This is a genomic window from Kitasatospora sp. NPDC059146, from assembly GCF_042786665.1.
GTDB lineage: Bacteria > Actinomycetota > Actinomycetes > Streptomycetales > Streptomycetaceae > Kitasatospora.
The window spans coordinates 1-57,671 of record NZ_JBHZCY010000042.1; the positions used below are offsets into that span (position 1 = coordinate 1).

18 protein-coding genes and 3 pseudogenes (1 of these 21 running past the window's edge) are annotated in these 57,671 nt (G+C 74.7%); 2 read left to right on the plus strand and 19 right to left on the minus strand.

Annotation, left to right across the window (positions count from 1 at the left end; translation table 11 throughout):
• Both ACFXPX_RS19620 and ACFXPX_RS19625 read right to left on the minus strand, forming a co-directional pair.
• Window positions 1-860 (minus strand): annotated as a pseudogene (locus ACFXPX_RS19620) (hypothetical protein); the annotation flags it as partial.
• An 11-nt stretch (window positions 861-871) separates the two neighbouring features.
• Window positions 872-2,350, minus strand: coding sequence for a peptidoglycan DD-metalloendopeptidase family protein (locus ACFXPX_RS19625; RefSeq protein ID WP_380642482.1), 1,479 nt, complete (start codon window positions 2,348-2,350; stop codon window positions 872-874).
• A gap of 468 nt (window positions 2,351-2,818) precedes the next feature.
• Between ACFXPX_RS19625 and ACFXPX_RS19630 the strand changes: the two genes are divergently transcribed.
• Window positions 2,819-3,175, plus strand: a complete 357-nt coding sequence (locus ACFXPX_RS19630; protein WP_375894624.1) for a beta/gamma crystallin domain-containing protein — start codon at window positions 2,819-2,821, stop codon at window positions 3,173-3,175.
• A 200-nt stretch (window positions 3,176-3,375) separates the two neighbouring features.
• Here ACFXPX_RS19630 and ACFXPX_RS19635 read toward each other — a convergent pair whose 3' ends face one another.
• Genes ACFXPX_RS19635 through ACFXPX_RS19665 form a run of 7 tightly spaced genes read right to left on the minus strand, consistent with a single transcriptional unit; the run spans window position 3,376 to window position 19,499 of the window.
• Complete coding sequence (locus ACFXPX_RS19635) at window positions 3,376-5,004, minus strand: hypothetical protein (RefSeq protein WP_380642464.1); 1,629 nt, start codon at window positions 5,002-5,004, stop codon at window positions 3,376-3,378.
• A 22-nt stretch (window positions 5,005-5,026) separates the two neighbouring features.
• Window positions 5,027-5,965 (minus strand): hypothetical protein, encoded by a 939-nt coding sequence (locus ACFXPX_RS19640; protein WP_380525753.1) that lies wholly within the window; start codon window positions 5,963-5,965, stop codon window positions 5,027-5,029.
• A complete protein-coding gene (locus tag ACFXPX_RS19645; protein ID WP_380642466.1) occupies window positions 5,962-6,453 on the minus strand; it encodes a hypothetical protein in 492 nt (163 codons plus the stop codon). The genes ACFXPX_RS19640 and ACFXPX_RS19645 overlap by 4 nt, the downstream gene beginning before the upstream one ends.
• Window positions 6,454-6,511: 58 nt before the next feature.
• Window positions 6,512-10,942, minus strand: a complete 4,431-nt coding sequence (locus ACFXPX_RS19650; RefSeq protein ID WP_380642468.1) for a discoidin domain-containing protein — start codon at window positions 10,940-10,942, stop codon at window positions 6,512-6,514.
• Window positions 10,939-13,644, minus strand: coding sequence for a DNRLRE domain-containing protein (locus tag ACFXPX_RS19655; RefSeq protein ID WP_380642470.1), 2,706 nt, complete (start codon window positions 13,642-13,644; stop codon window positions 10,939-10,941). Before ACFXPX_RS19655 ends, ACFXPX_RS19650 begins: the two co-directional genes overlap by 4 nt.
• A 5-nt stretch (window positions 13,645-13,649) precedes the next feature.
• The gene (locus ACFXPX_RS19660; RefSeq protein ID WP_380642472.1) at window positions 13,650-18,179 is read right to left on the minus strand and encodes a DUF6603 domain-containing protein; all 4,530 of its coding nucleotides are present in this window, start codon (window positions 18,177-18,179) and stop codon (window positions 13,650-13,652) included.
• A gap of 12 nt (window positions 18,180-18,191) precedes the next feature.
• Window positions 18,192-19,499, minus strand: coding sequence for a ComEC/Rec2 family competence protein (locus ACFXPX_RS19665; protein ID WP_380525763.1), 1,308 nt, complete (start codon window positions 19,497-19,499; stop codon window positions 18,192-18,194).
• A gap of 230 nt (window positions 19,500-19,729) precedes the next feature.
• Between ACFXPX_RS19665 and ACFXPX_RS19670 the strand changes: the two genes are divergently transcribed.
• Window positions 19,730-21,433: a hypothetical protein gene (locus ACFXPX_RS19670; protein ID WP_380642474.1), complete on the plus strand. Its 1,704-nt coding sequence runs from the start codon at window positions 19,730-19,732 to the stop codon at window positions 21,431-21,433.
• A 94-nt stretch (window positions 21,434-21,527) separates the two neighbouring features.
• On the opposite strand, the gene ACFXPX_RS19675 is transcribed toward ACFXPX_RS19670, so the two are convergent.
• The 10 genes and pseudogenes from ACFXPX_RS19675 to ACFXPX_RS19720 form a co-directional block, all read right to left on the minus strand.
• Window positions 21,528-23,297 (minus strand): FAD-dependent monooxygenase, encoded by a 1,770-nt coding sequence (locus ACFXPX_RS19675; RefSeq protein ID WP_380591863.1) that lies wholly within the window; start codon window positions 23,295-23,297, stop codon window positions 21,528-21,530.
• Complete coding sequence (ubiG, locus tag ACFXPX_RS19680) at window positions 23,294-24,067, minus strand: bifunctional 2-polyprenyl-6-hydroxyphenol methylase/3-demethylubiquinol 3-O-methyltransferase UbiG (RefSeq protein ID WP_375894649.1); 774 nt, start codon at window positions 24,065-24,067, stop codon at window positions 23,294-23,296. The genes ACFXPX_RS19675 and ubiG overlap by 4 nt, the downstream gene beginning before the upstream one ends.
• Window positions 24,068-24,078: 11 nt before the next feature.
• Window positions 24,079-25,920 carry an asparagine synthase (glutamine-hydrolyzing) gene (asnB, locus tag ACFXPX_RS19685; RefSeq protein ID WP_380525769.1) on the minus strand — a complete coding sequence of 614 codons (1,842 nt, stop codon included), beginning with the start codon at window positions 25,918-25,920 and terminating at the stop codon, window positions 24,079-24,081.
• A gap of 43 nt (window positions 25,921-25,963) precedes the next feature.
• Window positions 25,964-26,476 carry an SRPBCC family protein gene (locus ACFXPX_RS19690; protein WP_375894654.1) on the minus strand — a complete coding sequence of 171 codons (513 nt, stop codon included), beginning with the start codon at window positions 26,474-26,476 and terminating at the stop codon, window positions 25,964-25,966.
• A gap of 82 nt (window positions 26,477-26,558) precedes the next feature.
• The gene (locus tag ACFXPX_RS19695) at window positions 26,559-27,245 is read right to left on the minus strand and encodes a class I SAM-dependent methyltransferase (protein ID WP_375894657.1); all 687 of its coding nucleotides are present in this window, start codon (window positions 27,243-27,245) and stop codon (window positions 26,559-26,561) included.
• Window positions 27,246-27,353: 108 nt separating this feature from the next.
• Window positions 27,354-34,394 (minus strand): annotated as a pseudogene (locus ACFXPX_RS19700) (type I polyketide synthase); the annotation flags it as partial.
• 104 nt (window positions 34,395-34,498) lie between these two features.
• Window positions 34,499-40,165 carry a type I polyketide synthase gene (locus ACFXPX_RS19705; protein WP_380642484.1) on the minus strand — a complete coding sequence of 1,889 codons (5,667 nt, stop codon included), beginning with the start codon at window positions 40,163-40,165 and terminating at the stop codon, window positions 34,499-34,501.
• A gap of 63 nt (window positions 40,166-40,228) precedes the next feature.
• Window positions 40,229-46,690 (minus strand): annotated as a pseudogene (locus ACFXPX_RS19710) (type I polyketide synthase); the annotation flags it as partial.
• A gap of 95 nt (window positions 46,691-46,785) precedes the next feature.
• On the minus strand, window positions 46,786-52,032 hold the full coding sequence (locus ACFXPX_RS19715) for a type I polyketide synthase (RefSeq protein ID WP_380642476.1): 5,247 nt from the start codon (window positions 52,030-52,032) through the stop codon (window positions 46,786-46,788).
• Between the two features lie 77 nt (window positions 52,033-52,109).
• Window positions 52,110-57,671: the 3' portion of a type I polyketide synthase gene (locus ACFXPX_RS19720; RefSeq protein WP_380642478.1), read on the minus strand. The gene runs 4,647 nt beyond the window's last position; only the last 5,562 of its 10,209 coding nucleotides appear in the window; the start codon falls outside the window, past its right edge; it ends in the stop codon at window positions 52,110-52,112.

A 57,671-nucleotide genomic window follows, 5' to 3' on the forward strand; every position in this document is an offset into this window, starting at 1 on the left:
GTCTGGTACTTGTGGAACAGGCCCGCGGGGCCGGAGGCGAAGACCTCCAGGCGTCCGTCCTGGTTGGCGCCCACGGCGAGGTCGTGGCCGCCGCCGCCGAAGGTCTCCCAGTTCGACCAGGTGCCGGAGGGTGCGAGCTGGTAGCGGTGTTGGAGGGTGCTGCCGTTGAGGGCGAACATCTCCAGGCGTCCGTCCGCGTTCGGGCCGATGGCCAACTCGGCGCCGCCCGGGCCGCCGAGGGACTCCCAGTCCGACCAGGCGCCGTTCACCGCCGTCTGCCAGGCGTGCGAGACACCGTTGGCCCCGGCCGCGAAGACCTCCAGGCGGCCGTCCGCGCCGCGTGCCGACACCACCTTCCCGGACTTCGCCGGGTAGACCAACGGCGCCGGGCCCGGGTCGTGGTGGCCGAGCCGGTCCACCGCGGCCTGCGCCGCACCGAGGTAGCGCTCGTGCGCGCGCTGGTTGTAGGTCGACCAGGGCTGCCAGTTGGTGCCGCCGTTGGAGATCCGGTACGCCGCGTTGGCGTTGCACTGGGCGTCGAAGGCGCAGGCGTCGCTGACCTCGGGGTGCCAGTAGTCGTTGATCTCCCACAGGCCGCGGTCGCGGGACGGCGGGGTGTTGTTCTGGACGTTGGACGCCGAGGGGTTGCAGCTGGACTCGGCCATGCCGACGGCGATCGCGGTGACCAGGGCGTCGCCCCGGAAGCCCGCGTTGTAGCCGACCTCGGCGCACAGGTCGATGCCGGTGGCGGCCGGCGCGGGCGTGGCGCCCGCCGTCAGGCCCGCCGCCACGCCCAGCGCGGTCAGCGCGGACAGCAGGACGCGGCGGGGCGCCCGACGGGCGCGTGGTGTGCTGGTCACGTGAGCTCTCCTCAGTTGACGGCGGGGCCGGCGGTGGTGTTGAGCCAGGCCCAGTCGGACCAGGTGGAGAAGCCGGTCTGCCACTTGTGGTAGACGCCGGCGCTGCTGGTCCCGAAGACCTCGATCCGGCCGTCGGCGTTGGTCGCGGCGGTGATCCCGGTGCCGCCGCCGCCGAAGGTGTCCCACTGGCCGTACGGGGCGTTGAGTCCGGTCTGCCAGATGTGCTGCGCTGCGCTGCCGTTGATGCCGAAGACCTCGACGCGGCCGTCCGCCGTCGGCTGGCTGGTCAGCCGGGAGTCGGCCGGTCCGCCCGTGGGCTCCCAGTCGGACCAGGTGGTGGGGTTGGTCTGGTACTTGTGGAAGACGCCGGTGGGGCCGGAGGCGAGGACTTCGAGGCGGCCGTCCTCGTTGTGGTCGACGGTGAGGGCGCGTCCGCCGCCGCCGAAGGTCTCCCAGGGGGACCAGCCGCCGCTGGGGGCGGTCTGCCACTGGTGTTGGAAGGTGGTGTTGTTGAGCGCGAAGACTTCGAGGCGGCCGTCGGGGGCCTTGCCGAGGCGGACTTCGCTGTCGGCGGGGCCGCCGCCGGCCGATTCCCAGTCGGACCAGCCGCTGTTGGGCGCGGTCTGGTACTTGTGGAAGAGGCCTGCCGGGCCGGAGGCGAAGACCTCCAGGCGTCCGTCCTGGTTGGCGCCCACGGCGAGGTCGTGGCCGCCGCCGCCGAAGGGCTCCCAGTTCGACCAGGCGCCGGAGGGTGCGAGCTGGTAACGGTGTTGGAGGGTGCTGCCGTTGAGGGCGAACATCTCCAGGCGTCCGTCCGCGTTCGGGCCGATGGCCAACTCGGCGCCGCCCGGGCCGCCCAGGGATTCCCAGTCCGACCAGGCGCCGTTCACCGCTGTCTGCCAGGCGTGCGAGACGCCGTTCGCGCCGGCCGCGAACACCTCCAGGCGGCCGTCGGCGCCGCGGGCCGACACCACCTTCCCGGACTGCGCCGGATACACCAGCGGTGCCGGACGCGGACCGGTCCCCGGTCGGCAGGGCATGGTGATGCCGCGGTCCGCGAGGTAGGGGACGGGGTCGGTGCGCACGGTCGCGTTGGCGTCGGCCCAGACCCGCAGGTGCAGGTGCGGTCCGCTGGCCTGGCCCTCACTGCCCATCAGCGCGATCTGCTGACCGGCCGTCACGTGCTCGCCGACGGCCACGTCCCGCTCGCGCATGTGCCCGTACTCGGTGATGGTCCCGTCCGGGTGCAGGATGCGGATCCACTGGCCGTAGCCCTGTGCCGGCCCGGAGGCCGTCACCTCGCCGTCGCCCACCGCGTAGATCGGGGTGCCGTAGTCGTTGGCGATGTCGATGCCGTTGTGCTCCTGGCTGTAGCCCTGGGAGATCTGGCCGCGGGCCGGGCAGGACGCCGCGAACCCGGCCACCGCCGTCGGCGCGGCCCCGGCGGGCGCGGCCGGTACGGCCACCGGCAGCAGCAGCGCGGCCGCCATCAGCGCCAGCCGGGGAAGGGAGCCCGGCACCGCTCGGCCCCTCACGCCGTACACCGGCGGCGAGCCCTACGACCGGAGTGGTGCGCGGTCATCCTGACCTCCTGAAGACGCGTGGCAGCGGCCCCTCCGGACCGCCCGGGGCACGCTAACCACCCGCCACCCACCCCGGAACCCGGAACCATCCGGACTGACACCACCGCCCCGCCCCACCGACACTGCCCCCCGGGCGCGAGGACGCCGCCCCGTCTCCTCCCGGCAGGCCGCGACACGTCATCGGGTGAACCCACCGGAACGACACGCCCCACGCCTTGCCGAAATTCCGGAGGGAAATGACCGAGAACGCCGTGCGCCAAGGTCTGTTCGATTGACCCTCATAAAGGCGTTCCGGATACTGATCGAGCACGACGCAACGGAAACTCGTTGTGGAGCGGACTCCGATTATTCATGTGATCCGACTGGGGAGAATCCATGTTCTCGAATGTCAAGAAGGTCGTGGGCTCGATGGCCATGGCCTTCGCCGCGGCGGCCACTCTCACCGTGGCGGTGCCGTCCGGCAGCGCCTTCGCCATCGACCACATCCCGTGCGACGGGAGCCGTAATGACTTCCTGAAGATCTGGTCGCACCTGGACGGTCGCGACAGCGTGGACTGCTATGCGAACGGTGGGGAGATCGGCTTCGGCGGGTGGTGGGTCGACCGGATCTCCACCGGGAACAACGACCTGGTCTACTCCGACGCCAACGGCGACTCGGTGCGGGTCAACCGTTGGACGGACATCTCGTACCCGAACCACCCGCCGAAGGTGAACTCCATCAAGATCCTCTGAAGAACCGGCGGAGCGGGCCCCCGAACGGCAATTCTCCGACCGTAGTACCGCCACTCCCGGAAGAACCCGGGACTTGGGTCGCCGTCGAACTCTCCGTAACGTGAATTCGCTCCCCCCGGCTCACCGGTGCCGGCCACGCCCTCCGGGCGCGGCCGGCACCGGCCTGTGCTGCCGTGCTCTTCCGGGGCCGGTGGCTGCTCCTACGTCAGCGCGTCGCTGCCGCCGAGCGGGGTCCAGGTGAGCGCCAACCACGCGCCCGTGCTCCCCTTCTGCGCGGTGACCCGGATCGTCTGCCCCTTCTTGACGGGGACGACCACGCTGTCGCCCGGGAACGTGCCGTTGTCCTTCCACCCCGACTGGGCGGTCGAGGACTGGTAGTCCACGCCGCCGACGTTGACGGTGATGCGGTGGTGGGCGTGCAACTGCCAGGCGCTGGACGACGTGTCCGCCCGCAGGCTCTGGAGCCGGACGTGGACGAATCCGTCGCCGCCCGCGGCCGTGTAGGTGCGGTCGGCGAAGCCCGACAGGTAGTCCGAGAACAGTGTCTGGGCGGCGCCGATGGCGGTCACGGCCTGTTCCACGGCCAGCTTGCTCTTGACGGTGACGGTGCCGGTCGTGGTCCCGTCGGTGGCGTAGATCTTCGCCGCCTTGAGGGAGTAGCCGGAGTCGATGGTGACGTCCCGGTTCGCGGTGACCGTGTTGTTGGCGGTGACCGGCTGCTTGAAGTCGACCTTGCTCTGGAGGTTGACGGTGCCGGTCGTGCTCCTGCCGGAGGACCAGATGTGATCGGTCCGCAGGACGTACGCGGACTCGACGATCACGTCGGCTTTCGCGGTGACGGTGCCGTTGGCGTTGAGGGCGCCGCTGGTCGTGAGGGTGGTGGCGTTGACGCCGCCGTTGGCGTTGATCTGCCCGGCGACGGTCAGGGTGTTGCCGGTGGTGACGGTGACGTTGCCGTCGAAGGTGGTGGCGCCGATCGTGGTCTTCTTCCCGGCTTTGTTGTCGGCGGTGAAGGTCTCCGTCACCGTCACCTTGTCGCTCGCCGTCACCGTCCTGGCGACGATGTCCGGGTCCTTCACCGTGACCGTCGTGGACAGGTAGTGGTGGACGTCCTGGCCGTCGGCGCCCTTGGTGCGGGCGTCCAGGACGAACGTGGTGGTGTCGGTGAGTTCGTGGGTCTGGTGGCTGAGGCCGGTGACCTTCACCGGTGCGCCCTCGTCCCAGGACAGCCAGTACTCGGTGCCCGCCTCGCTGCCCTCCCACCGCAGGGTCGCCCTGCCCTTGTTCGCCACCCGCGGCTGCACGCTGGAGAACGCGCGGAAGAAGAACGCGGAGGCGTCCTCACGGTGTTTCCCGACCTCGGGCGTGTCCACGGGGCGGTCCTCCCAGTCGTTGTCGGTGGCGGTGTGGGCGGTGACGGTGAGCCGGACGTCGCCGGGGGTGCGGGCGACGGGGATGGCGGAGATCTTGAGCGTGAAGCGGCGGCCCGCGTCGAAGGTGACCTGGTTGCCGGGGGCCTCGGGGGTGCAGACGAAGGTGAGGGAGTTCTCCTTCGAGGGGCGCTGGACGATCAGCCAGGTGCCCTGCCCGCCGTCCTGGTTGCCGTCGATCGGCACGGGGTTGTCCGTGAGGTCGGTCGGCGCCGTCCCGATGGGCAGGGACACGGTGATGGAGCGGCACTCGACGTCGGGGCTGCCGTCGGGCTTGGAGAAGGTCAGGCGCAGGACGCCGTTCTTGGTCTTGCTCGGCGTGGAGACCGGAAGGGGGTTCGGGCTGGGCACGCACTCGGCCTGGAGGCGGCCGTCGGGCGCGAGCGGACTGGTTGCCATGGGATGGGGGCGCCTCGGGTCGTCAGCTGATGGTCACGTCGCCGGTGAAGTCCGTCGTGCGGGCCCACGTCCTGCGCGCGTCGGTCCGGTCGGCGGTGAAGGTGTCGTGGACGGCGAGCCTGTCGGCGGCGGTGAGGGTCCTGGCCAGGACGTCCGGGTCCTTCACGGTGACGGTGGTCGAACGGTAGTGGTGCACCGTCTGGTTGGCGGCGTTCCGCGTCTGCGCGTCGAGCACGAAGGTCGTCGTCCGGGTGAGCGCGTGGGTGGTGTAGGTGAGCGGGACGGTGGAGGGGAGCCGCTTCGCGGGCTCGTCGTCCCAGTAGAGGTAGTACTCGCTGTTCTGCGGGGTGCCCTCCCACTCCAGGACGGCGCTCTGCCCGTGGGCGACCCGGCCGACCCGGCTGGAGAAGTTCCGCACGTAGAACTCGTTCGCGAGCTTCTCGACCACCGGCACCCCGGTCGGCCGGTCCGCCCAGTCGGTGCTCCCCGAGCCGGGCCGCGTCGTCTCCGTCACGGTCAGCCGGGCGGCCCCGACCGTGCGGTTGACCGGGATGTTCGACAGCAGCAGCGTGAACTCCCGCCCGGCGCCGAAGGTGGTCTCGCCGGACGGCGGGGTGCAGGTGAAGGTGATCGAGGTGACCTGCCCCGGTGCCGTCGGCTCGGGCGGCACGGTGGTGCGCTCGATGTCCCACTCCGGCCCGCCGTTGTCGCGCGGGTAGTCGTCGATGTCGTCGGCGTGGGCCGCGTCGGTGTTGAGGGACAGGTCGCCGGCCGCGGTGCCCACCGGAACGGTGACCCTGAGCGCGCGGCACTTGACGTCCGCGCTCCCGGCCGGCCTGCGGAAGGTCAGGAAGACCGTCGCCCGCTTGGTCTCGGTGGCGGTGGAGACGGTGACCGGGTCGGGGTTGGTGTCGCAGACCAGGTCGAGCAGGGCCCCCGCGGCGGCCATGACCTCGATCACTCGCCCACCACCGCCACCGGCAGCACGGTGCTGCGCCGCGCGTAGGCGCCGGAGCCGGTCGCCGTCTCGTCGCTGATGCGCAGCTGGACGGTGCCGGGCGGGCCGGTGAGCGGGATGCGTTCCAGGACGAGGGTGAAGTCCTCCCGGTCGTCGAACCCGGCCTTGCCGCGCGGGCCTTCGGGGGTGCAGGTGAACACCGTGCGGCCGGGCTCCGGGGTGGTCGCGCGGATGTGCCAGCCGCGGCCGTGCGGGGCCCGGTAGGCGGTGTCGATGCGCTCGGCACGGGCGGTGAGGGCGTCGGCCCCGTCCCCGGTCGGCACCTCGACGGTGATGCTGCGGCAGTCGGGGACGCCGTCCGCGGCCGGGTTGCGGGTGACGGCGATCTCCAGCCGGGCCTGCCGGGGGTGGCCCGCGGTGGCCCGGACGAGGTCGGGCGGGGAGGTGGTGAGGGTGTAGCGGAGCAGGTCGGTCGTGGCGGTCACGGCCATGCGGCGCGGTCCTTCCGGTGGTGGGTGGCGGGCGGGGTCGGGGGCGGGGGTCGGCGGGTCAGCGGGCCGGGGGGTTCGGCGCGGCCGGGTGGAGCTGGAGGTAGCCGGCCCGGGCGGTGGGCGCCGGGTCGTCCGGGTGGCTGAGGTGGTCGGCGGGGAACAGCGGCCGCTCGTCCCAGTCCAGGTCGTCCGTGGCGGTCGCCTGCGGCTGGGCCCAGCTCCAGGTGCCGTAGCGGGCGGACAGCGGCGGCAGGAGGAGAGCGGCGTCGTCCGGGTCGCAGGTGACGGCGAAGCGCCGCATGCCGAAGACGCCGTCGGCGCCGGTGGTGAGGCGCAGGCGGACGTACCGCGCGGGGACGGCCTCGTCGAGGGTGTGCTCGTTCACCGCCTGCTCGGCGTCGTAGGGCAGGTGCCGCCAGCCGTTCGGCTCGCCGCGCTCCGAGTACTCCAGCACCGGGTTCCCCGGCCGGTGGGAGCCGTCGGCCGTGCCGGTGAGCAGGGAGTACCCGGCGAGCCGCTGGACCGACCCGAGGTCGAGCACGACGGTGCTCCCGGCGGCCGGTGCGCCGAGGCTGCGGAACTCGGCCGCCGCCGGGGCGCGTCCGGCGATGTTGCCGAGCGGGTGCGCCGGGTCGACGGCCATGGTGGTGTCGAGGCGGCGCAGGTCGCGCGTGGTGGCGAGCAGCGGGTTGAGCCGGAACGAGGCCCGGATGGCGCCGAGCGCGCGGTGCACCTGCTCGGCGTCCAGCCGCAGGGCGTGCACGGGCAGGATGTCCGTGGTGGCGTGCACCGGCAGGTGCGGGTGGGCGATCATGGTGACGCGCCGGAAGCGGCGCCGGACGGGCGGGCGCGCGGGCAGCGCGAGGTCGCCGCCGTCGGTGACCGGGTCCAGGTAGTCGCTGTCGGCGGCCGGGTCGAGCGCGCGCAGCAGGCCGTAGTCCACCCGCTCGCCGGGCGCGCCGGCGAAGTAGCCGATCAGGCCGTCGTCGAGGCGCTCCGGGTCGCCGAGCCGGATGTTCCAGTCCTCGTCCTCGTGGGCGCCGGTGACCGGTTCGAGGACGGTGTCCCAGGACGGGTCGGTCGGCAACTGGTGGTGGAGTTCGAGGTCGAGGGTGGCGTGGACCAGGGCGACCGGCCGCCCGATCAGCCGGGCGGGCAGCGGCCCGGACTCGGGCGCGGTGTCGACGATGCCCGCGACGCTGCGGTCGACGGTGGCGACGAGCGCGCGGAACGCCCCGGCCGAGTCCGGCCGGTCGATCAACCCGGCCAGGAAACCGGCGAGTTCGGGATGGTCGGCGAGGAGCCGGGGGTCGGTGTGCCCGGTGTACGGGGAGTGCGGCAGCGGGACGCACCTGGCGGCCTCGCCGGAGTCCGGGGTGAGCACGATCCGTACGTCCCCCACGGCGGCGCCGTCCGGTGCGTACACGCCGAGGGCCTGGTCGAGGTGGTTGACCAGCAGCCAGCCGGCCAGGCCGTCGCTGCGCCCGGACGGCTCCTGGGTGAAGGCCAGCCGGGTGTCCTGGAGCAGCCGGGGCGGCAGCTGGACGAAGCGCTCGGGGTTGACCGGCGCGGGGTCGGTGTACAGCGCTCGGCTCGGGGTGACCGAGGCGGTGAGCACCGGGTACTGGTCGTACCAGTTGCCCTCGTCGCCCGAGGTGACCAGGTCGACGCAGCGGCCGAAGCGGTCGAGCAGGCGCAGGTCGGTGAGGAACAACTGCCCTGCGCGGATGGGCTGGTGGCGGTCGGTGAACGCGCCGGTCGCCGGGTCGGGCACGTGGTTCTGCGGCCCGGCGAGCCCGGCGACCGCGCCCTCGACGGGCACCTGCGCGCCGCCGTCGAGCTGCAGCAGCCAGTCGTTGAACCCGTCGAGCGTCTGCGACAGCACGTCCAGCGGCTCCAGCTCCCGGCGCAGTCCGGCCAGCGCGGCGCGGTCGGCGCCCGGGTGGCTGGCCCGGTAGCGGGCGAGCTGTTCGCGCAGCACGTACACCGTGGTGGGCGCGAGGTAGGCGCGGGAGCGGAAGAGGCGGTTGAGGACGTCGCCCTCGCTCTCGAAGTCCGCCGCCAGGGTGCCGGTGCCGTCCCAGGTGTAGTGGTGGGCGTCGATGCCGTCATCGGGCGGGCTGAACGTCCAGTGCGTGGTGCCGTCGCTGCGGTAGGGGGTGGGGAACCAGCTGAGCTTCCACATCAGCGTCATCGGCAGCCAGGGCTGCCGCCAGGGCGCGGTGTACTCGGCGAGCGGACCGCGCGCGCGGGTGGCCGGGCTCTCCACGACGGCGTGCAGCGCGGTGCGGGCGCCGTCGGCGGTGCGGGCGGCGCGCTCCAGGAGGGCGAACTCCTTGAGCAGTGCCGCGCAGGCGGCGGGCAGGCCGGTGAGGCCGGGGTCGGGTGGACTCGCCTCGACCGGGCTCCAGGAGGAGCCGATCATCACCTCGCGCAGCAGGTCGGTGCCGAGTCGGCAGGGCAGCGGGTTGTCGCGGTCGCGGGTGAGCGGGACGGTGCCGCCGCCGCTGCCGTTGATCAGCAGGACCGGGTCGGCGGGCTTGTAGAAGGCGTCACCGGGCTGCCGCCGGAGCTGCAGGCCCGGGTCGAGGCCCCGCTCGGCGGCCCAGGTGTCGGCGACGTCCTGAAGGTCCTGGCCGGGCTCGGGCCACGGGATCAGGCCGCGGAGTTCCTCGATGCGTCGCAGGGCGTCGTCGGCGTCCTTGGCCGGGCCGTCGTTGGCGGGCTCCAGCAGCCGGTCGCACTCGTCGTCGAACCCCTCGGGCAGCTGCGGGGGCCGCTCGCCCTCCGGCAGGTGGCGCAGCCAGTGCAGGGCCCACACCCGCCACTGGTGCTCGGTCAGTTCACGCAGCCGGGAGTCGTGTTCGGCCTGGTCCGCGTTGAGCCGGGCCAGCCACTCCGGCGCGACGGCCGGCGCCCGGCGACTCCCGGCCCCGGGGTCCTGATCGGGACGGGCGAGGATCTGCCAGCGGTGACCGCCCTCGCTGCCGGAGAACCAGCTGCGCCGGGTGGTCTCGGCGAGGTCGCGGTCGCCGTCCGGGCCGTCGAAGGTGTCCAGGGTGCCGTGGTAGAGCGCGTTCAGCAGCTGCGCGGTGCGCGGCGAGTCGTGCTGCGGGTCGCTCTGCCGGTCGAACAGCTCGGCCGCGGCCTCGCCGGTGCTGTGGCCGAACGCGACGTCGGTGCGGTTGGGGTCGGGCCGACGGTCCTCGGGGGCGTCGCCGTCGTGCCGCCACTCCAGGCCGAGCGCGGTGCCGTGGTAGACGCTGCGCCCGAGGGCCGGTGCGGCGGTCACCTCGAAGGTCCGGACGGCGACCGGCTCCGGTCCGGCCTCCAGCAGCCACAGTTGGACGTACCGGGCCCGGACGGGCGTGGCGGGGGAGTACTCGAGGACGGGCGTGCCGGCGTCGTAGTCCTGGTGGTGCGCGGCGGGCCAGTCGGTGCCGTCCACCGAGGTCTGGACCCGGACGGCGGGCAGCAGGTGGGCGTCGTCGGGGTCGCCGGCCAGGACGCGCAGCGAGCTCACGTCCTGGACGGTGCCCAGGTCGACGGTGATCCGGTCCGAGCGCACGGGGGCGTTCGCGCTCAGGTAGTAGGTGTCGTCCTGGTGGTCGAGGAGGTGCTCGACGCCGTGCCCGGCCGCCGTACCCAGGCCCCCGGCGACGGCGGCGCCGCGCCCGGCCAGGGTCCAGCCCAGCGCCGCGACGACCTCGGCGGCGGAATCGGGGGAGGCGTCCGGCGGCAGCAGCCCGGGGATGGCGGCCGCCGCCCGGAGGAAGTCGTGGTCGGTGTCGCTGTACCACCCGGCGACCAGGTAGGAGAGTTCGGCGTCCGGCGGGTAACTGTCGCCGTGTGCCGGGTCCCTGAGGTCCTGGAGGTCGTCGTGGAGGGCGAACACGTTCTCGTGGTACGGCTCGAAGGCGGCGAAGTTGGGCAGTCCGGCGCCGGCGGCGTTCAGGAACAGCGACCGCTTGGCCTCCGGCTCCCGCCAGGGGGTGCCGGGCGTCAGCACGTGGCGGCGGCCGAGCCAGTCGACCTCCGGCTCCTCGCGGCGCGGGTCGACGAAGCTGTTGATCGCCTCCTTGTCGTCCCAGGAGGCGCCCTCGTCGTCCGAGTACAGGTAGTCGCTGTGCACCACCCAGCCGCGGACCTTGCGCGCGCCGCGCACCCACGCGTAGCGCACCACCAGCCAGCGGTTGGGCACCAGCGGGAAGTGGGTGTCCTGGCCGTCGTCCGGTACGAAGCCGTCGGTGAGCGCCTCGGGCAGCTGCCACTGGAGGTGCACGCCCTCGAAGCCCGCGTCCCCGCCGACCTCCTTGCCTCCGGTGAAGGCCTCGGGTTCGGCGGCGCCCCGGCCCTTGGTCTTCGGCTGGGTGCCGAGCATCCGGTCGAAGCTCGGCTGGGGGCGGTGGAAGGGGTGCAGGGTGCGCACCTTCCGGTTGACCAGCAGGGCGTGCACCTGGACGGGCACGATCAGGTCGGTGTCGCTCATCGGTCGGAGTCCCCCGCGTTCGAGGTCGGCGTGGTGGTGACGATCAGGGCGGGGCGGTGCGAGGTGCCCTCGCGGGAGGTGATCACCGCGAGCTCCCGGGCGGCCTGGGCCTTGGTGAGCGCCACCGAGACCCGGCCGCCGGTGCGGGCGCGGACGTGGTCGGTGACGTCGAACTCCAGCCAGGTCCAGGCGTCGACGGCGCCCAGGCGGGCCCGGGCGAGCGGCTGCGCGGAGAGTTCGGGGCGGTCGGCCCAGGCGAGCGCGGACTCCGCCCAGTCGTTGCCGGTGCCGTGCAGCAGCAGGTCGAAGCCGCCCGCGTCCCTGGCCGCCGCGTGCACCCGGACGACGGCCCGGGCGATCCGGTCGGCGGGCGGGAGCCCGGTGGCGTCGAAGCGCAGGTAGGCGATCCTGGTGACGGAGCTGGCCGGCCCCTCGTTCTTGACCATCAGCTCGTGGCGGGTGCCGTCGACCGGGCCCTGGCCGTACTGGACGAAGGTGTCCGCCTCGCACGGCAGGTCGGTCCGGGGAGCGGGCAGCAGCAGCTGTTCCAGCGGCGCGTTGACGAGTTGCAGGGCGAAGCGCCCCGGTGACAGGTCGCTCCCGCAGGCGGCGGCGAGGGCCGGCAGCAGCCCGCCGTCGCCGTGCAGGGTGAGCACGTCCGGCAGGCGCCCGCCCTGGCCCGGGCGCAGGTGGTCGAAGACGGTACGGCCGCTCGCCGGGTCGGGGAACTCGGTGCCGGTCGGGTAGCCGACGGCGCTGCCGGTCAGGTGGCGCAGGCTGATCCGGGCCTCGGAGTTGACGCCGAAGTGGATGCCCTGGCCCGGCTCGCGGATGCTCACCGAGTCCGGGACGGCGTCCCACAGCACCAGCAGGAGGTCGGGGGCGAGGTGGTCCCGGCGCAGTTCCTCGACGGGTTCGCCGGCCCGGGTGGCGATCAGGTCGAACACCGGCCAGGCGCGCACGAGTTCGGAGTGCATCAGCAGCCCGGCGGCGGGCAGGCGGGTGCCGTCGCGGAACCGGCGTTCGCGCAGCAGGGGCGCCAGCGCGTGGTCCGTCGAGGTGTGGGCGCCGACGTCGGCGGCGCCCGCGACCAGCGCCTCGATCCAGCCCTCGTCGATCCGGAACGCCCGAAGGCTCTCCGGCGGCAGGAGACGCGGATCGGGCACCAGGTGCGGGAAGGGCACCCCGCGCAGCAGGGCCAGGCGTTCCAGCCAGTCCGGCGCGGTCGGGGTCACGGCCTCGGCGACCGCGGCCAGCGAGGCGCGGGCGCGCGGGTCGGCGAGCAGGGCGGCGGGCCGGACGCGGGCGGGTCGGACGCGGGCGGTCCGGGCGGCGGGGGCCGGGGCCGGTGCGCGGCGCGGCTCGCCACCGAGGGCCTGGACCAGCCGGGCACCGAGGCCGGCCGCGGCGAGTGCGCCGAGGGCGGTGTCGCCGGGCAGGGCGTCCGGGTCCTGCCGGGCCCGGACCGGGTCGGCGCCGAGCGCGGCTAGGGTGGCGGCGCGGTTGGCCAGGGCCCGCCGGGCTTCGACGATCTCGGTGCTGTACTCGGGGTCGGCGAGCGCGATGGTGCGGCCGAGCGTCCACGCGGCGGCGTAGCTGACGTCGAAGACGCCGTACGCCGGGTCGTAGACCAGCGCGTGGTCGGCCGTGCTGTGCGGGCCCTCGACGGCCTCGCGCGGCAGTTCGGGGGCGGTGAGCGGGGTGAACGGGCCCCGGTACCAGGCGTACGTGGACTCCCCGGCGAGGGTGCGCTGGGGGAGGGCGGTGTAGCCGTGGTGCAGCCGGGTGCGGATGTGGCGCTCGGCGGCGGTGTCGCCCCCGCCGGCGGGCGGGGTGTGCCGCAGGGCGAGCCGCTCCGGGTCCGCGGTGCCGGGCGCGACCAGGTCGCGCAGCAGGGTGCCGGGGTCGAGGGTGCCGTCGGGGGCGTTGGTGAAGGACCAGGACCACAGGCTGCAGAGCCGGATGTGCCCGGCGTCCGCGAGCGTGCCGGGTTCGAGCCGGTCGAGGTGGCCCTCCAGCGAGACCAGGTGGACGGCGTAGCTCCCGGGCGTGCGCGGGAAGCGGTTGGCGGCCAGGACGGCGTACGCGCCCTCGGTGAGCACTTCGCCGTCGTCCCGGCGCTGCGGGGCGAGTTCGACGTCGCGGACGTGGGTGAGGTCGAGCAGTTCGGCCTTGCGCGGGGCGATCGCGTGGAACACCCCGATCGGCAGGTCGATCGTCCGGCAGGGCAGGGTGTCGTCGATGTCCCCGCCCAACTCCGGCCCGACGGTGCCGGGTTCGGTGGGGCGCCGGAGTTCGCCGACCGGCCGGTCGGTGAACTCGCCGGCGGCGGCGGGGTCGTCCAGCGCCTCCCCCTCGGCGAGCAGCAGCAGTGCCAGCCAGGGGGCCGGTACGGACCGCTTCGCCAGGGTCCGTTCCCAGGGCAGGACCGCGCGGGTGAGCGTGACGTGCGGCAGCACGTGGGTGTACCGACCGGCGGCGCCGGCGGCCGGGTAGAGGGCGTGCACCGAGCTCGGGTCGAGGTGGAAGCGCGCCGCGCGGATCTCGTACCGGCCCTCGGCCGGGGGGAGCTCGGCGGCGGTGTCCAGGGGCCGGCCGTCCTTGCTGAGCCGGTGCTCGACGGTGACGGTGTAGACGCCGGCGGTGGCCTTGGGGACGAGGTGGTCGTAGAAGCTGACGTCCAGGTCGGGGCGGGTGGGCACGGCGGTCACCTCTGGGCTTCGGTCAGCATCGGGGCGTCGGTCAGGGAGTGGCCGAGGAGCTCGGCGGTGCGGTCCAGCGGGCCGTCGCTCCCCGGGGCGAGGCCGAGGGCGGCCAGCGCGTCGTGCACGGCGGTGCGTTCGGCGGCCGCCCCGGTGAGGGTGCGGGTGATCACACCGACACCGTCCTCCTCGAAGACCGGGGCGGGCCCGGCCACGGACCCGTCGCGCAGCGGCATCCGGCCGGGCGGCAGCCCCTCGACGTCGAGGGCGGCGGAGGGCACCGGGCCGACGCCGAGCTGCCGGGTCGGGCCGGGGACGTCGATGGTCAGCCCGGTGAGGCAGCCGTCGACCAGGCCGTCCTGGTCGAGCGCCTGGTTCGGGTTCGCCAGCGGCCGGCCCCAGAGCGCCTGCGGCAGGCCCTCGCGGGAGGCGGTGATCTCCCAGCCGGCCTCCTGCCAGCCGTAGCGCCGGCCCTGCTCGTCGAGGATCTCGACGATCTGCTCGCAGACCACGCCGGTGAGCTTCATCGGCCGGATGTCGATCCGGGCGGTGTCGCTGCCCGCGAACAGGTCGCCGTTGAGGGTGATCCTGGACGCGGGCAGGGCGGACTCGACGGCCGTGGTGAAGCCGTCGATCCGGACCAGCTCCGGGGCGGACGCCGCCTGCCGGGCCGCCGTCTCCGCCTCGGTGACGTCGGGAAGTTCGCCGCCCTGTTTCAGCGCGGCGCGCGAGGGTGCGGGCAGTTGGAGCTGGAACTCCTCCCAGTCGGCGGCCGGCGCGCCCTTGCGGTCGGCGCCGAAGCCGAGGGTGAAGGAGATGAACCAGACCTTGACCTTGGCCCGGCCGCCGATCGGCGGCAGCCACAGCTGGAGGTCGACGCCGACCTCCAGCGAGACCCGGATCCGGACGAAGAGCACCTTGACGGTGGCGGCGACGCCGATGCGCAGGCCGAGCGCGAGGTCGGCGTAGAACGGCTTCCACTGCACCAGGGCGTGCACGTAGGCGGTGAACCAGGCGCGCAGGTTGATGCCGTGCCCGTTGTCGTAGACGGCGGCCAGCTCGCCGCCGATCATGAAGGCGCCGTCGGTCAGCGCGGCGTAGGCCTCGGCCCGGATCGACACCGGGCCGCGCTCCCACAGCCAGCCGATCCGCGGCGGCCTCGGGTAGTGCGCGGGGACGCGGAAGCGCGGGTGGTAGCCGCCCGCGGTGAGCACGAAGCCCTTCGGGACGCCGGGCAGGCTCTTGCCCCACACGTAGAGGGAGATGCCGCCGGTGAGCCTGGCCTGCGGGTCCAGCAGGTAGGAGCCCTCGGCGATGACGGTGTCCATGGAGAAGCGGCCGAGCGCGGAGTCGTAGGCGAAGACGAAGTCGACGACGACCTGGCCGAGCGGCTTGCCGAAGAGGAGCGGTGCGGCCCCGTCGTGGGGTGCGGCCTCGCCCCGCCGCGCCGCCGTGCTCCCGGCGCCACGGGTGGGCGGCAGCGCGAGCGAGGTGCTGCCCGCCAGGACGGCCTTCCAGCCGGCCGGGCCCCACTCGACCAGGGCCACCGCGCGGGCCTGGATGAACCGGTAGACGGTGAACTCCATGCCGCCGGCCACCCAGTACTGGCCCTGCGCCGGGGTCACCCAGCCGCCCTGCCCGACCAGTCGGTCCAGTGCCTCGGTCGGGGACAGCTTCTCGACCTCGCCGCCCGGCTCGCCGGGCGCGGCGCCGAGCCGCTTGACGAAGGGGAACTCGCTCACCTCGTGGGTGGCGGGCAGCCGGACGGTGCTGTTGACGCCGAAGCCGAGCACGACGCCGGTGAAGGTCACCGGGCCGACCGTGAAGAGCCCGTTGATCCGGTTGCGGCCGGCGACCAGTTCGGCGTAGCCGAAGACCGAGTCCCAGCCGGCCTTGTTGCGCGCCCAACTCCCGGCCAGCTGCAGGACGATGAGGTCCTGGATCTCGATCCGTCCGGCGGCGGCGAAGGCCGGCTCGAAGTCCGGGCCCGCGTCGATCCGGGTGAAGGCCCCGGCGATGACCACCCGGGGCGGGCCGGTCCGCTCCAGCGCCAGGCTCGCGCCGCGCAGGGTCGGGGTCAGGGACCAGTCCGTGTCCAGGCCGAAGCCGAGCCCGAGCAGGTCGACGGTGAGCGGGCCGACCGCCATGGTGGCGTCCAGCGCGATCACCAGCCGGCCGTCGACGACGGCGACGCCCAGCCGGTGCAGCCGCACCGGGCCGAGCACGACGCCGAGTTCGCGGGCGGAGCCGTCCTCCTGGGCACGGGCGGCGATGGCACGGGCGGCGATCGGGCCGCGCGCGGTGAGCGCCCGCCCGGGCGGGGAGGTGACCGGCAGGACGAGCGGGTCCTGCGGCTCGCCGCCGATGCTCAGTTCGATCTGGACCGCGACCCCCGGCCGGGCCGCCTCGCCGACGGCGAAGCGGGGCAGGCGGCGTTCGGCGGCGCCGTCCAGCCCGTCCAGCAGGGTGTTGAGGGCGCGGGCCTGCTGGTCGTTCCACCCCTCGGGGGCGGAGGTGACGGCGAGCCCGGGCAGCGCCAGGTCCGAGCCGGGCGGGACGGCGTCGCCGACCAGGGGCAGCCCGGAGGCGCGGGCGTCCAGCCGTACCCGGGCCGCGGCGGTGGTGCGGCGCGGCTTGCCCTGGCCGGAGCCGGGGCGGGTGGCGTACACCCAGCCGGTGTGCTCGGTGGTGGCGGTGAGCAGCACCTGGCCGGTGGCGGAGTCGTAGCGGACGGCCAGGGCGGTGAGCGCCGGCTCCAGGGCCTCGGGCAGTCGGGGCAGGTCGATGCCGAGCGCGGCCACCAGATCGGTCGGGCGGACCCCTTCGGGGGAGGACCAGGTGCCGGTGACGGTGGTGCCGGTGGCGTCCTCGCGGTAGTCGACGGCGAAGACCAGGGTGCGCGGCCCGGCCGTCCGTACACCGGCCGGAGCGTCCTCCTGGCGCAGGTCCTCCCCGAGCAGCTCCTCCCCGCCGTCCGGCTCCTCGGTGCCCGCACCCGGGACGACCACGGTGAGCAGGCCGGTCACCTGCTTCTCGTAGCCGCCACCGGTGGGGCGCCGGGTGAGCACCGTGGTGAGGGTGAGCACGGCGTCGGCCTCGCCGATCGGGAACGCCAGGGCACCGCCCAGCGCGATCTCCTCGCCCGAGCCGTCGAACTCCACCGACAGCGAGAGCAGTTCGAGTTCGTCGAAGAGTGCCGGGACGTCGGCCTCGAACACGCCGAAGAGGTCGGCCGGGGTGAGGCCCGTCGCCTGGCCGAGGAAGCGCCAGACGCCGTCCTGGTGCTCGGCCGACACGCCGACCTGGCCGCCGCCCAGCTGCCAGGCCGTCTCCAGCTCGCCGGTCCAGCCGTCACCGTCGACGGTCAGGGCGAGGTCGAGGTCGGTCAGCGCGACCCGGCCGGGCAGGACCTCCCAGGGGCCCTCCACGGAGAGGTCCAGGCCGAACGCGGGTGCGCCCTTGCCGGCGGTCCCCTCGAAGCGCAGCTCGGAGACGGTGAGTTCGGGCAGGCCGAGGCCCGGGAGGTAGGCGGCGGCCAGCGGGGCGAGCGGCACCGGGGCGAGCAGCCGGGCGACCGCCCGGAAGTCGGGCAACCGGACCTCGGCGTGCGCCTCGGTGTCGCCGGCGAGCGTGAGGGTGCCGCCGAAGAGGCTGCGCACCCGGGGGCGGCCCACGTGGGTCACGGTGAACTCGGCGAACAGCCCGGACACGCCGAGCGCGCCGGGGAACAGGTCGAAGGTGGTGTCGAGCTCGATCCGCACGCCCGCGGAGACGATCGCCGCGGTGATGCCCCGGGCCTGGTCGGCGGGGTGGAAGGTGACGGACAGGCCGCTCATCGCCAGCGGGCCGATCCGGCCGAACTCCTCGGGGATCGCGAAGTCGCCGGCCCCCAGGCCGGGCCCCAGCACCGCCAGGTCGGCCAGGTCGCGCAGCGGGACGTCCGCGAAGTCGCCCGCCAGGCTCCAGGCGCACCCGGCCTGCTCCGGGCAGAACCCGACGGCGTAGCCGCGCTGTCGCGGCCCCGCGCCGGGCAGGGGGAACTCGGCGCCGATGCCGTTGCGCGGGCGGGCGTGGTCGTCGGTCCGGTCGTCGGTCCGGTCGTCGTCGATGGCGGCGGTGGCGTCGAGCAGCAGGTGGAGGGTGTCGAAGCCCACCGTGCGCAGCACCGCCGGATCCAGCTCGCGGTCCAGGTGGCCGGCGGGCACGGTGAAGTCGGGCAGCGAGACGTCGATCTGCAGGCCGGTGACCAGGGCCTCGTCGTCGTCACCGGCCGCCGGGTCGTCAGGGTCCCGGTCGGTGGCGAACCACACCAGGGCGGGCAGCGGTGTGGCGGCGCCGGAGAGCAGCAGCTCGCCCGCGACGCTCAACTCCTCGGTGAGCGCGACGGACCGGGCGAGGTTCAGCGTTCCGGCGCCCAGGTGCCGCTGGAACAGTTCGCCCGCGGTCGGCAGGTCGAGGTCGGCGGCTCCGAGGGTGAAGGCGCCTCCGTCGGACGCCTCGATCCTCGCGCGCAGTGCCGCAACGGACAGCCCCATGGTCAACTCTCCTTACTTGTAGGTGAGCCGGTAGGTGCCCGGGGTGCCGTCCGGGTCGATGGTCAGGTGCCAGTCCCAGCCGCGGGGGTCGGGCTTCTTGCCGGTCGCGGCGTCCTTGACGTTGTTGAGCGTGGTGCACACGCCCGCGACGCCGACCTGGTCCCGGTAGTGGTACGGCCCGGTGCCCTTGATGACGTCGCCGGACTGCCCGTAGTAGGCCACGCGCGGGAGTTCGCCGTCCGCCGGGTTCGGGGTGACGGTGGGCGCGGGCTTGTGCCGGTCGTCGGCGATCCGCTGGAGGTGGCCGAACCCGGGGATCCCGGTGCCGCCGAACTCCCGGGTGCCCGAGCTGACCAACAGGCCGTCGGGGTTGATCAGTCGGACCCAGGGCGCCGTCGAGGAGTAGCTGCTCCCGTGGTGACCGACCTTCAACCAGGAGCCGGCCTCGCGCTTGAGGTCGGGGTCGTCCTTGTACCTGGCCACCAGGTAGTCCTCGGTCTCCTCGCCGGCGTCGGCGGTGAGGATGACCTTCTGCCGTTTCCCGTCCTTGTCGGGGGCTCCCTGGAGCATCAGCACGATGCAGTCGGTGTTCGCCTGGCTCTCCGCGGTCGGCGCGTCCGCCTTGCGCTTGCTGCCTCCCAGCGGCCAGAAGCCGTGCGGGAGGGCCTCCAGGCGGGCCAGGGTGCTGCCGGTGGTCCTGCGCTTCTTGGCGGCGACGCTGGCGGTGGTGCGGGTCTTGGAGACGCTCGCGGAGATCACGTAGAGCTTCGGGGTGGTCGGGCCGTCCGGGAGGCCGTCGAGCGGCAGCAGGAGCGGGGTGGCGGGCATGTCCTGTTCGACCGGCTCGGTGGCGATGGTGTGGGACGAGCCGTCGCGACCGTAGGTGGTCCAGTTCTTGAGCATCAGGTTGAGGCCCTTGCCGTGCCCCAGGATGTCCTTGGTGTAGTCGCCGGGCTTCCCGGTGTACCGGATGTTCCGGATCGTGTAGCGCAGTCGGCGCTTCTTCGTGGCCGTGTCGACCGGCGCGACGAGGTCCTGGACGTAGCGGTAGTGGTCGCGGTCGGGGTGACTGAGGATCAGGTAGTCGATGGTGTTCGGGGTTTTCAGGTTCTTCAGGTAGCCGTCGATCTTCTCGATGACCCGCTCCGACATGGACCCGGCCGTCGCCAGGGGGCCGCCGCCCTTGTGCCCCTGGCGCTTGATGCTCCCGCAGTCGATCAGGACCGAAGCCACGCCCTGGGTGTCCTTGCCGTCGGCGTAGAAGATCAACAGGGTGCAGTCGCCCTGCCCCACATTGAAGAAGACGGCTTCCACGGGCATGGCGAACTCCCTCAGTCCGTACGGCTGATGATCACTGGTCGAGGAGCAGCGCCCATGGTCGCACGTATACATCTTGGCGGAGCCATGACTTCCCGGACTGATCGAAACTCTCCGAGAATTTCGGTGATCCGATCGAAAGCATTCTCTTTCTGACACGGCGCCGACATCCAGCCTCGGGCGCACCAGTGGGAGTTGTTGACGAAATCAGGTCCTCACCCGAGTATCCGAGAGTGCTGCCGAACACCTCCCCCTCCGATCCCTTCGACGCGGCCGCAGGACCGCCCGGCCTGCTGCGGGTCGAGTGCGTGCCAAGCCCGGACCCGCTTCCCGTCTCGACACCCAGCAAGACCAAGAACGGCGTCCTCAGCCTCACCTTCTCCAAGCCCGACGGCGCCGCGGACGTCAGATGCCGGTCCATCACCGTCTCCCTCCCGGTGGGGACGACCGCCGCCGACCTCGCCAGCAGCCCCGCCCCCCTCGACGGCAACCAGGACGGGGGCCAGGGGAGTTGGCTGATCGTGCCGCAGCGCGGTGACGAGGCCGTGGTGTTCACGTGCACCCCGGAGGGGCCGGGGAGCCAGGTGACCTTCGACGCCACCCGCCGCTTCACCCTCAAGGTCTCGGCGATCCCCGTCGTCCGCACCCCCGGCCACGCCGCCCTCACCATCACCGAGCACACGACCCCCGCCACCAGCGACGATTGGGCCGACCGCACCGTGAGCACCGACCCCGTGGAGAAGCACCTCGAAAGCCCGTCGGCCTTCCACTTCCGCGGTTTCGCCGCCGAGAGGCCCCAGATCGTCAACGACGGGAAGGCGACGGTCGTCCTGCGCTGGGAGGGCAGCGAGGCCGGCACCGGCTACTGGCTGGCCTGGGACGACCGCCCCCCGATCGAAGTCTCCGGCGGAAGCCACCCGGTCGGCCCCCTCACCGACACCACCACCTTCGTCCTGGACGCCCGCACCAAGGACGCCCAGGGCAAGGACGTCCACCACTACCTGTCCACCACCGTCACGGTGAAGAACCCCGACATCGCCGCCAAGACCCTCTCCGCCACCGACAAGGTCACCGTGACGGACACCTTCTGGGCGGACAACAAGAACGCCAGGAAGACCTGGGCCCGCAACACCGCCTTCGAGGGGGACGTCACCATGTCCGGCAAGCTGACCGTCGGCGGCGAACTGCAGGCGGACGGGAACGTCACCGTGAAGTCCGACAAGGAGCTGAAAGCCGGCAAGGTGACGGCGGGCGGAGTGATCACGGCGAACGACGGCCTGACCGTCAAGTCGGACAAGACGCTCAAGGCCGCCGCCCTGGCACACCCCACCGCGGGCACCGCGATCAAGGTCAACGACACGCTGCTCTTCCAGGGCACCGCGGGCCTGAGCATCCCCCAGAACGGCGGAGCGATCACCGTCTACGGCGCGCTCACCGCCAAGGCCGGGGCCCAGGCCGGTGAGGGCGAGCTCACCGCCAACGGACCGCTCACCGCCAACAAGACCGTCAAGGTCACCGGCACCCTCACCGCCAACGGCAGCGTCTCCTTCGCCACCGCACTCTTCGGCAGCCCGACGCGGAAGAACTACCCGACGTCGTCCGTCAAGCCGCGCTCGACCAGCAAGTGGACCATGACGGCCGACCGGAACGGCTTCCTGGTGGTCGAGGCCGCCAGCTACGAGTGGTTCAGCGACGACGAGAAGCACGGCCGCAAGCACCGGGTCTACGTCGAAGCCCCCGGGATGACCTACTACTTCGACCTCGTCGCCCACGGCAAGAAGACCCGGCAGAACACCCAGGGAGTCTGGGACAACATGACCGTCCCGCTCGCCCGCAACGCCACCGCCAAGGTCTGGATCGAGGACATCGACGACGTCGCGAACGCGAACGGCAACGTCCAGATGAACATCTGCTGGTACCCCATGGGCGCCGTCTGACCGTCCCCTCCCCACCCGGGGAGGCCGGCCGGTCCGACGCACTGTCGGACCGACCGGCCTCGGCGTCCCCCCGAAGGGGCCGCCCGGCGGCGGCTCAGACCGCGGGGCCGGCCGGCGCGTGCAGGACGGCGGCCAGCACCTTGGGCAGCTCGCCGGCGGAGTCGGCGGTCCGGGCGCGCCAGGCGACGTGTCCGTCCGGGCGGACCAGGACGCCGCCGTCGGCGTCGACCTCGCGCAGCCGGTCCCAGGCCCCGTACGGGTCGCGCAGGCCCTCGGCGGAGCCGATCGTCCGGACCGTCACGGGCACCCCGGTGAGTCGGGCGGCCTCGCGGGCGGCATCGTGCCAGCGGTCGCCGCCGCGGCCGGTGAGCAGGACGAAGCGGCCCCGCCCGACCACGTCCAGGGTGGAGCGGCGGCGGCCGCCGTCCTCCAGCCAGGCGTGCGGCAGACGTGCGCCGGGCCAGGTGGTGGGCTGGTAGTACAGCTCGGGGTCCCGGTCGCCGACCGGCTCGGGCGTGCCGTCGTCGACCCGGGCACCGCTGCGGTAGCGGTAGCCGATCTCGACGCCGTGCGCGTTGACCTGGTAGTTGATCCGGTCGGTCGCGGCGGCCAGGGCGGCCCGCCGGGCGGCGGCCTCCTCCGTGTCGTCGGCGAGGCCGCGCAGCAGCTCCCACTGCTCGGCGGCGTCCTGCCCGGCGGTGAAGCCCAGCGCGGCCGGGATGCCGAGGAAGTCCAGCATGCTGCGCACCGCCCGGTCGACGATCTGTCCGCCCACCGGCAGCCGCTCGGCCTGGTAGGTGTCCAGCAGCGCGGGCGAGGCCGAGCCGTCGAGCACCAGCTTCAGCTTCCAGCAGAGGTTGAAGGAGTCCGCGACCGCCGAGTTCAGCCCGAGGCCGTTGGTCGGCGGCATCTGGTGCACCGCGTCGCCGACGCAGAACACCCGGCCGTTCGCGTAGCGGGGGGCGACGACCGCGTTGACCTCCCACGGCGAGACGTTCTTGATCCGGACCTCGACGGACGGGTCGCCGATGCTCTCCCGGATGTGCGCGAGGATCTCCTCGTGGTCGTCGCGGTCGAACTCCGCGCCGTGGTCGAGGAAGCGCAGGTAGACCCATTCGTTCCAGGGGCGGATGCTGACGAACACCCGGCCGTCCTCCGGCGGGTTGCCGGGCACGGCGCCCATGTAGAGGATGGCCGGGCGGTCCTCGCAGTACTGCGAGAGGTCCGCCTCGAACCAGACCGAGGCGACCTTGGCCAGCCCGGTGGCACCCTCCACGGTGAGTCCGGCCTGCTCCATCACCCGGCTCTTCGCGCCGTCGGCGCCGATCACGTAGTCGGCGCGCACGGTGTACTCCAGGCCGGACTGCCGGTCGGCGACCACGGCCGTGACCCCGTCCTCGTCCTGCTCCATGCGCAGGAACTCGTGACCGAAGCGGAGCTCGCCGACCGCGGCCTGCCGGACCCGCTCGACCAGCAGCGGCTCCAGCCGGTGCTGCGCGAGGTTGCACATCGTGCTCGGACTGGCCGCCAGGTAGTCGCCGATGCGGTCCGGGCCGTTGCCGTAGGCGTCCAGCCGGCTCACCTCGGGTCCGGCGAACGTCGACATGAAGACGTGGTTGGCCAGCAGCGGGCTCGGGGTCGCCTCGGCCATCACCTGGTCCTCGGCGCCGAGATCGCGCAGGATCTCCCCGGTGCGCTGGTTCAGCAGGTGCGCGCGGGGGGTGTGGGCCGTGCCCGGGTACTTGCCGACCACCAGGTGCGCGACGCCGTAGCGCGAGAGCGCCAGCGAGGCGGTCAGGCCGGCCGGGCCGGCGCCGACGATCAGTACCGGGACCCGGACGTCGGGGGCGGTGGTGAGGGTCACTGGGCAGCCTTCCGTGCGTAGCCGGCGTAGATCACCGACGTGTCCTTGTGCACGCCGAGCTGGAACTGCCGCCCCAGCTCGCCGTACGTGATCTCGCCCCGGGCCCGGCGGCGCATCGCCTTCAGCAGCTCGAACTGCGGCCGGGTGGAGGCGAATCCGACGAGGTCCTGATTGGTCAGGTCGTGCGCGCGGAACACCGCGTGGAGCTCGGCCGGCTTGATGAAGCTCTTCCAGTCGTGCAGGTCCTTGGGCGCGAAGCTGACGGACTTCCAGTCCTGCGCCATCTTGATCATCGCCAGCTTGGACCGGAACGTCCGGTTGATGGTGTCGTAGAGGTAGTGGCCGCCGGGCTTGAGCACCCGTACGGCCTCGCCCACCGCCCGGTCCACGGAGGTGACGTGCTCCAGGGTGTCGCAGCAGTACACCAGGTCGAACGTGCCGTCGGCGAAGGGGAGTTCCTCGGCGAAGCCCTGCTGGTAGGTGATCTCCAGCCCGGACTGCCGGGCGTGCTCGCCGGCGGCCTCCAGGGACGGGCCGGACGGGTCCACGCCGGTGACCCGGCACCCGGCGCCGGCGAAGAGCTCGGCCAGCAGACCGCCGCCGCAGCCCACGTCGAGGACCTTGAGGCCCTTGAGGTCCAGCCTCAGCCGCTGGGTGAGGACCTCCTGGAAGTAGGCGAACCGGGCCGGGGTGAAGGCCTCCAGCGTCGCGAACGGCTGGTCGTCGTGCCACCAGGAGTGGGTGTTGTAGACGTCGTTGTCGACGGGCATGGTGCGACTCCTCAGGAGAGCTTGATGGTCGGGCGGTAGAGGTCGAGCCAGACGGCCAGGTCGAGGACCCGTTCGAACGCCTCGCGCTCGTCCCGGTCGACGGCCTCGGGCCGGGCGCCCGCGGCCGCCGCGAGCGCGGCCCGGTCGAAGAACTCGACCGCCTCGTGGCCGCCCGACAGCAGTTCGCCGACCTGCTGCTGCAACTGCCCCACGTAGGCGAGCTGCTGGGTGTGCGGGTAGAGGGCCTTCACCCGCTCCACCACCGACGCGGGGAGAACGTCCCGCACCGCCGCGCGCAGCAGGCTCTTCTCCCGCCCGTCGAAGGTCTTCATCGCCCACGGGGTGTTGTAGACGTACTCCACCAGGCGGTGGTCGCAGAACGGCACGCGCACCTCCAGGCCGACCGCCATGCTCATCCGGTCCTTGCGGTCCAGGAGCAGGCCCAGCAGGCTGGTCAGGTGCACGTGGCAGAACTCGCGCATCCGCCGCTCGTGCGCGTCCTCGCCCTCCAGCACCGGGATGGCGGCGACCGAGTCGCTCCAGCGCTGCGCCCAGTAGCCGGGGACGTCGAGGGTCCCCAGCAGCAGCCCGGCGTCGATCAGCTTGGTGGGGTGCTTCCGCGGGCCGAGGCCGGAGGCGGTCACCCACGGGAACATCGCGGTCTGCTGGACCGCCGGCAGGTGGAACCACGGGTAGCCGCCGAAGATCTCGTCGGCCGACTCCCCGGAGAGGGCGACCGTCGAGTGCCGGCGGATCGCCTTGAACAGCAGGTACAGCGAGTTGTCCGCCTCGCCGAAGCCGAACGGCAGGTCGCGGGCGGTCACGGTGGCCCGGCGCACCTCGGGATCGGCCAGTTCGAGGTGGTCGAGCCGGATGTCGTGGTGCTGCGCGCCGACGTGCTCGACCACCGCGCGGGCGAACGGCGCGTCCGCCGAGCCGCGCAGGTCGTCGGGGCGGAATTCGTCCGGCTGCTCGAAGTCGACGGTGAAGGTCCGCACCCGCTCGCCCCCGTCCGCCAGGCGGCGGGCGGCCAGGGCGGTGAGGGCGCTGGAGTCGAGGCCGCCGGAGAGCAGCACGCACTGCGGCACGTCGGCGACCAGCTGCCGGGCCACGCTGTCCTCCAGCAGCTCCCGGACGCGCCGGACGGTGGCCTCGGTGTCGTCCCGGTGCTCGGTGACCTCCAGCCGCCAGTACACGTGCTCGCGCAGGCCCGAGCGGTCGACGGTCACCATGGCGCCCGGCTTGACCTCGTGCATGCCCGTCCAGACCGCCCGGCCGGGGGCCTTGACGAACCCGAACAGCTCGCGGAAGCCGTCGGCGTCCACCACGGGCTCCACCGCCGGGTGGGCGAGCAGGGCCTTCGCCTCGGACCCGAACAGCACGCCGTCGGCGGTCGGGTAGTAGTAGAGCGGCTTGATGCCCAGGCGGTCGCGCAGCAGCACCAGCTTCTCGACACGGCCGTCCCAGATGCCCAGCGCGTACATGCCGTTGAGCCGGTCGGCGATCCCCTGCCCCCACTCCAGGTAGCCGCGCAGCACGACCTCGGTGTCACTGGAGGTGCGGAACTCGTGCCCCCGGCGGCGGAGTTCGTCCCGGAGCTCGGTGAAGTTGTACGCCTCGCCGCTGTACGTCATGGCGACCGGGCCGTCCGGCGTCTCGACGACCATCGGCTGCGCGCCGCCGGTCAGGTCGATGACGGCGAGCCGGCGGTGGCCCAGCGCGGCGTGCCGGGACAGCCAGGTGCCGGCGGCGTCCGGACCGCGGCAGGCCATGGTGTCGGTCATGGCGGTCAGGGCGGGGAGTTCACGTTCGAGGTCGTGCTGGAAGGAGATCCAGCCGGCGATCCCGCACATTCGGTTCTTCTTTCGTTCGGGGGCGGGGGTTGGGGCCGGGTGCTCAGCGGTGCGCGGCGCCGTGCCGGGAGGCCATGTAGGCGGGCAGGCCGTCGATGTGCGAGCGGCCGGTGGGGGCGAAGAAGAACCGGTCCAGCGGGCCCTGGAGGAACGACCACGGGCGGTTCAGCTCGGCCGCCCAGCGCCAGCCGAACCGGGCGCCGTTCTCGGTGGGTTCGACCACGTAGTCCTCCACCAGGTGACGGAAGATCGGGCGGGTCGCCTCGGTCGCGCTGAAGGTCTTGCGGGTGCCCTCCTCCCAGCGGAAGAAGCGCTCGCGGAGGGTGAAGTCACCGTCCATCTCGATCTCGCGGGTGGTGCCGACGCCGAACGGCCGGGGCGAGGTCCAGGTGAGCCGCCGCATGCCCTTCGTCCAGCTGGACACGCCGTCGCCGGTCAGGGCCGCCCAGGTCTCCTCCGCGGAGAACGGCACCTCGACCGAACGGGCGTGGTAGAGCGGGGCCGTGGCGAACAGCGAGTCGTCGGCCTCCTCGATCGGGTACCAGCGTGTCGACATGGTGTCGGGTCCTTCCGGGAACGGGGCGGTGGGGCGGGGAGGAGCGGTGAGGAGCGGTGAGGACGGGGCCGGGGCCCACGCCTCAGGCCTTGCGGGCCCGGAACAGGCCGACGGAGCCGCGCACGACGAGGTCGAAGTCGTCGAAGGACTGCTTGAGCTGGTCGCGCAGGTCCTCCAGGTCGTCCTGGTCGTTGTGGAAGACGCCCTTCGCGTTGAGGTTGTTCATCAGCCAGCGGCCGGCCCCGGTGACCGGGACCCCCGACGACAGCACGGTGCTGCCGAAGACCGTGCCGCCGGGCTTCACGGCCGCGGCCGCGTGGCGGATGGCCACGCCCTTCTCGCGCAGGCTGCCGGGGATGCAGTGCAGCAGGAAGCTCAGGGCGGCCGAGTCCTGGCTCTCGGCGGGCACCGGCAGCGGCTCCAGGGCGTTGGCGACCACCTTGGTGGTCCGGTAGTGCGCGAGCCGCTCGGCGGTGAAGTCGAGCGTGCTGGGGTTGAGGTCGGCCAGCGTGATGTGCGGGTTCGACACCGGGAACCGGGAGTGCGCCAGCAGGTACCCGGTGCCGACGCCGATCTCCAGGTGCTTCGCACCGAGGCAGGTGTCGTACATCTGCTGGAAGTTCCGCGGCGAGCACCGCCAGAACAGCGGCGCGCTGCCGCGGAAGACGACCAGGTCGTAGAAGGTCAGCGCGCGGCGGTGGTAGGGGGCCTGGCCGTCGTGGACCGCCTGGTCCAGGGAGGTGGGCCGGTTGCCGTTGTCAGTGCTCATGTTCTGCTCACCCTCGTCAGGAGTCGGACATCGTGGTGGTCGGGCCGGCCGTGCCGGTCGTGGTGGTCAGGCGACCGGCTCGGCGAGCCGGTCGAGGACCGCGCGCACGGTGGTGGGGCTGTGCTCGCCGGTCATCGTGAAGTGGTCGCCCGGAACCTCTGCCCCGGTGTGCGGGACCGGCCAGGAGGCCTGCCAGTCGGCGGCCGGGAAGCCGGGCAGCGGCCGGGCGGCGCGCAGGTGGAGCGTGGGCGTGGCCAGGGGCCGGGGCCGCCAGGCCTCGAAGAGCTGGGCGTAGCCGCCCATCGCGGTGAGGCAGACGTCGTCCAGCAGGGCGTCGGCGGGAATCCGACCGTCCGTCAACTGGGCGGCGATCTCCGCCTGGACGAGGGGAAGTATGGCACTGCCGGGCCGGTAGCTGTCCAGCAGGACGACCGACACCGGGAGGGCGCCGAGGTCCTCCAGGCGCTCCGCCACGGCGTGCGCGATCCAGCCGCCGGCGGAGTGGCCGAGCAGCGCGAACTGCTGCCCGGCGGCGAGCCGTTCGACGTCCTCGGCGTGCAGGCGCACCAGCGCGTCGAGATCGGCCGGGAGCCGCTCGCCCGCGGCGAAGCCGGGGGCCGGCAGCACCCACAGCTCGTGCTGGCCGCCCACGGCGGCGGCGAGCCGCGCGTACTGGTGGGCGCCGGACCTGCTCGCGAACGACGGGAAGCAGAACAGGCGGGGGGCCGCCGGACCCTGGGTGAGGCGAACGGGAGCCGGCCGGCCGGACGGGTCGGGCGGGGAGTCGAAGGTGTCGCGGAACCGCGCGGCGGCGGACAGGAGTGCGTTGAACTCCGCGAACCGGCCCAGCTCCGCCGCCCGTGGCGCGAGCGAGGCCAGCAGCCCGCCGGGCGGACCGGCCGACGGCACCGGGGCGGCGTCCAACCGGTCCAGCAGGTGGGCGGCGAGGGCGTCGAGCGTGGAGTGCTCGAACACCGCCGTGGCGGACAGCTCCAGGCCGGTGGCCGCCTGGAGGGCGGCGCTCAGCTCGGTCGCGGCGAGGGAGTCGAGTCCCAGCTCGGGCAGGCTCAGCGCGGTCTCCACGTCCTCGGTCGAGCTGTGCCCGAGCGCGGCGGCCACCTCGGCGGCCACCAACTCCCTGAGGAACGGGCCGCGTTCGGCCGGGTCGAGGGAGGACAGTCGTTCGGGCGACCGGGGGCCGGCGTTCTCCTCGGGCGTTCGGGGGTCACCCGGCGCGGTGGCCGGTGGTTCGGTGGCGGGCGTCCCGGTGGCGGGCCCGGCCGTCCGGGAGGCCGGTGCGACGCCCTCCGGCCAGAACCGGCGCCGCTGGAACGCGTACGTGGGCAGGGCGACCCGGTCGTCTCCACCGGAGTCGGCGAGAACGGCCTCCCAGGCCACCGGGACGCCACGGACGTGGACACCGGCCAGCGCGGTCAGCGCGCTGTCCGCCTCCGGCCGGCCGCTCCGCAGCAGCGGCACCGCCGCCGGGGCCGGGCTCCGGTCGGCCAGCGCGTCCCGCACCAGGGCGGACAGCACGCCGCCGGGGCCGAGTTCGAGGAAGGTGGTCACGCCGTCCGCAGCCATCCGGCGCACGCCGTCGTGGAAGCGCACCGCCTCCCGGATGTGCCGGACCCAGTACTCCGGTGCGCACACCTGCTCGGCTGTCGCCTGCTCGCCGGTCAGGTTCGACAGCAGCCGGATCCGCGGTGGCCGGTACGCGAGCCCGCTCGCCGCCTCGTGGAACCGGTCCAGCACGCCGTCCATCAGCGGCGAGTGGAACGCCCGGGTGACCCGGAGGCGCTTCGTCCGGCGACCACGCGCGGCGAGGACGGCCGCGACCTCCTCGACCGCCTCGGCCAGGCCGGAGAGCACGACGGCGCGCGGCCCGTTGACGGCCGCGATGCCGACCCGGCCCTCCCCGCCCGCCAGCAGCGGCAGCACCTCGTCCTCCGACGCCTCGACGGCCACCATCGCGCCGCCCTCCGGCGAGTCCTGCATCAGCCTGCCGCGTGCGGCGACCAGGCGGCAGGCGTCCTCCTGCGTCAGCACGCCGGCCGCGCAGGCCGCCGCCAGTTCGCCGACGGAGTGGCCGCCGACGTAGTCGGGCGTCACACCCCAGGACAGCAGCAGGCGGAACGCCGCCAGGCCGACGGCGAAGAGCCCGGCCTGGGTGAACACGGTCTCGTCGAGCAGGGCGGCCTCGGCGCTGCCCTCCGGGGCGAACAGGACGTCGCGCAGCGCGGGACGCCCGGGCGCGGCCAGGTGCCGGTCCAGTTCCGCGCACACCTCGTCCAGTGCCCGCGCGAAGACCGGATGGGCCTGGTGGAGGCCCCGGCCCATGCCGGGTCGCTGGCTGCCCTGGCCCGGGAACAGGAAGCCGACCCGGCCGGGCACCGCGGTGCCCCGGAGCAGTCCGGGGGCGGTGTCGCCCGCGGCCAGCGTGGCCAGCCCGGCCCGCAGCTCGCCGAGGTCGCGGCCGAGCACGACCGCCCGGTGCGGCAGGGCGGCCCTGGACAGCGCCAGTGAGCGCCCGACGGCGGCGGGGGAGGGACCGTCGGCGGTGGGGGAGGGCCCGTCGGCGGTGGGGGAGGGCCCGTCGGCGAGGTGGTCCCGGAGGCGCTCCGCCTGGCCGCGCAGGGCGGCCGCGCTGCGGGCCGAGACCGGCCAGGCGACGAGCGGCGCAGGCGCGGGAGGTGCGGGTTCGGCCGGCGCCCCGTGCTCCGTCGGGGCCTGCGGCGCGTCGCCCCCGGACGCGTCGGCCGGGCGCGGCTGTCCGGGCACCGCCGGGGCCTGTTCGAGGACCACGTGGGCGTTGGTGCCGCTGATGCCGAAGGCGGACACGCCCGCGCGCCGGGGACGGCCCCCCTCCGGCCAGGCCACCGGCTCGGTGAGCAGGGCGACCGCGCCGGAGGACCAGTCCACGTGCGGGGTGGGGGCGTCGGTGTGCAGGGTGGGCGGCAGGACGCCGTGCTCCATCGCCTTCACCATCTTGATCACACCCGCCATGCCAGCCGCCGCCGCGGTGTGCCCGATGTTGGACTTCACCGAGCCCAGCCACAGCGGCCGTTCCGCCGACCGGTCCCGCCCGTACGTCGCGAGCAGGGCCTCGGCCTCGATCGGGTCCCCGAGCGGAGTGCCCGTCCCGTGCGCCTCGACCGCGTCCACCTCGTCCGGTGCCAGCCCGGCACTGGCCAGGGCCTGCCGGATCACCCGCTGCTGGGAGGGGCCGTTGGGCGCGGACAGGCCGTTGCTCGCACCGTCCTGGTTGGTCGCCGAGCCGCGGATCACGGCCAGCACCGGATGCCCGTTGCGGCGGGCATCGGACAGCCGTTCCAGCAGCAGCACACCCGCACCCTCGCCCCAGGCGGTGCCGTCGGCCGCGGCGGCGAACGGCTTGCACCGGCCGTCCGGGGCCAACCCGCGCTGCCGGCTGAAGCCGATGAACGCCTGCGGAGTGGACAGCACCGTGACGGCCCCCGCGAGCGCGAGCGTGCTCTCGCCGGCGCGCAGCGAGCGGCAGGCCAGGTGCAGGGCGACCAGGGAGGAGGAGCACGCGGTGTCCACCGTCAGGGCCGGACCCTCCAGCCCGTAGGTGTAGGCGAGCCGACCGGAGATGACGCTCGCCGCGTTGCCGGTCAGCAGGTAGCCCTCCAGGCCGTCCGCGGACTCCTGGGCCAGCAGGTGGTAGTCCTGGCCGCTACTGCCGGCGAAGACGCCGGTCCGGCTGCCGCGCAGGGACTCCGGGTCGATCCCGGCGCGCTCGAAGGCCTCCCAGGAGGTCTCCAGCAGCAGCCGCTGCTGCGGGTCCATGGCGAGCGCCTCGCGCGGGCCGATGCCGAAGAAGGCGGCGTCGAAGCGGTCGGCGTCATGGAGGAAGCCGCCCTCGCGGGTGTAGGTGCGGCCGGGGCGGTCCGGGTCCGGGTCGTAGAGGTTGTCGAGGTCCCAGCCCCGGTTGCCCGGGAACGGCGTGATCGCGTCGCGGCCGTCCGAGACCAGCCGCCACAGGTCCTCGGGGCTGCGCACCTCGCCCGGGTAGCGGCAGGCCATGGCGACGATCGCGATGGGCTCCTCGTCGTCACCGGCCCTCGTGGGAACGGGCGGCGCCTCGTCGGCCGGGACCTCGGTGCCCGCGAGCCGGCCGAGCAGGTGGCGGCCCAGGGCCTCGGGCGTCGGATGGTCGAAGGCGACGGCCGCCGGGAGCCGGAGACCGGTGACGGCGATCAGCCGGTTGCGCAGCTCGACCGCGGTGAGCGAGACGAACCCCAGCTCGTGGAACGAGCGCCCCGGCGGGATCGGACCGGTGAGGCCGAGGACGGCGGTCGCGTGGGACTCCACCAGGTCCAACAGCAGGCGCTCGCGGTCGGGCTCGGCCAGTTCGGCGAGGCGACGGCGCAGCTGCGCCCCGGCCGAACCCGCGGTGCCTTCGTCCGGCTCGGCGGTCGGCGTGGCCGTCCCGACGGTGTCCACCCAGTAACGGCTGCGTTGGAAGGGGTAGGTGGGGAGGTCGGGGTGGGTGCCGGGGGTGAGGTAGGGGGTCCAGTCGACGGGGTGGCCGTGGGTGTGGAGGTGGGCGGCGGAGGTGAGGAGTCGGGTCCAGGTTCCTTCGTTGCGGCGGAGGGTGCCGGTGATGAGGGTGGGGGTTGTGGTGTCGAGGGTTTCCTCGATGGCGGGGGTGAGGACGGGGTGAGGGCTGGCCTCGATGAAGGTGTGGTGGCCGTCGGTGAGGGCGGAGCGCAGCGCGTCGGTGAGGAGGACGGGTTGGCGGAGGTTGGTGTACCAGTAGTCGGCGTTGAGTTGGGTGGTGTCGATTCGCTTGCCGGTGACGGTGGAGTAGAGGGGGATGTCGGCGGGCTTGGGGGTGATGCCGGCGAGTTCGGTGGCGAGGTGGTCGCGGAGTTGTTCGACGTGGTGGGTGTGGGAGGCGTAGTCGACGTCGATGCGGCGGGCGCGGATGTCCGAGTTCTCGCAGTGGGTGAGGAGTTGGTCGAGGGCGTCGTGGTCGCCGGCGATGACGGTGGTGGTGGGGCCGTTGTGGGCGGCGACGCTCAGCCGTCCGTCCCAGGCCTTCAACAGCTCGACGGTGTCCTGGTGGCCGAGGGGAATGGACGCCATGCCGCCGTGTCCGCTGATGGCGAGGATGGCGCGGCTGCGCAGGGCGGCGATGCGGGCGCCGTCTTCGAGGGTGAGGGCGCTGGCGATGGTGGCGGCGGCGATCTCGCCTTGGGAGTGTCCGATGACGGCGGCGGGGTGGATGCCGAGGGACTGCCAGAGTTCGGCGAGGGCGACCATGACGGCGAACAGGGTGGGCTGGACGACGTCGACGCGTGCGAGGTCGAGGGTGCCGCGCAGGGCGTCCGTCAGCGACCAGTCGATGTGCGGCGCGAGCGCTTCCTGGCAACGGGCTATTGATCCCGCGAACACCGCTGAGGTGTCCAGGAGTTCGGCGCCCATGCCGATCCACTGCGAGCCCTGCCCGGGGAACACGAACACCGGACGCTCGAAGCTGCCGCTGCCGACGGGAGCGGTCCCCTCAGCGACGGCGGTGAGAGCGGTGAGCAGTTCCTCACGGTTCTCGCCGATGGCGACGGCCCGGTGGTCCAGGTGGGCCCGTCCGGTGAGCAGGGTGTGGCCGACGGCCCGCAGGTCGGTGTCGGGGCGCTCCTGGAGGAACGCGGCCAACTGTCCAGCCTGCGCGCGCAGCGCCTGCTCGTCCCGGGCGGAGAGCACCCACGGCACCACGGGGAACGGCGAGTCGGTGGCGGAGTCCTCCGGCGAGGCGGCGGGCGAAGCAGCCGGCGCCTCCTCCAGGATCACGTGCGCGTTCGTCCCGCTCGCTCCGAACGCCGACACGCCCGCCCGTCGTGGACGCCCGTCCTCCTCGGGCCACTCCCTCGGCTCGGTCAGCAGCGACACCGCTCCCGAGGCCCAATCGACGTGCGGGGTCGGCTCGTTGACGTGCAGCGTCTGCGGCAGTACGCCGTTGCGCATCGCCATCACCATCTTGATGACGCCCGCCGCGCCCGCCGCGGCCTGGGTGTGCCCGATGTTGGACTTCACCGAGCCGAGCCAGAGCGGGCGTTCGGCGGGCCGGTCCTTGCCGTAGGTGGCGAGCAGGGCCTGCGCCTCGATCGGGTCACCGAGCGTGGTTCCCGTGCCGTGGGCCTCGACCGCGTCGACGTCGTCGGCGGCCAGTCGGGCGTTGTCGAGGGCCTGGCGGATGACGCGCTGCTGCGACGGCCCGTTGGGCGCGGTGAGCCCGTTGGAGGCGCCGTCCTGGTTGACGGCGGAGCCGCGGATCACGGCGAGGACGGGGTGCCCGTTGCGCTGGGCGTCGGAGAGCCGTTCCAGTAGGAGGACGCCGACGCCCTCGCCCCAGCCGGTGCCGTCGGCGGCGGCGGCGAAGGCCTTGCAGCGCCCGTCGGGGGCGAGGCCGCGTTGGCGGCTGAACTCGACGAACATGCCGGGGGCGGCCATGACCGCCGCGCCGCCGGCGAGGGCGGTCGAGCACTCGCCCCTGCGCAGCGACTGGCAGGCCAGGTGGAGCGCGACCAGCGAGGAGGAGCACGCGGTGTCCACCGTGATCGCCGGGCCCTCCAGGCCGAACACGTACGACAGCCGGCCCGAGATGACGCTTGCCGCGCCGCCCGAGAGCAGGTACCCCTCCAGGCTCTCCGTGGCCCGCTGGGCGAGCGCCGCGTAGTCGACCTGTCCCGCGCCCATGAAGACGCCGGTCCGGCTGCCGCGCAGGGACTCGGGGGCGATGCCGGCCCGCTCGAAGGCCTCCCAGGAGGTCTCCAGCAGCAGCCGCTGCTGCGGGTCCATCGCCAGCGCCTCGCGCGGGCCGATGCCGAAGAACCCGGCGTCGAACCGGTCGGCACCGTCCACGAAGCCGCCCTCGCGGGCGTAGGTGTGGCCGGCCCGGTCGGGGTCCGGGTCGTACAGCGACTCCACGTCCCAGCCGCGGTCGGCGGGGAACGGGGTGACGGCGTCCCGGCCGTCCGCGACCAGCTGCCACAGCCGTTCGGCGGAGTCGGCGCCGCCGGGGTAGCGGCAGGCCATGCCGACGATCGCGATCGGTTCGGCCGCGACGGTCTCCGTCTCCTGGAGCCGGCGGCGCGTCTCCTGGAGGTCGGCGGTCACCCGCTTGAGGAAGTAACGGAGCTTGTCCTCGGTCTCGCTGGCCACAGTGGCGCTACCCCTTCGGATGGAACAGGAACAGGACGGCTGGTCGGCGGTGGCGCCGGCGGGAGGAGTCAGGAGATGCCGAGCTCGTTGGTGATGAAGTCGAAGACCTCGTCGTCGTCGGCGGACTCCAACTCCAGTCCGGTGCCGGCGGACGGGTCGTCCGCCGGCCCGGGCCGCGGGCTCCAGCGGTCGGTCACGGCCCGCAGCCGATCCGCGATCCGGGCCCGCTCGGGGTGGTCGGCGCCGACCCCGGCGAGCACGGCTTCGAGGCGGTCCAGCTCCGCCAGGACCGGTGCGGCCGAGGGCGCGTCCTCGCGCGGGAGTTCCGCGTCCAGGTAGCGGGCGAGTTCCGCCGCCGTCGGGTAGTCGAAGACGAGCGTGGCCGGCAGGCGCAGCCCCGAGGCGGTGGTCAGGCGGTTGCGCAGTTCGACCGCGGTCAGCGAGTCGAAGCCGAGGTCGCCGAACGCCCGGTCCGCGCCCACCGCCGCCGGGGCCGAGTGGCCCAGCACCACGGCCACCTGAGCGCGCACCAGGTCCAGCAGGGCGCGTTCGCGCTCCGCGTCGGACAGCCCGGCGAGCCGCTGCCGCAGGCCGTCGGCCGCCGCGGCGTCCGGTCGGTGGGCGGGGGCGGCGGACGGGCCGGCCAGCCCGCGCAGCAGCGGCGGGAGGTCGGGGCCGGCCTGGCGCAGCGCGGCGGGGTCCAGCCGGACCGGCAGCGAGGTCGGGTCGGTTCCGGCGAGCGCCGCGTCGAACAGGGCCAGGCCGTCCTGCGGGCCGAGCGGGAGGACGCCCGAGCGCCGCATCCGGCCGAGCGTGGCCTCGTCGAGCGTGCCCGCCATGCCCCGGTCCTGCTGCCACGGGCCCCAGGCCAGCGACCGGGCGGGCAGGCCCCGCGCGGCGCGGTGCTGGGCGAGGGCGTCGAGGAAGGCGTTCGCCGCCGCGTAGCCGCCCTGGCCGGCACCGCCGAGGGTGGCCGTGGCGGAGGAGAACAACACGAAGGCGGCGAGGCCGGCGTCCCGGGTGAGTTCGTGCAGGTGCCAGGCGGCGTCCGTCTTCGGGCGGAGCACGGCCTCGAAGCGTTCCTCGGTGAGGGAGGCCAGGGCCCCGTCCGCGACCACGCCGGCGGCGTGGACGACGGCGGTGAGCGGGTGGTCGGCGGGGACGGCGGCGAGGGCCCGGGCGAGGTCTTCGCGGTCGGCGGTGTCGCAGGCGGTGACGGTCACCCGGGCGCCCAAGTCGGTGAGTTCGGCGGTGAGTTCGGCCGCTCCCGGGGCCTCGGGGCCGCGGCGGCCGAGCAGCAGCAGGTGCCGCACGCCGTACGCGGTGACCAGGTGCCGGGCGAGCAGCGAGCCGAGCGCGCCGGTGCCGCCGGTGATCAGCACGGTGCCGTCCGGGTCGAGCGCGGCGGCCGTGTCGGCCGTGTCGGCCGCTTCGGTCGTCGCCGGGCGGGCGGGTACCAGGCGCGGGGCCAGGACGGTGCCGGCGCGCAGGGCGAGCTGCGGTTCGCCGCCGACGGCCGCCCGGTCCAGTGCCGCGGTGGTGTCCGCGCCGCCGTCCGGGTCGAGGCCGTCACGGTGGTCGAGGCCGTCACGGTTGAGGTCGGCGGGGTGGTCGAGGTCGAGCAGGACGAAGCGGTCGGGCTGCTCGGCCTGGGCGGCCCGGACGAGACCCCACAGCGGCGCGTGGGCGAGGTTCGGGACGTCCGCGGCCGCGGCCCGGCCGGTGGCGGGGTCGCCCGGGTCCGTCCGGTCGGCGGCCACCGCGCCGTGCGTCACCAGGACCAGCCGGGAGGCCGCGAACCGGTCGTCCGCCGCCCACGTGGTCAGCGTGGACCACGTCCGGCGCAGGGCCGCCCGCACCGCCGCGGGGAGGTCGCCCGTGGTGTCCGGCAGGGGCAGGACGACCGCGTCCGGCACCGGAAGTCCCGCGGTGACGGCCTCGCCGAGGGCCGTGAGGTCGGGGTGGCGGTCGAGACCGGGGAACCCGGCACCGTCCCCGAGCACGGCCCATCGGCCGCGCTCCCGTTCGACGCCGTCCGCGGCCGGGAGGGGAGCCCACTCGACCCGGAACAGCGCGTCGCCCAGCCCGGCCCGGGCCGCCGCGCGGAGTTGGTCGAGCGAGACCGGACGGGCCCGCAGGGCGCCGACCGAGGCGACCGGCGCGCCGGTCCCGTCGGCCACGTCCAGGGACATCGCGTCCGGTCCGGCCGGGGCCAGCCGCAGCCGCAGGGCGACCGCGCCGGGCCGGTGCACCCGCACGTTGTTCCAGGCGAAGGGCAGCAGGACCTGCTCGCCGGTGTTCCCGACCAGGCCCGCGTGCAGGGCGGCGTCGAGCAGGGCGGGGTGGACCCCGTACCCGTCCGCCCGGTTCCGTTCCGACTCGGGCAGGGCGACCTCGCCGTACACGTCCTCGCCCGCGCGCCACATCGCCCGCAGGCCCCGGAACGACGGGCCGTAGTCGAAACCGTCACGGGCGACGGCGGAGTAGAAGCCGTCGAGGTCCACCGGCTCGGCGCCCTCGGGCGGCCAGACGCCGGTCGGCCGCCAGCCCGCGCCGCCGTCCCCGGCGGCCAGCGTGCCGGCCGCGTGCCGGGTCCAGTCCGCGGTGTCGTCCGGCCGTGCGTACACGCCGATCGGCCGTCGGCCCGACCCGTCGGCCGCGCCGACCGTCACCTGCACCTGGGCCGTCCCGGCGCCGGCGAGGATCAGCGGCGCCTCCTGGTCGAGTTCCTCGACCGTCGTGCAGCCGGCCAGCCGGGCCGCGTGCAGCGCCAGTTCCAGGTACGCGGTGCCGGGCACCACCGTGCTGCCCAGCACCACGTGGTCGGCGAGCCAGCGGTGGGTGTGGGTCGACAGCCGGCCGGTGAGGAGCAGCCCGCCGCCCTCGGCCGGGGCGACGACGGCGCCGAGCAGCGGATGCCCGGCGCTCGCCACGCCCAGTTCGGCGGCCTCGGCGGGTGCTCCGTCGGCGGGGGCCAGCCAGTACCGCTCGCCCTGGAACGCGTACGTCGGCAGGTCCGGCCGGTGGCCGGCGGGGCCGACCAGTTCGGTGAGCAGGGCCGGCCAGTCCACCCGGGTGCCGCGCGCGTGGGCCCGGGCGACCGCGCCGAGCACGGTGTCCGACTCCGGGCGGCCGCGGCGCAGCAGCGGCGCCGCGGCGACGTCCCCGGTCCCGTCCCCGGCACTCTGCCGGACCATGGCGGACAGCACGCCGTCGGGGCCGAGTTCCAGGAAGGTCGTCACGCCCTGGTCGAGCAGGTGCCGGACGCCGTCGTGGAAGCGCACGCCCTCGCGCACGTGCCGGACCCAGTACTCCGACGTGCGGATCCGCTCGGCGGCGGCCGGCCGGCCGGTGAGGTTGGAGACGACCGGGATCGTCGGCTCGTGCAGCGTGAGGCCGTCGAGCACCTCGCGGAACGGGGCGAGCATGCCGTCCATGCGGGCGGAGTGGAAGGCGTGGCTGACGGTCAGCCGCTTCGTCCGGCGGCCCTGCACGCTCAGCTGCTCGACGATCGGTGCGACCGCGTCCTCCTCGCCGGAGAGCACGACGGAGCGGGGCCCGTTGACGGCGGCGATGCCGGCCGCGCCGGCGTGGTCGGTCAGCAGGGCGGTCACCTCCTGCTCCGTCGCCTCCACCGCCACCATCGCGCCGCCGGCGGGGAGCCGCTGCATCAGGCGGCCGCGGGCGGCCACCGCCGTGACCGCGTCCTCCAGCGAGAACACCCCGGCGACGTGGGCCGCCGCGAGTTCCCCGATCGAGTGCCCGAGGACGAAGTCCGGCCGCAGGCCCCAGGATTCGACCAGCCGGAACAGCGCCACCTCCAGCGCGAACAGGGCGGACTGGGTGAAGGCCGTCTCGTCCAGCCGGTCCGCCCCCGGCGCCCCCTCCTCGGCGAGCAGCACCTCGCGGACCGGCAGGCCGCTCCGCTTCGTCAGCAGGTCGCACACCCGGTCCAGCTCGGCCGCGAACACCGGGAAACGCCGGTACAGTTCGCGGCCGGCGCCGGCGCGCTGGGCACCCTGGCCGGTGAACAGGAACGCCAGCTTGCCGGTGCGGGTGGCCGAGCCCTGGACGAGGTCGGGCGCGTCGTCGCCCCGGCGCAGCGCGTCGAGGCCGGCGAGCAGCTCCTCGCGGCCGGTCCCGAGCACCACCGCGCGGTGGTCGAGGCCGGCCCGGGCGGTGGCCAGTGTCCACGCGACGTCCGCGGCCGCCCACTCCGGGGCGGCGGCCGCGGCGTCGGCCAGCCGACCGGCCTGGGCGCGCAGGGCCTCCGGGCTCCGGGCCGACAGCAGCCACGGGGTCGCGGTGGGTGCGGTGCGGCCGCCGGGGGCGGGCCGCTCCTCCACGGGCTGGTCCTCGACGTGCTGGTCCTCGACGTGCTGTTCCAGGATCACGTGGGCGTTGGTGCCGCTGATGCCGAAGGAGGAGACGGCGGCCCGCCGAGGGCGGTCGACGGCAGGCCAGTCGCGCCGCTCGGTGAGCAGTTCGACCGCGCCGCGGGACCAGTCGACCTGCGGAGTGGGCTCGTCGACGTGCAGGGTGGCGGGCAGGACGCCGTGGCGCATCGCCATCACCGTCTTGATGACGCCGGCGACGCCCGCGGCGAGCTGGGTGTGGCCGATGTTGGACTTCACCGAGCCGAGCCAGAGCGGCCGTTCGGCGGGCCGGTCCTGGCCGTAGGTGGCGAGCAGGGCCTGCGCTTCGATCGGGTCGCCGAGCCGGGTGCCGGTGCCGTGGGCCTCCACGGCGTCCACGTCGGCGGCGGTGAGCCGGGCGTCCGCGAGCGCGGCCCGGATCACCCGCTGCTGGGCCGGTCCGCTCGGCGCGGTCAGGCCGTTGGAGGCGCCGTCCTGGTTGACGGCGGAGCCGCGGACCACGGCGAGCACCGGGTGCCCGTTGCGGCGGGCGTCGGAGAGCCGCTCGACCAGCAGCACCCCGACGCCCTCGCCCCAGGCGGTGCCGTCGGCCGCGCCCGCGAAGGCCTTGCAGCGCCCGTCGGGGGCGAGGCCGCGCTGACGGCTGAACTCGATGAACATGTGCGGTGCCGCCATCACCGCCGCGCCGCCGACCAGTGCCATCGAGCACTCGCCGTCGCGCAGCGCCCGGCCGGCCAGGTGCAGGGCCACGAGCGAGGAGGAGCACGCGGTGTCCACCGTCACCGCCGGGCCCTCCAGCCCGAAGGTGTAGGCGAGCCGGCCGGAGGCGACGCTGACGGTGGTCCCGGTCAGCAGGTAGCCCTCGGAGCCCTCCGCGCCGCGCGGGTCGGAGGCGTAGCCGAGCGGGGAGGCGCCGACGAACACGCCGGTCGCGGTGCCGCGCACGGACTCCGGGTCGATGCCGGCGCGTTCGAAGACCTCCCAGGAGGTCTCCAGCAGGAGGCGCTGCTGCGGGTCCATGGCGAGCGCCTCGCGCGGGCTGATCCCGAAGAAGGCGGCGTCGAACCGTTCCGCGCCGCGGACGAAGCAGCCCGTCCGGACGTAGCTGCGGCCGGCCCGGTCGGGGTCCGGGTCGTACAACTCCTCGGTGTCCCAGCCGCGTTCCGTCGGGAAGCCGGACAGGGCGTCGCGGCCGTCGGACACCAGGCGCCACAGCTCCTCGGGGCTGTCGACGTCACCGGGGTAGCGGCAGGCCATGCCGACGATCGCGATCGGCTCGTGCCGGGCCTCGGTCAGCCGGTGGTTCTGCTGCTGGAGCCGCTTGTTCTCCTTGAGGGAGAGCCGGAGCGCCTCCAGCACCCTGTTCTCCTGGGATCCAGCCTGTGATGCAGCCATCGTTGGTTCTCCGCAGTCCGAGCGCGATCAGAGGTCAGTGGTGCCGAAAGCCAGGCCGATCAGGTCGTCGGCGTCCATGGCGTCGATCTCGTCGAGGTCCCCGTCCGGTTCGGCCGACGGCTCCTCCGGTCCGGCGCCGGCCAGTGCCAGCAGGGCGTCGAGCAGGCCGGCGGCGCGCAGCCGGGCGGGCGGGACGGTCGCCAGGAGCCGGCTGATCTCGCCGTCGGAGGCCGGCCGGCCGGCGGCGGGCTCGGCCGGGGCCAGCTCGGTCCGGAGGAAGGCGGCCAGGGCGTCCGGCGTCGGATGGTCGAAGACCAGGGTGGCGGGCAGCCGGAGTCCGGTGGCGAGGTTGAGCCGGTTGCGCAGCTCGACGGCGGTGAGCGAGTCGAAGCCGAGCTGTTTGAACGCCCGGTCCGGCTGGACGGCCCCGCCCGTGGCGTGGCCGAGTACCACCGCCGCGTTGGTGAGCACCAGTTCCAGCAGCGCGCGGGTGCGTTCGGCCTCGGGCAGGGCGGCCAGCCGCAGGGCCGGGGCCGGCCCGTCGTCCGTTCCGGTGGCCGCCGCCGTGCGCCTGGTGCCGGCGCCGACCAGCCGGCGCAGCAACGGCGGCACCGAGCCGGACTGGAAGGCGGTACGGGCGGTCGCGACGTCGAGCTTCATCGCCACCAGCTGGTCCCGGTCGGAGGGCAGTGCCGCGCTGAACATCGACACGCCGTCGCCGTCGGACAGCGGGCTCACCCCCGAGCGCCGCAGCCTGGCCAGGTCGGTGCTGCCGAGGTGGCCGGTCATGCCGCTGGCCCGCTCCCACAGGCCCCAGGCGATCGACAGGCCCGGCAGCCCCTCGGCGCGGCGGCGCCGGGCGAGCGCGTCGAGGAAGGCGTTGGCGGCGGCGTAGTTGCCCTGGCCGGGGCCGCCCAGGACGGCCGCCGAGGAGGAGAACAGGACGAAGGCGCCGAGGTCCGCGTCGCGGGTCAGCTCGTGCAGGTGCCAGGCCGCGTCCGCCTTGGGGCGCATCACGGCCGAGACCTGGGCCGGCGTCAGCGAGGCGACCACCGCGTCGTCCAGCACGCCGGCGGCGTGGACGACGGCGGTGAGCGGGTGGTCGGCGGGTACGGCGGCGAGGGCCCGGGCGAGGTCCTCGCGGTCGGCGGTGTCGCAGGCGGTGACGGTCACCCGGGCGCCCAGGTCGGTGAGTTCGGCGGTGAGTTCGGCGGCGCCCGGGGCCTCGGGGCCGCGGCGGCCGAGCAGCAGCAGGTGCCGCACGCCGTGCTCGGTGACCAGCTGTCGGGCCACCAGTGCGCCGAGCGCGCCGGTGCCGCCGGTGATCAGCACGGTGCCGTCCGGGTCCGGGACCGTCGGCATGGTGAGCACCACCTTGCCGACGTGCCGGGCCTGGCCCATGAAGCGGAACGCGTCCAGCGCCCGCCGCACGTCCCAGGTGCGGGCGGGGATCGGACGGAGCACCCCGCGTTCGAACAGCGGCATGAGCTCGGCCATCATCCGGCCGATCCGGTCGTAGCCGGCCTCGATCAGGTCGAACCAGAGGTAGGAGGTGCCGGGGTGGGCGGCGGTGACCTCGGCCGCGTCGCGGATGTCGGTCTTGCCCATCTCCACGAACCGCCCGCCGTCGGCGAGCAGCCGCAAGGAGGCGTCGACGAACTCGTGGGCGAGGGAGTTGAGCACCACGTCCACGCCCCGGCCCCCGGCGGCGGCGCGGACCCGCTGCTCGAAGTCGAGACTGCGCGAGGAGGCGATCCGCTCGGGCGGGATGCCGAGCGCGCGCAGGGTGCCCCACTTGGCCGGGCTGGCCGTGGCGAACACCTCGGCGCCCAGGTGGCGGGCCAGTTGGATCGCCGCCAGGCCGACGCCGCCGGTCGCCGAGTGGATCAGCACCGACTCGCCGGCGCCCAGCCCGGCGAGGTCGACCAGGCCGTAGTAGGCGGTCAGGAAGGCGATCGGCACCGAGGCCCCCTCGGTGAACGTCCAGCGTGCGGGGAGCGGGACGAGCAGCCGCTGGTCGACCACGGCGACCGGCCCGAACGAGCCGGGCACCATCCCCATCACGCGGTCGCCCGGGGCGAACGCGGTGACGCCGGGGCCGGTCTCCAGCACGACGCCGGCGGCCTCCCCGCCCATGACGTCCTGGTCGACCATGCCCAGGCCGAGCAGCACGTCGCGGAAGTTCATGCCGGCAGCCCGTACGGCCAGCCGGACCTGGCCGGGGCCGAGCGGTGCGGAGGCCGCCGGGTGGGGGAGGAGGGCGAGGTTCTCCAGCGTGCCCTTCGCGGTGGTGTCCAGGCGCCAGCCGGGCGTGTCCGCCGGGGGCTCCAGCAGTCGGCCGGTGCTCGCCCGGACGAGCCGCGGGGCGAGCAGGACGCCCTGGCGGAGCGCGAGTTGGGGCTCGGCGGTGGCGAGCGCGGCGGCCAGGGTGAGCGGCAGCCCGTCAGGGTGCCCGTCCAGGTCGAGGAGGACGAAGCGGCCCGGATGCTCGGTCTGGGCGGAGCGCACCAGGCCCCACACCGCGGCGTGGGCGAGGTCCGGCACGCTTTCGCCGTCGGCGGCCGCCACCGCGCCCCTGGTCAGCACGACGAGCCGGGAGGCGGCGAACTGCTCGTTCGTCAGCCAGTCCTGAATGACCGTCAGGATCTGGCCGACGGCCTCGCGCGCGGCGGCGGGGGCGTCGTCCGGCGATTCGGGGCCGGCGCAGGTGACCAGGACGGCGTCCGGGACCGTCGCACCGGCCTCCACGGTCCCGGCGAGGGCGGTGAGGTCGGGATGCGTGCCGAGCCGCAGGTCGTCGGGCAGCCCGAGGCGGTCGGTGCCGAGCAGGACCCAGCGTCCGGCCGCTGCCCCGGGCGGGGGCGGCACTTCGGTCCAGTCCACACCCAGCAGCGGGTCCGCGCCGTCGTCGGCCGCGGATCGCAGCTGCTCGCGGTCCACCGGGCGGCTCGCCAGCGACGCCGCCCGGGCGACCGGCGCGCCGCTTCCGTCGGCCACCGCGAGGGTGACCGCGTCGCCCCCGGCCGGTGACAGCCGTACCCGGAGGGCGGTCGCGCCGGTGGCGTACAGGGAGACGCCGCTCCAGGAGAACGGCAGTCGCACCTCGCCCGGGGCCGCGGCCGCGACCGCGTGCAGGGCCGCGTCCAGCAGGGCGGGGTGCAGGCCGAACTCGGCGGCCGCGTCGTGCTGTTCGCGCGGCAGCCGCACCTCGGCGAACAGCTCCTCGCCCTGGCGCCAGAGCGCGTGCAGGCCCTGGAACGCCGGACCGTAGCCGAGGCCGTCGGCGGCCAGGCGCGGGTAGAGGTCCGTGAGGTCCACCGGCAGCGCGCCGGCCGGTGGCCAGGCGGTGAGATCCCAGGCCGGCTGCTCGGCGTCGGTGGCCAGGACGCCGGTCGCGTGCCGGGTCCAGGGGGCGTCGGGGCGGTCCGGGCGGGAGTGGACGGAGACGGGGCGCCGTCCGTCCTCGGCTGCGGGGCCGACCCGGAGCTGGAGCTGGACCGATCCGTCCTCCGGGAGCAACAGGGGTGCCTGGAGGGTGAGTTCGTCGAGGACCTCGCAGCCGGTGCGGTCGCCCGCGTGGAGGGCGAGTTCGACGAGGGCGGTGCCGGGGAGGAGCGCGGTGCCGAAGACGGCGTGGTCGGCGAGCCAGGGGTGGGTGGCGGCGGAGAGCAGGCCGGTGAGGACGTGCTCGTCGTCGTCGGCGAGGGGGAGCAGGGCACTGAGGAGGGGGTGGTCGGCAGCGGTGAGGCCGGCGGCGCGGACGTCTCCGGCGGCTGCGGGGGCGTCGAGCCAGAAGCGTTCGCGTTGGAAGGGGTAGGTGGGGAGGTCGAGGTGGTGAGGACCGTCGGTGGGGAGGAGGGCCGTCCAGTCGACGGGGAGGCCGTGGATGTGGATCTCGGCGGCGGAGGTGAGGAGTCGGCGGAGGCCGCCCTCGTTGCGGCGGAGGGTGCCGGTGGTGACGGCGGGCTGGTCGGCGGCTTCGGCGGTGTCCTGGACGGTGGTGGTGAGGACGGGGTGGGGGCTGGCCTCGATGAAGGTGTGGTGGCCGTCGGTGAGGGCGGAGCGCAGCGCGTCGGTGAGGAGGACGGGTTGGCGGAGGTTGGTGTACCAGTAGTCCGCGTTGAGTTGGGTGGTGTCGATCCGCTTGCCGGTGACGGTGGAGTAGAAGGGGATGGTGGCTTCCGTCGGGGTGATGCCGGCGAGTTCGGTGGCGAGGTGTTGGCGGATGGTTTCGACGTGGTGGGTGTGGGAGGCGTAGTCGACGTCGATGCGGCGGGCGCGGATGTCCGAGTTCTCGCAGTGGGTGAGGAGTTGGTCGAGGGCGTCGTGGTCGCCGGCGATGACGGTGGTGGTGGGGCCGTTGTGGGCGGCGATGCTGAGTCGTCCGTCCCAGGCCTTCAACAGTTCGACGGTGTCGTGGTGGTTGAGGGGGATGGAGGCCATGCCGCCGTGGCCGCTGATGGCGAGGATGGCGCGGCTGCGCAGGGCGGCGATGCGGGCGCCGTCGTGGAGGGTGAGGGCTCCGGCGATGGTGGCGGCGGCTATTTCGCCCTGGGAGTGGCCGATGACGGCGGCGGGGTGGATGCCGAGGGACTGCCAGAGTTCGGCGAGGGCGACCATGACGGCGAACAGGGTGGGTTGGACGACGTCGACGCGTGCGAGGTCGAGGGTGCCGCGTAGGGCGTCCGTCAGCGACCAGTCGATGTGCGGCGCGAGCGCTTCCTGGCAACGGGCTATGGAGGCGGCGAACACGGGTGAGGTGTCGAGGAGTTCGGCGCCCATGCCGATCCACTGCGAGCCCTGTCCGGGGAAGACGAACACCGGACGCTCGAAGCTTCCGCCGCCCACCACGACCCCCGGCGCGGCGGTGCCGTCGGCGACGGCGGTGAGGCCGCTCAGCAGCTCCGCGCGGTCCTCGCCGATCACCACCGCCCGCTGCTCGAACGCCGACCGGCCCGACACCAGGGCCGCGGCCACCGCGGCCGGCTCCCACTCCGGGCGAGCCTCGACCGCCGCCCGCAGCCGCTCGGCCTGGGCCCGCAGGGCCCGCTCGTCCCGGGCGGACAGCACCCACGGCAGCGCGGCGCCGCCGACCGCGGCCGGAGCAGCCGCCGGCTGCTCGCTCGGCTGCTCGGCCGGTTCTTCCGCCGGTGCCTCCTCCAGGATCACGTGTGCGTTCGTCCCGCTGACCCCGAACGAGGACACGGCCGACCGCCGGGGCCGCCCCGTCCGCGGCCATTCCCGTGCCTCGGTGAGCAGTTCGACGGCACCGGAGGACCAGTCGACGTGCGGGGTGGGCTCGTCGACGTGCAGCGTGCGCGGCAGTACGCCGTGCCGCATCGCCAGCACCATCTTGATCACGCCGCCGACCCCGGCCGCGGCCTGGGTGTGGCCGATGTTGGACTTCAACGAGCCCAGCAGCAGCGGCCGTTCGGCCGGCCGGTCCTTGCCGTAGGTGGCGAGCAGGGCCTGCGCCTCGATCGGGTCGCCCAGCCGGGTGCCCGTGCCGTGCGCCTCCACCGCGTCGATCAGGTCCGGTGACAGGTCGGCCTCGGCGAGGGCGGCCCGGATCACCCGCTGCTGCGAGGGGCCGTTGGGCGCGGAGAGGCTGCTGCTGGCACCGTCCTGGTTCACCGAGGAGCCGCGCAGTACGGCGAGCACCGGGTGCCCGTTGCGGCGGGCGTCGGAGAGCCGCTCGACCAGCAGCATGCCGGCGCCCTCGCCCCAGGCGGTGCCGTCGGCGGCGGCCGCGAAGGACTTGCAGCGCCCGTCCCGGGCGAGGCCGCCCTGCCGGCTGAACTCGACGAAGGTGTCGGGCGTGGCCATCACCGTGACGCCGCCGGCCAGCGCCATCGTGCAGTCGCCGCGCCGGACGGCCTGGGCGGCGAGGTGGAGGGCCACCAGGGAGGAGGAGCAGGCCGTGTCCACGGTCACCGCCGGCCCCTCCAGTCCGAGCGCGTAGGCGATCCGTCCGGACGCGACGCTGCCCGCGGTGCCGCTGCCCAGGAAGCCCGCGACCGACTCGTCCACCGAGGTCAGCCGGGTGCCGTAGTCGTGGTACATCAGGCCGGTGAACACCCCGACCCGGGTGCCGCGCACCGTCGCGGGGGGAATGTCCGCGCGCTCGAACGCCTCCCACGCGGTCTCCAGCAGCAGCCGCTGCTGGGGGTCCATGGCGAGCGCCTCGCGCGGGCTGATGTCGAAGAACCCGGGGTCGAACCGGTCGGCGTCGTCGAGGAAGCCGCCCTCGCAGACGTAGGAGGTGCCGGGGCGCAGGCCGTCGGGGTCGTAGAAGTCCTCGGTGCGCCAGCCGCGTTCGGCGGGTGGCGCACCGACGGCGTCCCGTCCGGCGGCCGCCAGCTCCCACAGCTCCTCCGGGGTCCGGACCCCGCCCGGGTAGCGGCAGCTCATTCCGACGATCGCGATCGGCTCGCGGTCGGCGGCCTCCAGCTCGGCCACCCGGCGGCGTGCCTCGCCGAGTTCGGCGGCAGCCCACCGGAGGTGCTCGCGAAGCTTGTCTTCATGTGCCACTTGAGCCTGCTCCTAAAGCCGGTGCGGGGGTCGATCCGTGCGGGGTTCGGCCCTCAGCGGGCGCGCAACTGGTCGAGTACGTCGAAGAGTTCGTCGTCGGTCGCCGAGGCGAGGTCGGTTCGGTCGGCGCCGTCCCGGCCGTCGTCGTCCCAGCGGGAGAGGAGGTCCCTCAGCCGGTGGGTGATCGCCGTCCGGGCCTGGTCGTCGTCGGTGAAGGGCGCCAGGAACGCCTCCAGCCGGTCGAGTTCCGCGAGCGCGGGGCCCACCTCCGTCATCTCCTCGGCGCCGAACCGGGCGCTGAGGTGATCGGCCAGAGCCGTCGCGGTGGGGTGGTCGAAGACCAGGGTGCTGGGCAGTTGGAGGCCGGTGGCCTCCTGGAGCCGGTCCTGGAGTTCGAGGTTGGCGAGCGAGTCGAAGCCCAGGTCGACGAAGCCCTGACCGGGGTCGATGTCCTCGGGGCCGGACTCGGCCAGCACGACCGCCGCGTGGGTGCGGACGAGGTCGAGCAGGGCCCGCCGGCGTTCGGACTCCGGCATCGCCCGCAGGCGCTGCGCGAAGCCGGCCGCCGGGTCCGCCGTCGGAACCGCTGACGCCGGAACCGCTGCCGCAGCCGCGGCGGGAGTCGGCTCCGCGACCGGTTCCCGCAGCAGCGACGGGACCTGTCCCCGTTCGGCCCGGCCCCGCACCGCCACGGGGTCCAGCCGGACCGGGACCAGCACCGGCTCAGTGATCATCATACGGGCGGTGTCGAAGAGATCAAGTGCCTGTTCCGCGGAGAGGGCGCCGAACCCGTTCCGCTCCAACTTGGCTGTCTGCTGGGTGTTCAGACGCTCGGTCAGGGCGCTGCGCTCGGCCCACATTCCCCACGCGAGGGACAGGCCCGGCAGGCCCTCGGCGTGGCGCTGCCGGGCGAGCGCGTCCAGGAAGGCGTTCGCCGCGGCGTAGTTGGCCTGGCCGGCGGTGCCGAGGACGCCGGAGGCGGAGGAGAACAGGACGAAGGCGTCCAGTCCCAGCGAGCGGGTCAGCTCGTGCAGGTGCCAGGCCGCGTCCACCTTCGGCCGCAGGACGGCATCGAGCCGTTCGGGGGTGAGCGCGGTCAGCAGGCCGTCGTCGGTCGCGCCGGCCGCGTGCACCACAGCCGTCAACGGGTGCTCCCCGGGGATCGAACGCAGCAGGCCGGCCAGGGCCGCACGGTCGGAGGCGTCGCAGGCGGCCACCGTGACGTCGGCCCCCAGCGCGGTCAGCTCCGCGACCAGTTCGGCCGCGCCCGGCGCCCGCTCCCCCCGCCGCCCGGCCAGCAGGAGGTGCCGGGCACCGCGGACGACCAGGTGCCGGGCGAGCAGCGAGCCGAGCGTGCCCGTGCCGCCGGTGACCAGGACGGTGCCGTTCGGGTCGAAGGAGGGGGCGGGGGAGGGGGAGGGGCTGTCGCCGCCGGGCCGTTCCGCCTCCACCAGCCGTGGTGCCAGGAGGTCGGACCGGCGCAGCGCCAGTTGCGGTTCGTCCCGGGCCAGGACCAGCGCCCGGGTCAGGTCGGCCTCGGCGGGATCGGCGGGATCCGCCGCGTCGAGGTCCAGGAGGCCGAAACGCCGGGGGTGCTCGGACAGGGCCGACCGCAGCAGTCCCCAGACCGCCGCCGAGGCCAGGTCGGGTGACGCGGTGTCGGCCCCCGCGGCCTGCGCGCCACGGGTGGCCACGACCAGTCGCGCGGCGGCGAACCGCGGCTCGGCGAGCCAGGCGCGCACCAGCGACAGCGCGTCGGCGGTGGCGGAGTGGACGGCGGCCGGCAGCTCGCCGCCGGCCGGCAGGAGGGGTGCGAGCACCACGTCCGGCACCGGTGTCCCGGCCGCGGCCAGGGCCGTGAGGTCCGGGTAGCGGAGCGCGGAGGCCGTCGGCAGCCCGGCGCCCACCACCGCCGTCCGCACGGCGGACGGCTGCGGGGGTGCCGGCACCGGCGCCCATCGGACCCGCCACAGCAGGGGGGAGCCGGTGGCGTCACCGTGCAGTGTCCGGGAACGCAGGCTCGTGACCGATGCCACCGGGACACCCGCCGGGTCGGCCGCCTCGACGGTCATCGCGTCCGGTCCGGCGGGCGCGAGCCGCACCCGCAGCGCGGTCGGGCCCGTCCCCCGGAGCGAGACGCCGTGCCAGGCGAACGGGACCGGGACCGGCCCCGCGGTCGGCGCGGCGGCGGCACCGGCCTGCAGCGCGGCGTCCAGCAGGGCCGGGTGGAGGCCGTACCGCGCGGCGTCGGCCCGGTCCGCCTCGGCCAGGGCCACCTCGGCGAACACCTCCTCGCCGCGGCGCCAGAGCGCGCGCAGCCCGCGGAAGGCGGGACCGTAGTCGATGCCGAGGCCGGCGAAGCGGCGGTAGCACCCGTCGAGGTCGACCGGCTCGGCGCCGGTCGGCGGCCAGGAGACCAGGTCCGACGACGGGGCCGGCTCCTCGGCGGACACCGTGGCGGTGGCGTGCCGGCTCCAGGGGGCGTCCTCGGGCCCGGCCGGGCGGGAGGACAGCTCCACCGGGCGGCGGCCGGCTCCGTCCGGGACGCCGACGGCCAGCCTGATCCGGACGCCGCCCTCCGGGGCGGTCTCCCGGCCGGGGAGCTCCAGCGGGGCGTGTAGGGTCAGCTCCTCGATGTGCGCGCAGCCCGTCCGGGCGCCCGCCCAGCGGACCAGCTCGACCACCGCGGTGCCGGGGAGCAGCACCCGCCCGTGCACGGTGTGGTCGGCGAGCCAGGGCAGCTCGCCGGGTGACAGCCGTCCGGTGAACAGCAGCCCTCCGTCGGCGGGGAGTTCCACCGCGGCCCGGAGCAGCGGGTGGTCCGCCGGGGCGAGCCCGGCCGCGGCCACGTCGGGGTCGGCCGGTCCGTCCTCCAGCCAGTAGCGGCGGCGCTGGAACGGGTAGGTCGGCAGGTCGACCGGGCGCAGCCCGGCGGCGGGGAACGCCGCCGACCAGTCGGCCGGCCCGCCGTGGACGTACAGCTCGGCCAGGGCCGCGAGGAGCCCGTCCTGGGCGGCGAGGGCCTCGTCGGGGTCGCCGAAGGGGCCCTCGGGGCCGCCGACCACCCGGACCCTCCCGTCCGCGGCGCCCGCGATCCGGGCGGCCTGCTCGGGTCCGAGGGCGACGAACCGGGTGTGGCCGCGCTCCAGCAGGTCGCGCACCGCGTCGTCCGGATCGCCCGGCAGCAGCGGGACCCGGGCACCGGACGGGTCGACCGGCCCGCCGGACACCGCCGCGCGCGCCCCCTCCGCCAGGGAGAGGGCCTGCGCGACGCAGGCTCCCGCAGCCGCGCCGGCGCCGTCGCCCGGTGCGACCACGGCGGCCGGGTCCACCCCGTGCCCCTGCCACCACCCGGCGAGGGCGACCAGCACGGCCCATCCCACGGCGCGGTCGACCTCCGGGCGGGCCGGGTCGGGCGCGCCCTCGGCCCCGCGCAGCACCTGCGTGGCGGACCAGCCGGCGACCTCCACGAGCGCCGCGTCGCAGGCGGCCAGCCGCTCCGCGAACAGCGGCGAGGCGTCCAGCAGGCGCAGCACGCCGTCGGTGCGCTCCGCCGGCCGCTCCGGCAGCACGAACACCACCCGGGCGTCCCCCCGGGCGACGCCCCGGACCAGGCCGGGCCCCGGTTCGCCCGCCGCCAGCGCGGCCAGGCCCGCCCGGAACCCGGCCGGGTCCGTCCCCAGGAGGACGGCCCGGTGCTCGAAGGTCGCACGGGTGCGCGCCAGCGCCGCCCCCACCTCGGCGGCGGACCGGCCGGGGTGCCCGTCCAGGTGCTCCGACAGCCGTGCGGCCTGCGCGCGCAGCGCGGCCTCGGTCCGGCCGGAGAGCACCCACGGCAGCATCGCCCCGCGGGCCGGGCCGGGGCCGGCCGGCTCCGACCCGGCCCGTCCCGCCGGCTCGGGACGTCCGCCCTGCTCCGGCTCGGCCTCCTCCAGGACGAGGTGCGCATTGGTGCCGCTCACCCCGAAGGACGACACCCCGGCCCGGCGCGGCCGCCCGCTCACCGGCCACGGCCGGGCGGCGGTCAGCGGGGACACCGCGCCGGCCTCCCAGTCGACGTGCGGATTCGCCCCGTCGAGGTGCAGGGTGCGCGGCAGCACGCCGTGGCGCATCGCCATCACCGTCTTGATGACGCCGGCCACCCCCGCCGCCGCCTGGGCGTGCCCGATGTTGGACTTCACCGAGCCGAGCCACAGCGGCTCCGCCCCGGCCCGCTCCTGGCCGTAGGTGGCCAGCAGCGCCTGGGCCTCGATCGGGTCGCCGAGCGTGGTCCCGGTGCCGTGCGCCTCCACCGCGTCCACGTCCCGCGCCGACAGCCCGGCGTTCTCCAGCGCCTGCCGGATCACCCGCTGCTGGGCGGGCCCGCTCGGGGCCGTCAGACCGCTGCTCGCGCCGTCCTGGTTGACCGCGCTGCCCCGGATCACGGCCAGGACGTGCCGGCCGTTCCGCCGGGCGTCGGAGAGGCGTTCCAGCAGCAGCATCCCGACGCCCTCGCCCAGGCCGGTCCCGTCGGCCCGGGCCGAGAACGCCTTGCAGCGCGCGTCGGGCGCCAGGCCCCGCTGCCGGCTGAACTCGACCAGCGCCATCGGCGAGGCCATCACGGTCACACCGCCGGCGAGGGCGAGCGAGCACTCGCCGCTCCGCAGCGCCTGCGCCGCCTGGTGCAGCGCCACCAGGGACGACGAGCACGCGGTGTCGAGGGTGACGGCCGGACCCTCCAGGCCGAAGGTGTACGCGACCCGGCCGGAGGCGACGCTGCCGGTACTGCCGTTGCCGACGTAGCCCTCGAACTCACCCGGCACCCGGCGCAGCCGCGAGGCGTAGTCCTGGTAGATCACCCCGGCGAAGACGCCGGTCCGGCTGCCGCGCAGGGTCTCCGGGGCGATCCCCGCCCGCTCGAAGGCCTCCCAGGAGGTCTCCAGCAGCAGCCGCTGCTGCGGGTCGGTGGCCAGCGCCTCGCGGGAGCTCATGCCGAAGAACGCCGGGTCGAACTCGGCCGCGTCGTGCAGGAAGCCGCCCTCGCGGACGTACACCGTGCCGTGTCGGGCCGGGTCGGGGTCGTGCAGGCCGCCGTCCCAGCCGCGGTCCGTCGGGAAGGGCGAGATCGCGTCCCGCTCCTCGGCCACCACGCGCCACAGGTCCTCCGGGGAGGCGACCCCGCCGGGGTAGCGGCACGCCATGCCGACGATCGCGATCGGCTCACGGGCCCCCTCCTCGACCTCCTGGAGCCGCCGGCGGGTCCGGCGCAGGTCGACGGTCAGCCGCTTGAGCGCGTCGACGACCTTCTCGCTACTCGTCATTCCGCTGTGCGCCTCTCTGTTCAACGACGGGTCCGAGTTCAAGGACGGGTCCGACGGTGGGCCCGGGGTGGGCATGGTCACGGGTTCCGCAGTTCGCTGTCGACGATGTCGAGGATCTCGTCGAGCGTGATGTCCGCGAACTCCTCCTCATCGGAGGGGAGTTCGGGCGCCGCCTCGGCCTGCGGCGCGTGCAGCTGCGCCGCCAGCCCGCGCAGCCGCTCGGCGAGCCGCTCACGCGCGGCCCGGTCCGCGGGGGCCAGGTCGCGCAGACCCGCCTCCAGGGCGTCGAGGTCGAGCGGGGCCGGTGCGGCGGCCGTCCGGTCGCGCTGCCGGAGCAGCTCGCCGAGGTGCTCGGCGACGGCGGCCGGCGTCGGGTGGTCGAAGACCAGCGTCGCGGGCAGGCGCAGGCCGGTGGCCGTGGCCAGGCGGTTGCGCAGCTCCACTCCGCGCAGCGAGTCGAACCCGGACTCCAGGAAGCCGCGCCCGGTGCCGACCGCCTCCGGCGAGGCGTGGCCGAGCACCGCGGCCACCTGGACCCGCACCAACTCGACGAGGGTGTGTGACCGTTCGGCGGCGGACAGGCCGTCGAGCGACAGCCCGGCGCCGGTTGCGGCCGGCGCCTCGGAGCGGGCCGCGCGCCGCGGTGCCGTGCCGAGCAGGGCCCGCAGCAGCGGCAGGTCCCGCGTCGAGCCGCCCTCGCGGAGCGCGCGCAGGTCCAGTCGGACCGGGAGCACCAACGGCCGGTCCTGGGCGAGCGCGGTGTCGAACAGCGCCAGACCCGCCGCCGTGGACATCGGCAGCACGCCCGAGCGCCGCATCCGCGACCGGTCCGCCTCGCTCAGGCCGCGGGTCATGGCGCTGGCCGCCGACCACAGCCCCCACGCCATCGACACCCCGGGCAGGCCCAGCGCGCGGCGGTGGGCGGCCAGGCCGTCCAGGTAGGCGTTGGCGGCGGCGTAGTTGGCCTGCCCGGCATTGCCGAGCAGCCCGCCCGCGGCCGAGAACAGCACGAACATCGCCGGCTTGGCGTTCAGGGTCAGCTCGTGCAGGTTCCAGGCGGCGTCCGCCTTCGGGCGCAGCACGGCCCTGGCCCGCTCCGGGGTGAGCGAGGCGAGGGTGCCGTCGTCCAGCACCCCGGCCGCGTGCACCACCCCGGTCAGCGGGTGGCGCGCCGGGACGGCCGCGAGCACCGAGGCCAGCGACTCCCGGTCGGCCGCGTCGCACGGGGCGAAGGTCACCTCGGCGCCCGACCCGGCCAGGGACAGGGCCAGTTCGGCGGCGCCGGGCGCCTGCCGGCCCTGCCGGCTGACCAGCAGCAGGTGCCGGACGCCATACGTGTCGACCAGGTGCCGGGCGACGAGGGCGCCCAGCGTGCCGGTACCCCCGGTGATCAGCACGGTGCCCTCCGGGTCCAGGGCGGTGGCGGCGACGTCGTCGGCCGGGTGCAGCCGCGCCAGCCGGGGCACCAGCACCCGCCCGGCCCGGACCGCGTACTGCGGCTCGGCACCGTCCAGCACGGCCGGCAGCACGGCCGGCAGTACGGCGGACAGCGCGGCCGACGGCGCGGTCCGGTCGTCGGCCGCGGGGCCGTCGAGGTCCACCAGGACGAACCTGCCCGGGTGCTCGGCCTGCGCCGACCGCACCGCACCCCAGACGGCGGCCGCCGCCAGGTCGGGGGACACGGCCCGGAGCGAGGTGTCGACGGCGCCGGCGGTCACCACCACCAGGCGGGCGGCGCCGAACCGGTCGTCGGCCACCCAGGACTGGAGCAGGGACAGCGCCCGTTCCACCGCCCGCCCGGCCGCGTCCGCGGACAGGGTGTCCCCGCCGGGCTCCGACGTCCAGGGGAGCACGACGGCCTCGGGCACGGGTGCGCCGGCGCCGATCGCGTCGGCGAGGGCCGCGAGATCCGGATAGCCGTCTCCGCCGACCGCGCCGGAACCGAGCACCGCATGGCGGACCGTCCCCGCGTTCGTACGGCCGGGCAGCTCGTGCCACGCCAGCTGGAACAGCGAGTCGGCGCCGGAGCGACGGGAGGCGGAGCCGAGCTGCGCCCGGGAGACCGGCCGGACGGCGAGCGAGTCGATCGTGGCGACCGGCAGACCGGTCTCGTCGGCCACCGCCAGCGACAGCTCGTCCGGGCCGGTCGGAGTCAGCCGCACCCGGAGCGCGGTCGCGCCGGCGGCGAGCAGGGTGACACCGGTCCACGAGAACGGCAGCCTCACCTGCTCCGCGCCGTCGATCAGCGTGGTGTGCAGGGCCGCGTCCAGCAGGGCGGGGTGCAGGCCGAACTCGGCGGCCACGTCGTGCTGTTCGCGCGGCAGCCGCACCTCGGCGTACACCTCCTCGCCGAGCCGCCAGGCGGCGCGCAGCCCTCGGAACGCGGGACCGTACCCGAGGCCGTCGACGGCGAGCCGCTCGTAGAGGCCGTCGAGTTCGACCGGCTCGGCCCCGGCCGGCGGCCAGACGCGGCCGGACGCCCAGCCGGCGGACGGCTCGGACGGCTCGGTCGGCGAGGCGGTGCCGGTCGCGTGGCAGGTCCAGGCGCCGCCGGCCTCCGAACCGTCCACAGCGGAGTGGACGGTGAGAGCGCGACGCCCGGTGGCGTCCGCCGCGCCGACGCGGACCTGGACGCGGACGCCGTCCTGGCCGGGGAGGACGAGCGGCGCCTGGAGGGTGAGCTCCTCGATGTGGTGGCAGCCGAGTCGGCGGCCGGCGTGGAGGGCGAGTTCGACGAGGGCCGTGCCGGGGGCGAGAACGGTCCCCCAGACGGCGTGGTCGGCGAGCCAGGGGTGGGTGGCGGCGGAGAGCAGGCCGGTGAGGAGCATGCCCTCGTCGTCCGGCAGCGGGACGGCCGCCGCGAGCAGCGGGTGCTCGGCGGAGTCGAGTCCGGCGGTGCGGGGGTTCGTCGCCGTGGGCGCGGTCAGCCAGAAGCGTTCGCGTTGGAAGGGGTAGGTGGGGAGGTCGGGGTGGGTGCCGGGGGTGAGGAAGGGGGTCCAGTCGACGGGGTGGCCATGGGCGTGGATCGCGGCGGCTGAGGTGAGCAGTCGGTGGAGGCCGCCCTCGTTCCGGCGGAGGGTGCCGGTGATGAGGGTGGGGGTTGTGGTGTCGAGGGTTTCCTCGATGGCCGGGGTGAGGACGGGGTGGGGGCTGGCCTCGATGAAGGTGTGGTGGCCGTCGGTGAGGGCGGAGTTGAGGGCGTCGGTGAGGAGGACGGGTTGGCGGAGGTTGGTGTACCAGTAGTCGGCGTTGAGTTGGGTGGTGTCGATTCGTTCGCCGGTGACGGTGGAGTAGAAGGGGATGGTGGCTTCCGTCGGGGTGATGCCGGCGAGTTCGGTGGCGAGGTGGTCGCGGAGTTGTTCGACGTGGTGGGTGTGGGAGGCGTAGTCGACGTCGATGCGGCGGGCGCGGATGTCCGAGTTCTCGCAGTGGGTGAGGAGTTGGTCGAGGGCGTCGTGGTCGCCGGCGATGACGGTGGTGGTGGGGCCGTTGTGGGCGGCGATGCTGAGTCGTCCGTCCCAGGCCTTCAACAGCTCGACGGTGTCGTGGTGGCCGAGGGGGATGGACGCCATGCCGCCGTGGCCGCTGATGGCGAGGATGGCGCGGCTGCGCAGGGCGGCGATGCGGGCGCCGTCGTGGAGGGTGAGGGCGCCGGCGATGGTGGCGGCGGCGATTTCGCCTTGGGAGTGGCCGATGACGGCGGCGGGGTGGATGCCGAGGGACTGCCAGAGTTCGGCGAGGGCGACCATGACGGCGAACAGGGTGGGCTGGACGACGTCGACGCGTGCGAGGTCGAGGGTGCCGCGTAGGGCGTCCGTCAGCGACCAGTCGATGTGCGGCGCGAGGGCGTCCTGGCAGCGGGCGATGGAGGCGGCGAACACGGGTGAGGTGTCGAGGAGTTCGGCGCCCATGCCGATCCACTGCGAGCCCTGTCCGGGGAACACGAACACCGGACGCTCGAAGCTGCCGCTGCCGGTGGGGGCGGTGCCGTCGGCGACGGCGGTGAGAGCGGTGAGCAGTTCCTCACGGTTCTCGCCGGTGGCGACGGCCCGGTGGTCCAGGTGGGCCCGTCCGGTGAGGAGGGTGTGGCCGACGGCCCGAAGGTCGGTGTCGGGGCGCTCCTGGAGGAACGCGGCCAACTGTCCAGCCTGCGCGCGCAGCGCCTGCTCGTCGCGGGCGGAGAGAACCCACGGCACCACGGGGAACGGCGAGTCGGTGGCGGCGTCCTCCGGCGAGGCGGCGGGCGAAGCAGCCGGCGCCTCTTCGAGGATCACGTGCGCGTTCGTCCCGCTGATCCCGAAAGCGGAGACGCCCGCCCGTCGCGGACGCCCGTCCTCCTGCGGCCATTCCCGTGCCTCGGTGAGCAGTTCGACGGCACCGGCGGACCAGTCGACGTGGGAGGTGGGCTCGCTGACGTGGAGGGTGCGCGGAAGCACCTCGTTGTGCAGGGCGAGCACCATCTTGATCACACCGGCGATCCCGGCCGCGGCCTGGGTGTGGCCGATGTTGGACTTCAACGAGCCCAGCAGCAGCGGCCGTTCGGTGGGCCGGTCCTTGCCGTAGGTGGCGAGCAGGGCCTGCGCCTCGATCGGGTCACCCAGCCGGGTGCCGGTACCGTGCGCCTCGACCGCGTCCACGTCGGCGGTGGTGAGCCGGGCGTCCGCGAGGGCGGCCCGGATCACCCGCTGCTGCGACGGGCCGTTGGGGGCGGCCAGCCCGTTGGAGGCGCCGTCCTGGTTGACGGCCGAGCCGCGGATCACGGCGAGGACGGGGTGCCCGTTGCGGCGGGCGTCGGAGAGCCGTTCGACCAGCACCACGCCGACCCCCTCGGAGAGGCCGAACCCGTCGGCATCGTCGGAGAACGCCTTGCAGCGGCCAGTCTCGGACAGCGCGCCCATGCGGCTGAACCCGATGAACGAGTCCGGGGTCGGCATCACCACCGCACCGCCCGCGATGGCCATCGAGCACTCGCCGGCCCGCAGGGCCCGGGCGGCCAGGTGGAGCGCGACCAGGGAGGACGAGCACGCGGTGTCGACGGTGATGGCCGGCCCCTCCAGGCCGAACGCGTAGGCCAGTCGGCCCGAGATGACGCTGGTGACGCTGCCGGTGATGACGTAGTCCTCGATGGCGGCCGATGCGTCGGCCGAACGGACGCCGTACCCGTGCTGCATGGCGCCGACGAAGGCGCCGGTCCGGCTGCCGCGCAGGGCGGTCAGGTCGATGCCGGCCCGCTCGAAGGCCTCCCAGGAGGTCTCCAGCAGCAGCCGCTGCTGCGGGTCCATCGCCAGCGCCTCGCGCGGGCTGATCCCGAAGAACGCGGCGTCGAACCCGTCCACGTCCCGGACGAAGCCGCCCTGCTGGCCGGGTACCGCGTCCGGGTCCCAGCCGCGGTCGGTGGGCAGGTCGGAGACGACGTCGCCGTCCGTGGCGAGCAGCTGCCACAGCTGCTCGGGCGTCGTCACGCCACCGGGGAAGCGGCAGGCCGTGCCCACGATCGCGATCGCCTCGTCGTCATCCGCGCCGTCGCCCGCCGGGGTGGCGGTCCCGGCCGGGGCGGGCAGCTCCGGTGCCCCCAACTCCAGGATGTCGCGCCGCAGTTGGCTGGCGAGCGCGGTCGGTGTCGGGTAGTCGAAGACCAG

What these genes read in the sequence shown, in the direction of transcription:
- ubiG (WP_375894649.1), bottom strand. Translation starts at nt 24,067, where the DNA reads ATGCCCGTCGACAACGACGTCTACAACACCCACTCCTGGTGGCACGAC.
- ACFXPX_RS19690 (WP_375894654.1), bottom strand. Translation starts at nt 26,476, where the DNA reads ATGTCGACACGCTGGTACCCGATCGAGGAGGCCGACGACTCGCTGTTC.
- ACFXPX_RS19630 (WP_375894624.1), top strand. Translation starts at nt 2,819, where the DNA reads ATGTTCTCGAATGTCAAGAAGGTCGTGGGCTCGATGGCCATGGCCTTC.
- ACFXPX_RS19650 (WP_380642468.1), bottom strand. Translation starts at nt 10,942, where the DNA reads ATGAGCGACACCGACCTGATCGTGCCCGTCCAGGTGCACGCCCTGCTG.
- ACFXPX_RS19625 (WP_380642482.1), bottom strand. Translation starts at nt 2,350, where the DNA reads ATGGCGGCCGCGCTGCTGCTGCCGGTGGCCGTACCGGCCGCGCCCGCC.
- ACFXPX_RS19635 (WP_380642464.1), bottom strand. Translation starts at nt 5,004, where the DNA reads ATGGCAACCAGTCCGCTCGCGCCCGACGGCCGCCTCCAGGCCGAGTGC.
- ACFXPX_RS19665 (WP_380525763.1), bottom strand. Translation starts at nt 19,499, where the DNA reads ATGCCCGTGGAAGCCGTCTTCTTCAATGTGGGGCAGGGCGACTGCACC.
- asnB (WP_380525769.1), bottom strand. Translation starts at nt 25,920, where the DNA reads ATGTGCGGGATCGCCGGCTGGATCTCCTTCCAGCACGACCTCGAACGT.
- ACFXPX_RS19645 (WP_380642466.1), bottom strand. Translation starts at nt 6,453, where the DNA reads ATGGCCGTGACCGCCACGACCGACCTGCTCCGCTACACCCTCACCACC.
- ACFXPX_RS19660 (WP_380642472.1), bottom strand. Translation starts at nt 18,179, where the DNA reads ATGGGGCTGTCCGTTGCGGCACTGCGCGCGAGGATCGAGGCGTCCGAC.
- ACFXPX_RS19695 (WP_375894657.1), bottom strand. Translation starts at nt 27,245, where the DNA reads ATGAGCACTGACAACGGCAACCGGCCCACCTCCCTGGACCAGGCGGTC.
- ACFXPX_RS19715 (WP_380642476.1), bottom strand. Translation starts at nt 52,032, where the DNA reads ATGACGAGTAGCGAGAAGGTCGTCGACGCGCTCAAGCGGCTGACCGTC.